The organism is Pseudomonas sp. FP2335, assembly GCF_030687535.1.
GTDB lineage: Bacteria > Pseudomonadota > Gammaproteobacteria > Pseudomonadales > Pseudomonadaceae > Aquipseudomonas.
This window is the reverse complement of the sequence record NZ_CP117437.1, coordinates 4,882,878-4,940,548: the sequence shown is the minus strand read 5'-3', so window position 1 is coordinate 4,940,548 and position 57,671 is coordinate 4,882,878. Positions and strand designations below refer to the sequence as shown.

Genomic DNA, 57,671 nt, shown 5'->3' with positions numbered 1-57,671 from the left:
ATGCCGGCGACACCTGCCTGACGCACCACCTGTGGTGTGACTTGAGCCTGCAGATCCATGAGTTTTTGAGTGGTATCAGCTTGGCTGATCTTGTGACTCGCCGTGAGGTGCAAGAAGTAGCCCAGCGTCAGGACCAGCGCCGTTGCAATACCAAGGCGCCGCGTCTGGACAAGATCGAAGCGTCCGCCGTCGAGTGACAGCCGAAGAGCTAACGGCACGCCAGCCAGCCTGATTTAGGAGAAAGTCCATGAAATTGCCGATTTACCTTGATTACTCTGCGACCACCCCGGTTGATCCGCGTGTCGCGCAAAAGATGAGCGAGTGCCTGCTGGTTGACGGAAACTTCGGCAACCCTGCCTCCCGTTCCCACGTATTTGGCTGGAAGGCCGAGGAAGCGGTCGAGAACGCTCGTCGCCAAGTCGCTGACCTGGTCAATGCCGACCCGCGCGAAATCGTCTGGACCTCCGGTGCTACCGAATCCGACAACCTGGCAATCAAGGGCGCCGCGCATTTCTACGCGACCAAAGGCAAGCACCTGATCACCACCAAGATCGAGCACAAGGCTGTCCTCGACACCATGCGCCAACTGGAGCGTGAAGGTTTCGAGGTTACTTACCTTGAGCCAACCACCGACGGTATCGTCACCCCGGCCATGATCGAAGCCGCGCTGCGTGAAGACACCATCCTGGTTTCCGTGATCCACGTGAACAATGAAATCGGCACCATCAACGACATCGCGGCCATCGGCGAGCTGACCCGCTCCAAAGGCGTGTTGCTGCATGTCGATGCGGCCCAGTCCACCGGCAAGGTCGACATCGACCTGTCGAAGCTGAAAGTCGACCTGATGTCGTTCTCCGCCCACAAGACCTATGGCCCTAAAGGCATCGGCGCGCTGTACGTGAGCCGCAAGCCTCGCGTACGGATCGAAGCCACGATGCACGGCGGCGGTCACGAGCGCGGCATGCGTTCGGGCACCCTGGCAACCCACCAGATCGTCGGCATGGGCGAAGCCTTCCGTGTAGCCAAGGAAGACATGGCTGCCGAAAACATCCGTATCAAGGCTCTGAGCGACCGCTTCTACAAGCAGGTCGAGAACCTTGAAGAGCTGTACATCAACGGCAGCATGACCGCCCGTGTACCGCACAACCTGAACTTGAGCTTCAACTACGTCGAAGGCGAGTCGCTGATCATGGCGCTCAAGGACCTGGCGGTTTCGTCCGGTTCGGCCTGCACCTCGGCGTCCCTTGAGCCGTCGTACGTACTGCGCGCCCTGGGCCGCAATGACGAACTGGCACACAGCTCGATCCGCTTTACGTTCGGCCGCTTCACCACCGAAGAAGAAGTCGACTACGCCGCGCAGAAAGTCTGCGAAGCCGTCAACAAGCTGCGCGTTCTGTCGCCGCTGTGGGACATGTACAAAGACGGTGTCGACATTTCCAAGATCGAGTGGGCGGCACACTAAATATAGAAGCCGCCACCCCGGCTCTGTAGGCACGTGGCGGAAAACGCAGGCGTGTCTACAGGGTTCCAGAGCGGCCCTGATGAGTGAGGATTCAGTACCATGGCTTACAGCGAAAAGGTCATCGACCACTACGAAAACCCGCGTAACGTCGGCAAGATGGACGCGGAAGACCCAGACGTCGGCACCGGCATGGTCGGCGCCCCGGCGTGCGGCGATGTCATGCGCCTGCAGATCAAGGTCAACGACGCGGGCGTTATCGAAGACGCCAAGTTCAAGACCTACGGCTGCGGTTCGGCCATCGCCTCCAGCTCCCTGGCGACCGAATGGATGAAAGGCAAGACCCTGGATGAAGCTGTCACCATCAGCAACACCCAGCTGGCCGAAGAACTGGCCCTGCCGCCAGTGAAAATCCACTGCTCCGTACTCGCAGAAGACGCCATCAAGGCGGCCGTTCGCGACTACAAGCAGAAGAAAGGCTTGATCTAAGCATTTGGCGACGAGTAAGGAGTCAACGATGGCTATCAGCATGACAGAAGCGGCTGCGCGGCACGTGCGACGCTCCCTGGATGGGCGCGGTAAAGGTGAGGGGATTCGTCTGGGTGTGCGCACCACGGGCTGTTCCGGCCTTGCCTATGTGCTGGAGTTCGTCGACGAGGTGGTTGCGGAAGACCAGGTGTTCGAAAGTCACGGCGAGAAAGTGATCATCGACCCTAAAAGCCTGACCTACCTGGACGGCACCGAACTCGATTTCGTCAAGGAAGGGTTGAACGAAGGCTTCAAGTTCAACAACCCCAACGTACGCGGTGAATGTGGCTGCGGCGAAAGCTTCAACATCTGAGGCTATTCGTGGGTACTCCTTGTCATTTCGCTTTATTCGAGCTGCAGCCGAGTTTTCGGCTGGACCTTGAGCAGCTTGCCACGCGCTACCGAGAATTGGCGCGTGGTGTGCATCCGGACCGCTTTGCTGACGCTACCGAACGTGAGCAGCGCTTGGCGCTGGAGCAGTCGGCCAGCCTCAACGAAGCCTATCAGACGCTCAAAAGCCCCCCGAAACGCGCGCGCTACCTGCTCGCGATGAACGGTGGCGAGTTGCCGCTGGAAGTGACCGTGCATGACCCGGACTTCCTGATGCAGCAGATGCAGTGGCGCGAAGAACTCGAAGACTTGCAGGACGAGGCCGATCTGGCCGGTGTCGCAGTCTTCAAGCGTCGTCTGAAAGCGGCCCAGGATGAGCTCAACGAAAGCTTCGCAGCCTGTTGGGATGACGCTGCGCAACGCGAACAGGCCGAACGCCTGATGCGGCGCATGCAGTTCCTCGACAAGCTCACCTACGAAGTGCGCCAGCTAGAAGAGCGCCTCGACGATTAACCCCGTGTGCTGCCCGTGATGCACGCCTGATAGACAGATAAGACCTGATTACCATGGCCCTACTGCAAATCGCCGAACCCGGCCAAAGCCCTCAACCGCACCAGCGTCGCCTGGCGGTCGGGATTGACCTGGGCACCACCAATTCCCTGGTCGCTGCCTTGCGCAGCGGCCTGTCCGAGCCGCTGCCCGACGCCGATGGCCAGGTGATCCTGCCGTCCGCCGTGCGTTACCACGCTGACCGTACCGAAGTGGGTGAGTCAGCCAGGCTGGCGGCGTCTACCGATCCGTTGAACACCGTGCTGTCGGTCAAGCGCCTGATGGGGCGTGGTTTGTCCGACGTCAAGCAGTTGGGTGACCAACTGCCGTACCGCTTTGTCGGTGGCGAATCCCACATGCCGTTCATCGACACCGTCCAGGGCCCGAAAAGTCCGGTGGAGGTGTCGGCCGATATTCTCAAGGTGCTGCGCCAGCGTGCGGAAACCACCTTGGGCGGCGAACTGGTGGGGGCGGTGATCACCGTTCCGGCGTACTTCGATGACGCCCAGCGCCAAGCCACCAAGGACGCGGCAAAACTCGCCGGTCTGAACGTGCTGCGCCTGCTCAACGAGCCGACGGCGGCAGCGGTGGCTTATGGCCTCGACCAGCATGCCGAAGGCCTGGTTGCGATCTACGACCTGGGCGGCGGCACCTTTGATATTTCGATCCTGCGCCTGACCGGCGGCGTGTTTGAAGTGCTGGCCACCGGAGGCGACAGTGCCTTGGGCGGTGACGACTTCGACCACGCCATTGCGGGCTGGATCATCAGCAGCGCGGGCTTGTCTGCCGACCTGGACCCGGGCGCGCAACGCAATCTGTTGCAAACCGCCTGTGCCGCCAAGGAAGCACTGACTGACGCTGCATCTGTTGACGTCTCCTACGGCAATTGGTCGGCCCAACTGACCCGTGAAGCCTTCGATTCGCTCATCGAGCCAATGGTCGCCCGCAGCCTCAAGGCCTGCCGCCGCGCCGTGCGTGATTCCGGTATCGAGTTGGAAGATGTCGGCGCCGTGGTCATGGTCGGTGGTTCAACTCGCGTGCCGCGCGTTCGTGAGGCGGTCGCTGAAGCCTTTGGTCGCCAGCCGTTGACCGAAATCGACCCGGATCAAGTCGTCGCCATTGGCGCCGCCATCCAGGCCGATACCCTGGCCGGCAACAAGCGTGACGGCGGCGAACTGCTGCTGCTTGACGTGATTCCATTGTCCCTGGGGCTGGAAACCATGGGCGGCCTGATGGAGAAGGTGATTCCACGCAACACCACCATCCCCGTCGCCCGCGCCCAGGATTTCACTACGTACAAAGATGGCCAGACGGCCATGATGATCCATGTGCTGCAAGGCGAGCGCGAGCTGATCAGTGACTGCCGCTCCCTGGCGCGCTTTGAATTGCGTGGCATCCCGGCGATGGTGGCGGGTGCAGCGAAGATCCGCGTGACCTTCCAGGTCGACGCCGACGGCCTGCTGAACGTGGCCGCGCGCGAGATGGGTTCGGGCGTTGAGGCGAGCATCCAGGTCAAGCCGTCCTATGGCCTTACTGATGGTGAAATCGCCAAGATGCTCAAGGATTCGTTCCAGCACGCCAGTGACGACAAGGTCGCCCGCGTACTGCGTGAGCAACAAGTGGATGCCCAGCGCCTGCTCGAAGCGGTGCAGGGCGCCCTGGATGTCGACGGCGAGCGTCTGCTGGACGCCGAAGAGCGCATGGTCATCGACCTGCAGATGCAGGAACTGGCCGAACTGATGAAGGGCACCGATGGTTATGCCATCGAGCAGCAGACCAAGCGCCTGTCGCAAGTGACCGATGCCTTTGCCGCCCGCCGCATGGACCAGACGGTAAAAGCCGCCCTGGCGGGACGCAACCTGAATGAAATCGAGGAATAATTAATGCCGCAGGTCATTTTTCTGCCACACGCCGAGCATTGCCCGGACGGTATGGTTGTGGAGGCTGAGACCGGCAAGTCCATCCTCGAAGTTGCCCATGACAACCACATCGAGATCGAAAGTGCCTGCGGCGGCGTCTGCGCCTGCACCACTTGTCACTGCATCATCCGCGAGGGGTTCAACTCCCTGGAAGAGGCCGACGAGCTGGAAGAGGATTTTCTCGATCGCGCATGGGGCTTGGAGGCGCATTCGCGCCTAAGCTGTCAGGCCAAGGTCGGGACTGAAGACATCACCGTCGAAATTCCGAAATATTCGCTCAACCATGCGGCCGAAGCGCCGCACTGATTGGTAGTACTGTCATGAAATATGGTTGGAATGATGTACAGCGCATTGCTGAAGAGCTCGCTGAAGCGAAGCCGGATGTGGACCCGTTGAAGGTCAACTTCGTTGATCTGCAGCGCTGGATCATGGAGCTTCCCGATTTCGACAACACCTCTGGCCGCTGTGGCGAGAAGGTATTGGAAGCGGTCCAGGCGCTCTGGATCGAAGAAATCGACTGATCATCCCCGCAGGTTAGGCAATACCCGATAACCCGCGTATAATTCGCGGGTTTAATTTTTCGTAAATTACCGTTTCTGGAGTTACACCATGGCTGTTCAACGTACTTTCTCCATCATCAAGCCTGACGCTGTTGCAAAAAACGTCATCGGCGAGATCACCACTCGTTTCGAAAAAGCCGGCCTGAAGGTTGTAGCTTCGAAACTCAAGCAACTGTCCAAAGCCGAAGCTGAAGGCTTCTACGCTGAGCACAGCGCTCGTGGTTTCTTCGGCGACCTGGTTGCCTTCATGATCTCCGGTCCTGTTGTTGTTCAGGTTCTGGAAGGCGAAAACGCTATCGCTCTGAACCGTGAGCTGATGGGCGCTACCAACCCTAAAGAAGCTGCTGCCGGCACCATCCGTGCTGACTTCGCTGATTCCATCGACGCCAACGCTGTTCACGGTTCGGACTCCGAAGCCGCAGCTGCTCGTGAAATCTCGTACTTCTTCGCAGCTACTGAAGTAACCACTCGCTAAGCATTGGCTTAAGAGTGAAGGTGAATCCATGACTACATCGACTGTTAAAACCAACCTGCTGGGTCTGACCCAGCCGGAAATGGAGAAATTCTTCGACTCAATCGGGGAGAAGCGTTTCCGTGCCGGTCAGGTAATGAAATGGATTCACCACTTTGGCGTCGATGATTTCGACGCCATGACGAACGTCAGCAAGGCCCTGCGCGACAAGCTCAAGGCTATTGCCGAGGTGCGTGGTCCCGAAGTGGTCAGCGAGGACATCTCCAGCGACGGCACCCGTAAGTGGGTGGTGCGCGTGGCGTCCGGCAGCTGCGTCGAGACCGTATACATTCCCCAGGGCAAACGTGGCACCTTGTGCGTTTCGTCCCAGGCAGGCTGTGCCCTGGATTGCAGTTTCTGCTCCACCGGCAAGCAAGGCTTCAATAGCAACCTCACCGCTGCCGAAGTCATCGGCCAGGTGTGGATTGCCAACAAATCCTTTGGCAGCGTCCCGGCGACCGTCGACCGTGCCATCACCAACGTGGTGATGATGGGCATGGGTGAGCCGCTGCTGAACTTCGACAACGTCATCTCCGCCATGCACCTGATGATGGACGACCTGGGCTACGGCATCTCCAAGCGCCGCGTGACCCTGTCGACCTCCGGCGTGGTTCCGATGATCGACGAGCTGGCCAAGCACATCGACGTCTCCCTGGCGTTGTCGCTGCACGCACCCAATGACGCATTGCGTAACCAATTGGTGCCGATCAACAAGAAGTATCCGCTTAAGATGCTGCTCGAATCCTGCCAGCGTTACATGGCGACCTTGGGTGAGAAACGCGTGTTGACCGTTGAGTACACCCTGCTCAAGGACATCAACGACAAGGTCGAACACGCCGTCGAGATGATCGAGTTGCTCAAGAACACCCCGTGCAAGATCAACCTGATCCCGTTCAACCCGTTTCCCCATTCTGGCTACGAGCGGCCGAGCAACAACGCGATCCGCCGTTTCCAGGATCAACTGCACCAGGCTGGCTACAACGTCACCGTCCGCACCACCCGCGGTGAAGACATCGACGCCGCCTGTGGCCAACTGGTCGGGCAGGTGATGGACCGCACCCGCCGCAGTGAACGTTATATCGCCGGGCGCGAAGTGAATGCCGCCGACGATTTGCCGCTCATTGCCGTGAATCGAATCTGAGAGAGGATCTCTATGCCCTTGCGCCTTGCGCTGCTTTTGCTTGTTACCGGCCTTGTGGCCGGTTGTGTTTCATCGGGCTATGAGAGCCCTTTGCAAACCGGCAAAGGCCGTGATGAGGCGCGGGTTGCCTATGTGCAACTGGGGTTGGGTTATCTGCAACAGGGTTTGAGCGAACAGGCCAAGGTGCCGCTGAAGAAGGCGCTTGAACTGGACAGCGACGATGCGGACGCCAATGCCGCGCTGGCCCTGGTGTTCCAGGCCCAGGCCGAGCCGGAACTGGCCGGCCAGTATTTCAACAAGGCCCTGGCCGCCCGTCCTGCCGACCCACGGCTGCTGAACAACTACGGCAGTTTCCTGTTCGAGCAGAAACGTTATGACCAGGCCGCCCTTTATTTCCAGCAAGCCAGCGCCGATACCCTCTATCCTGAGCGTTCCCGTGTCTTCGAGAACCTCGCAGTGACCTCGCTGCGCCTAGGCCAGCGCGACAGCGCTCGCCAGCAACTGGAAAAAGCCCTGCACTTGAATGGGCGTCAGCCGCGGGCCTTGCTCGAAATGGCTGAGTTGTCCTACGAAGACAGGCATTATGTGCCGGCACGTGACTATTACGAGCGTTTTAGCCTGCTCAGCGGGCAAAATGCACGTAGTCTATTGCTCGGTGTGCGGCTGGCGACGGTTCATGAAGAACACGACACGGCCGCACGTTTTGGCCAGCAACTCGAACGACTCTATCCCGGTACGCCGGAATATCAGCAATACCTGTCGGAGCAATGATGAAAGCGGCGCACCCGGAAGTTGTAGCAGCTAATCGCGTAAACCCAGGCGACACCTTGCGTCAGGCCCGCGAAAGCAATGGTTGGTCGCTGGCGGAAGTGGCCCTCAAGCTCAATTTGACCACCACATCCCTGGCCAACCTGGAAGCCGGCGCGTTCGACAAGTTGCCGGGGCATACCTTCGCCCGTGGCTACATCCGCGCCTACGCCAAATTGCTCGGCATCGACCAGGCCATACTGGTCCAGGAGTTCGACCAATTCACCGGTACGGATTCCCAGGGCAGCAATGTCCACGGCTTGGGCCGTATCGAGGAGCCGGTGCGGGTTTCCCACACGATTCTGCGCATTGTCAGCCTGTTGCTGCTGATCGCCGTGATCGGCGGTGGCTTTGTCTGGTGGCAAGACCAGACCTCCCAGCGCACCAAAGACATGACCAGCAACGCCATGGAGCACGTCGAGGTCGAAAGCGCCGACGGCACCACCCAGATTCATCCACTGGATGAGCCGGAAGACCAGGCTGTTGCCGAAGGCCAGGCTGCCCCCGAAGCGCCGGTTGCCACGGAGCAACCCGCGCCAGCCGCGACCGCCGCTGCACCGACTCCCGCGACGCCGCCTGCACCGGCTCACGCCCAGGCCACCCCAGCCGCTCCGGTTGCGCAGGCGCATACGCCAGCGCAACCGGCACAAGCGCCTGCTCCAGCAACGCCTGCCGCCCCTGCGATTTCCGCGCCGACCACCCCAGCGTTGATCGCCGGTGATGGCCGCGTACAGGTCACTTTCATCGCCGACTGCTGGACGCAAGTCACCGATGGCAATGGCAAGGTGCTGTTTAGCGGTCTGAAGCGTAAGGGAGAGACGCTTGACCAGGCCGGCAAGCCTCCTTTGACGCTGCGTCTGGGCTTTGCCCGTGGCGCGCAAGTGGCCTACAACGGCCAGCCTGTGGACGTGGCGCCGTTCACCAGTGGCGAGACTGCTCGCCTCAAGTTGGGACAATAGTCATGCACGGCGAATCTCCAATCAAACGTCGCGTATCGCGCAAGATCTGGGTTGGCTCGGTGCCTGTGGGTGGCGATGCCCCCATCGCGGTCCAGAGCATGACCAATAGCGACACCAATGACGTGGCCGCCACCGTCGCCCAGATCAATCGTCTGGAAGCGGCTGGTGTCGACATCGTGCGCGTCTCCGTACCGGACATGGACGCCGCCGAAGCCTTCGGTCGCATCAAGCAGTTGGTCAAGGTGCCACTGGTTGCCGACATTCACTTCGACTACAAGATCGCCTTGCGCGTAGCCGAACTGGGTGTGGACTGCCTGCGGATCAACCCGGGCAACATCGGTCGCGAAGACCGTGTGCGTGCCGTGGTGGATGCTGCCCGTGATCGCGGTATTCCAATCCGCATCGGCGTCAACGCCGGTTCCCTGGAAAAAGACCTGCAAAAGAAATACGGCGAGCCTACGCCGGCAGCACTGGTTGAGTCGGCGCTGCGTCACGTTGAGCACCTCGAACGCCTGAATTTCCAGGACTTCAAGGTCAGCGTAAAGGCCTCCGACGTATTCATGGCGGTCGAAGCCTACCGCCTGCTGGCCAAGGAAATCGTGCAGCCGTTGCACCTGGGTATCACTGAAGCGGGCGGTTTGCGCTCAGGCACAGTGAAATCTGCGGTGGGTCTCGGTATGCTGCTCGCCGAAGGGATTGGCGATACCATCCGCATCTCCCTGGCGGCAGACCCTGTTGAGGAAGTGAAAGTCGGTTACGACATTCTCAAATCCCTGCGTTTGCGCTCCCGTGGCATCAATTTCATTGCCTGCCCGAGCTGCTCGCGGCAGAACTTCGACGTGGTGAAAACCATGAACGATCTGGAATTGCGCCTTGAAGACCTGTTGGTGCCACTGGATGTAGCGGTGATCGGTTGTGTGGTCAACGGTCCGGGCGAAGCCAAGGAAGCCCATGTGGGCTTGACCGGCGGTACACCGAACCTGATTTACATCGACGGCAAGCCGTCGCAGAAATTGACGAATGACAATCTGGTGGACGAGCTTGAAAAGCTGATCCGCGAGAAAGCGGCCGAAAAGGTCGCAGCTGACGCAGCGCTGATCGCGCGCGGCTGATTGAACGAATTTAAGGATTTGATGTGAGCAAGTCTCTGCAAGCCATTCGCGGCATGAACGACATCCTGCCGGAGCAGACGCCGTTGTGGCGCTACTTCGAAAGCACCGTCGCGCGCCTGCTGGATAACTACGGTTACAAGCAGATCCGCATGCCGATCGTCGAATTCACCGAGCTGTTCAAGCGCTCCATCGGTGAAGTGACCGACATCGTCGAAAAAGAAATGTACACCTTTGAAGACCGCAACGGCGACTCCCTGACCTTGCGTCCGGAAGGTACCGCCGCGTGCGTGCGCGCCGTGCTGGAGCATGGCCTCACCGGTGCCGGCCAGCCGCAGAAGTTGTGGTACATCGGCCCGATGTTCCGCCACGAACGGCCACAGAAAGGCCGTTATCGCCAGTTCCACCAGATCGGCCTGGAAGTATTCAACATCGACGGCCCGGACATCGACGCCGAGCTGATCGTGCTGACCTGGCGCCTGTGGGGCCTGCTGGGCATCCGCGACGCGGTCAAGCTTGAACTCAACAGCCTGGGCACCAGCGAATCCCGCGGCCGCTATAAAGTGGCCCTGGTCGAGTACCTGTCCGCTCACCTGGACAAGTTGGACGAAGACAGCCAGCGCCGTCTGAAAACCAACCCGCTGCGCGTGCTCGATACCAAGAACGCCGACACCCAAGCCGTACTGGTCAACGCGCCGAAAATGGCCGATTACCTGGACGACGAGTCGCGCATTCACTTCGAGGGCCTCAAGGCTCGCCTGGATGCTGCCGGTATCCCGTTCGTGATCAACACCAAGCTGGTGCGCGGCCTCGATTACTACAGCAAGACCGTGTTCGAGTGGGTCACCGACAAACTCGGCGCCCAGGGCACCGTGTGTGCCGGTGGGCGCTACGATGGCCTGGTCGAGCAGATGGGCGGCAAGCCGACCACTGGCGTGGGCTTCGCCATGGGCATTGAGCGCTTGATCCTGCTGCTGGAAACCCTGGAAAAGGTCCCGGAAGAAATCTCCCGTCAGGTGGATGTGTACCTCTGCGCCTTTGGCGAGGCCGCCGAACTGGCCGCCCTGGCCTTGAGCGAGAAGGTGCGTGACCAACTGCCGAACCTTCGCCTGCAGGTCAATGCCGGCGCCGGCAGCTTCAAGAGCCAGTTCAAGAAGGCCGACAAGAGCGGCGCGCTGTATGCGCTGATCCTTGGCGATGACGAACTGGCCCAGCAAGTGATAGGTTTCAAACCCCTGCGTGGCCAGGGCGAGCAACAGAACATTGCCTTTGATGCGCTCGCTGCGCACTTGGCCACCTGCGTCGTGCAGGGTTGAAGCTGTCGAACAGCCGAATTTAGCGATTAAGGAGTATTGGGGTGTCGAGTACTGATGATGAGCAACTGGCCGAGTTCAAGGACTGGTGGCAGCGTAACGGCAAGCCCCTGGTTACTGGCGGCCTGCTGGCTTTAGTGGTGGTGTTCGGCTGGCAAGCCTGGCACAAGTATCAGGCCAACCAGTCCCAAGGCGCCTCGGTCCTCTACCAGCAGTTGCTGGAAACCACGCTGACTCCGGATGGCAAGCCTGACCCGGCACAGGTTGCAGACCTGGCCGGCAAGCTGAAAAACGAATTTGGCGGTAGCACCTACGCCCAGTACGGCAGCCTGTTCGTCGCGAAAGTCGCGGTCGACACCGGCAAGCTGGATGACGCCGCCTCCGAGCTGAAGGCCATCGCCGACAAGCCGAAGAACCCTACCCTGGGTGAAATCGCACGTCAGCGCCTGGCTCAGGTACTGGCAGCACAGAACAAGGCCGACGAAGCACTCAAACTGCTCGACGGCGATGCTGACAAGGCATTTGTAGCCACTCGCGAAGAGCTCAAGGGCGACCTTCTGGTCCAATTGGGTCGTACCGACGAAGCCAATGCTGCGTACAAAAAAGCCAAGGCGGCGCTGTCTGATGAAGCGGCGGTCGGTGGCTTACAAATCAAGCTCGACGACTTGGCCAAAGGGGATGCGTGACGTGATCCGTTGGAAACATGCAGCATTGCTGGCTCTGGCCGTTCTGGCCGCGGGTTGCAGCAGCAACAGCAAGAAAGAACTGCCTCCTGCGGAGCTGACCAGCTTCAAGGAAGAAGTGGTCCTGCAGAAGCAGTGGAGCCGCTCCATCGGTGATGGCCAGGGCGAGACCTACAACATGTTGGTGCCGGCGATCGACGGTGACAACATTGTGGCCGCCGACGTAACCGGCGTGGTGATCTCCATGGATCGCCTCAACGGCGACGTGAAATGGAAGAAAGACCTCGAACTGCCTGTCTCCGGCGCCGTCGGCGTAGGTTACGGCATGGTGATGCTCGGCACGCTGAAAGGCGAAGTCGTAGCCCTGGATTCCAGCACCGGTGAAGAGAAATGGCGCGCTCGCGTGACCAGTGAAGTTCTCGCACCGCCTGCCACCAACGGTGACATCGTCGTGGTGCAAACCCAGGACGATCGTGTGATTGGCCTCGACGCCAGCACCGGCCAGCAACGCTGGTTGTACGACAGCACCCCGGCGGTACTGACCTTGCGCGGCACCAGTGGTCCGGTTGTGACCAATAATCTGGCCGTTGCAGGCCTGTCGACCGGTAAAGTAGTCGCCCTGGACACCCAGAACGGCGTACCGGCCTGGGAAACCCGTGTGGCTATCCCACAAGGTCGTTCCGAGCTGGATCGCGTAGTGGACATCGACGGTGGCTTGCTGCTGTCGGGCGAAACCCTCTACGTCGCCACTTACCAGGGCCGTGTCGCGGCACTGGACCTGCAGAGCGGTCGTGTGAACTGGCAGCGTGATGCTTCCAGCTACGCCGGTGTCGCCCAAGGGTTTGGCAGCGTCTACGTAAGCCTGGCGTCCGGCACCGTTGAAAGTGTCGACGAGCGTTCCACCACTGCACTGTGGAGCAACGACTCCCTGGCCCGCCGTCAACTGTCGGCACCGGAAGTGTTCTCCAGCTACGTAGCGGTTGGCGACTTCGAAGGCTACCTGCACCTGCTGAGCCAGGTGGATGGTCGCTTCGTAGGTCGCGAGCGTATCGACAGCGACGGCCTGCGTGCGCGTCCGCTGGTCGTGGGTAACATGCTTTATGTGTTTGGCAACAGCGGCAAGCTGGAAGCCCTGACCATCAAGTAAGAACTATGCTTGGGGTAACACCCAGGCGGCCCCGCTTCGGCGGGGCATGCGGCATTTGATTATGCTGCCCCGAGCACCAGCCGCTGCCATGCAGCGGCTTTTGTATTTTCTGAAATAACGAAGTGGAGAGCCGCATGGTTCCCGTAATCGCCCTGGTGGGCCGACCTAACGTCGGCAAGTCCACCTTGTTCAACCGCCTGACCAGGACTCGCGACGCCATCGTCGGCGACTTGTCCGGTCTGACCCGTGATCGCCAATACGGTGAGGCAAAGTGGCAAGGGCGCTCCTACATTATTGTCGACACCGGTGGTATCTCCGGTGACGAGCACGGCATGGACGAAAAAATGGCCGAGCAGTCGCTGCTCGCCATTGAAGAAGCCGACGTCGTGCTGTTCCTGGTGGACGCCCGTGCGGGCTACACCGCTGCCGACCAAATGATTGGCGAGCACCTGCGCAAGCGCAACAAGCGTTCCTATCTGGTCGCGAACAAGATCGACAACATCGATCCTGAAGCTGCCCGTGCCGAATTCAGCCCGATGGGCCTGGGCGATGCGATCCCGGTCGCCGGTGCCCACGGTCGCGGCATCACCCAGATGCTGGAAATTGCCCTGCGCGATTTCCCCAAGGATGACGTCGAGGAAGAAGAGGGCGAAGAGGAAATCGTCGCCGAAGGTGAGGAAGCCAAGCGCATTCCTGGCCCGAGCGAAAAAGACGGTATCAAGATCGCTATCATCGGTCGTCCCAACGTCGGCAAGTCGACCCTGGTCAACCGCATGCTCGGTGAAGACCGCGTTATCGTCTACGACCAGCCCGGCACCACCCGCGACAGCATCTACATCCCGTTCGAACGCAACGAGGAAAAGTACACGCTGATCGACACCGCCGGTGTGCGCAAACGCGGCAAGATCCACGAGGAAGTTGAAAAGTTCTCGGTGGTCAAAACCCTGCAAGCGATCAAAGACGCCAACGTGGTGATCTTTGTGATGGACGCCCGTGAAGGCGTGGTGGACCACGACCTCAACCTGCTGGGCTTTGCCCTCGAGGCCGGTCGGGCACTGGTGATCGCGATCAACAAGTGGGACGGCATGACGCCGAGCGAGCGCGATTTCGTCAAGATTGAGCTGCAACGTCGGCTGTTCTTCGTCGAGTTCGCCGACATTCACTTCATCTCGGCATTGCACGGTACTGGCGTGGGCAACCTCTACGCGTCCGTGCAGAACTCGTTCAAGTCTGCCGTGACCCGTTGGCCGACCAACCGCCTGACCCAGATCCTGGAAGATGCGGTTGGCGAGCATGCGCCGCCGATGGTCAACAACCGCCGGATCAAACTGCGTTACGCCCACTTGGGTGGTGCCAACCCGCCGATTATCGTGATCCACGGTAACCAGATCGAGAAGGTGCCGAAGTCCTATGTGCGTTACCTGGAAAACACCTACCGCCGTGTCTTGAAACTGGTCGGTACACCGATCCGTATCGAGTTCAAGGGTGGCGAGAACCCGTACGAAGGCAACAAGAACACACTGACTGACCGTCAGGTGAACAAGAAGCGTCGTTTGATGACTCACCACAAGAAGGCCGACAAGAAGCGCCGTGACAAGAAGTAACGGCAGCTTCAAGTTGTAAGCGTCAAGCCTCAAGAAAGGGCTCCTTTGGAGCCCTTTTTTGTGCGCGAGGGTTTGTGCCTTGACCCCGTGCGATTGGCAGCTTAAAACTTGGGGCTCACCTGCAGGGGCTTTTTGATGATCACCAGCAAGCTGCCGAATGTCGGCACGACCATTTTCACCACCATGTCGCAACTCGCAGCCGAGACCGGCGCGCTCAACCTGTCCCAAGGGTTCCCCGACTTCAATGGCCCCCAAGGTTTGCTTGATGCCGTGGGCAAGCACGTCGCCAGCGGGCATAACCAGTACTCGCCGATGACCGGCTTGCCGGCCCTGCGTCAGCAAGTGGCGGCGAAGATCGTCCGCAGCTACGGCGCCAAGGTCGATGCCGACAGTGAAGTGACCGTGACCCCGGGCGCCACCGCCGCAATCTTTTGCGCGATCCAGGCAGTGATCCGTAATGGTGATGAAGTCATCGTGTTCGATCCCAGCTACGACAGCTACGAGCCGTCAGTCGAGCTGGCCGGCGGGCGCTGCGTACATGTGCAGTTGAGCCTGGATGGCTTTGCGCTGGACTTCGACAAGATCCGCGCCGCGCTGTCGCCCCGTACGCGCATGATCATCCTCAACTCTCCGCACAACCCCACCGGTGCCTTGATCAGCCGTGCCGAGCTGGATCAGTTGGCCGATCTGATCCGTGACCGGGATATTTACCTGGTCAGCGACGAGGTCTATGAACACCTGGTGTACGACGGTGTGCCCCACGTGAGCGTACTGGCCCACGAAGAGCTGTATCAGCGCGCCTTCGTGGTCAGTTCCTTCGGCAAGACCTATCACGTCACCGGCTGGAAAACCGGCTACGTGGTCGCCCCAGCGGCCCTCACCGCTGAGCTGCGCAAGGTGCACCAGTACGTCAACTTCTGTGGCGTGACCCCCTTGCAGTTCGCCCTGGCCGACTTCATGGCCGAGCACCCGGAACACGTCGAGGAACTGCCAGCGTTCTACCAGGCCAAACGCGACCTGTTTTGCGACTTACTGGCGCCGTCGCGCTTCAGCTTCAGTCGAGTGGCCGGCACCTACTTCCAACTGGTGGATTACTCACAGATCCGTCCGGAGCTGGATGACGTCGCCATGTCGCTGTGGATGACTCGAGAACACGGCGTGGCGACGATTCCCGTCTCGGTGTTCTACCAGAACCCACCCCAAGGCCAGCGGCTGGTGCGCCTGTGCTTTGCCAAACGCGAGGAGACGCTGCGCCAAGCAGCCGAGAAGCTATGCGTGATCTGAGTGCACTGCCGGACCTGAACATCGCCCTGGTCCAGACCACCCTGGCCTGGCACGACCGCCAGGCCAACCTTGAACACTTCGAGGCACTGCTGGAGCAGGCCAGGGGCGCCGACCTGATCGTGTTGCCGGAAATGTTCACCACCGGGTTTTCCATGGCGTCCGACACCCTCGCCGAACCGGAGAACGGTCCGACCCATCGCTGGCTCCAGGCCCAGGCCGCGAAGTACGACGCGGTGATCACCGGCAGCGTGATCATCCAGGCCGCCGATGGCAGCCACCGCAACCGCCTGCTGTGGGCGCGACCCGATGGCGAGGTGCTGCACTACGACAAGCGCCACCTGTTCCGCATGGCCGGTGAGCACAATCACTACACCCCCGGCGAGCGCCAGGTGCAGTTCGAGTTGAAGGGCTGGCGCATTCGCCCGCTGATTTGCTACGACCTGCGCTTCCCGGTGTGGAGCCGTGATGCCCAGGACACCGACCTGTTGCTCTACACCGCCAACTGGCCCGGTGCGCGGCGTTTGCATTGGAACCGCCTGCTGCCGGCGCGGGCCATCGAGAACCTGTGCTACGTGGCGGCGGTGAATCGGGTGGGTACGGACGGCAAGGGTTTTGTTTACACCGGTGATAGCCAGGTGCTGGATTTCCAGGGTGAGACCCTGCTCAGTGCGGGGGAGGCGGATGGGGTGTTCCAGGTGTGCCTGAATGCGGCGGAGTTGGCGGCGTATCGCACCCGATTCCCGGCGAATCTGGATGCCGATACCTTTCAGTTTGTCTGATAGGCCGCCTTCGCGAGCAAGCCCGCTCCCACATTCGACCGCGTTTATCCTGTAGGAATGCGGTCGAATGTGGGAGCGGGCTTGCTCGCGAAGAGGCCATCAGCACCACCCAAGACCCAAAGCAAAAAAAGGCCCCTGGATTCACACCCAGGGGCCTTTCGCATTTCAGCAGCCGCTTACGCCGCTTTCGCTTCCAACTGGCTCAACGAGCGGTTCAGCGCGCTGAACACCGCCTTGAAGCTGGCAGTGGTGATGTTTTCATCAATGCCCACGCCATGTACCGGCCGCTCACCGTTCACACGCAGTTCAATGTAGGCCGCAGCCTTGGCATTGGTGCCGGCGCCGATTGCGTGTTCGTTGTAGTCCATGATCTCCACCTTGATCGGCAGGGCGGCAACCAGCGCTTCCAGCGTGCCGTAGCCCTTGCCGTGCCAGCGCAGGTTGGTTTCGCCCTGGCCTTTGCCCGAGACTTCCACTTCCACCGAGCTGTTGCCGTTCTCTTCCTGCAAGCGATGGCTGACCAGCGCATACGGGGTGTTGGCTTGCAGGTATTCACGCTGCAGCAAACTGTGGATCTGCTGCGCGGTCATCTCCAGACCCAGGCGATCGGTTTCACCCTGTACTACTTGGCTGAACTCGATCTGCATGCGGCGCGGCAAGCTGATGCCATATTCCTGCTCCAGCAGGTAGGCGATGCCGCCCTTGCCCGACTGGCTGTTCACGCGGATCACGGCCTCGTAGCTGCGACCAATGTCGGCGGGGTCGATCGGCAAGTAGGGCACTTCCCACAGGGCGTCGTCTTTCTGCTGGGCGAAGCCCTTGCGGATGGCATCCTGGTGGGAGCCGGAGAAGGCGGTGTGGACCAGGTCGCCGACGTACGGGTGGCGTGGGTGCACCTGGATCTGGTTGCACTCTTCGACGACTTTGCGCACGCCGTCGATGTCGGAGAAGTCCAGCTGCGGGTCGAGGCCCTGGGTGTACATGTTCAGGGCCACGGTGACGAGGTCGACGTTACCGGTACGCTCGCCGTTGCCGAACAGGCAGCCTTCGACGCGGTCGGCACCGGCCATCAGGCCCAGTTCGGTGGCGGCCACACCAGTGCCACGGTCGTTGTGGGTGTGCAGGCTGATGATCACGCTGTCACGACGGTTGATATGACGACCGAACCACTCGATCTGGTCGGCATAGATGTTCGGCGTGGCGCATTCCACGGTAGCCGGCAGGTTGAGGATCATCTTGTGCTCGGGCGTCGGGTTCCACACCTCGATCACCGCGTCACAGACTTCCTTGGCGAACTCCAGTTCGGTCGCGCTGAAGGTCTCCGGGGAGTACTCGAAAGTCCACTGGGTTTCCGGCTGCTGGGCGGCGTATTTGACGAACAGCTTGGCCGCGTTGACCGCGATGGCCTTGATGCCGTCCTTGTCCTGGTTGAACACAATGCGGCGGAACGATGGCGAGGTCGCATTGTACAAGTGCACGATGGCTTTCTTGGCGCCGCGCAGGGATTCGAAGGTGCGCGCGATCAAGTCTTCACGACCCTGGGTCAGCACCTGAATGGTGGTGTCCTCGGGGATGTGGCCGTCTTCGATCAGGGTGCGCACGAAGTCGAAGTCGGTTTGCGAGGCGGCCGGGAACGACGCTTCGATTTCCTTCACGCCCACCGATACCAGGGTCTTCCAGAAACGCAGCTTCTTCGCGGCGTCCATCGGCTCGATCAGCGACTGGTTGCCATCACGCAGGTCGGAGCTGCACCAGATCGGCGCGGTGGTGATGGTTTTCGAAGGCCAGGTGCGGTCCGGGATGTCGATGGTCGGAAACGCGCGGTACTTCGAAGACGGGTCTTTGAGCATGCTCATCGGGAAATCCTTTGTTTAGGGGCCGAGAAAAGGCGGCCTGCCGTGTAACTGTTATTGGGGATAAAGCGGGGACGAGGCAGATCGATTCAGCCTGGCAGTCGTGCGCTGACGAGGCACAGGCTGCGGTGCTGGCGGAGCTGAATGAGGGTGTGAGAGGTTTTCATAAGCTCAACCCTAACCGCCGGGGTGAAAGATGGCAAGCAGTCGAGAAAAATTGAGAGAAGTTCTGCTATTGGCTCGAAAAACAGGATTTTATGCCTGAAAGCTGTGAGGGCTCTTACTTTAATTGCGCGCCATTTGGCTGGCGCGCAATCGAGTCGGTCAGGGCTGGAACGCGCCGATAAAGATCGCCGGGTCGACCCGCGCATCGTTCAGGCTGACATTCCAATGCATATGCGGTCCGGTCGCGCGGCCGGTCGAACCGACCTTGCCTACCACCGCGCCGCGGGTGAGTTGATCGCCGACTTTCACGTCGATCTTCGACATGTGGCAGAACATGCTGATAAAGCCCTGGCCATGGTCGACGAACACGGTGTTGCCGTTGAAGAAGTAGTTGCCCACCAGGGTCACCTTGCCGTTCGCTGGAGTCTTGATCGGCGTACCGGCCGGTACTGCGAAATCCAGGCCCGAATGCGGGTTGCGCTCCTCGCCGTTGAAGAAGCGACGCACGCCGAACTTGCTCGACAGCGGTCCGTTCACTGGTTTGTCCAGTATCAGGTTGCTGGGCAGGTTCGGGCTGAAGCTGCGGTAGGCCTTGATCTGCACCGCCAGCTCGGCCTCGATGCGCCTGAGCTGCGCCGGGTCCGGGTTCACCTGGCTCTTGTTCTTCAAGGTGATGCGCTGTTCCGGGTACTTCTTGTAGCCGACGATAAATGGCAGGTTGCGTCCACCGCTACTGATGCGTTCATTGCCCGGCTTGACCGTCAGCGGGATGCCGACGATTGCCAGCCAGTTGTCCTGCTCCCTGACCACCAACACCGGCTTGCCCAGGTAAGTGGCTTTCGGCGCCGCCGCCGATGGGCCCAACTCGACCACGGCCACACCGCCCGGCACCGGCTTGTTCAAGGTGCGGGTGATGTAGCTGTCGGCGTGGGCGTTGACGGCGAGGCACAACAACATCAACAGGCTGAATAAACGTGGCATCGATCAATCCAATAACGAAAGGGTGACGGGTGTCAGGTGATTGTCTTCCACCCGCACTTGCAGTTGGCCTTCACCGAGGCGTGCGGTCAGGCGCTGGCCGGTGTGGGTTTGTGCGGCGTTGCGAATCGCCTGGCCGCGCTCATCCAGCAGGATGCTGTAGCCACGCCCGAGGGTCGCCAGCGGGCTGACCACCTGCAACGTCTGCACCTGGCTTTGCAGTTGCAGGCGGCGCGCCTTGAGGCCTTCGCGCATGGCGCGGGGCAGGCGCTCGGCGAGGCTGTCGAGGCGCTGGCGCAGCAGGGCCAGTTGACGGCCGGGGTGTTGACCGGCGAGGCGGGTTTCCAGGCGGATCAGGCGTTCGCGACGGGTGTTGAGGCTGCGCTCAAAGGCGCGGCGCAGGCGCATGTCCAGGTCATCCAGGCGCTGGGCTTGCTGGCGCAGGCGCTCGCCGGGGTGACGCAGGCGTCGGGCCATGCCCTCCAGGCGCAGGCGGTCGTGAGTCAGGCGGTTGCGCATCAGCATCACCAGGCGGCGATGCAGGCTGTCGACCTGGCGCACCAGGTTGCTGGAATCGGGGGCCAGTAACTCGGCGGCGGCGGATGGGGTAGGGGCGCGCACGTCCGCGACGAAATCGCTGATGGAAACATCGGTTTCATGGCCGATGGCGCTGACGATAGGTGTTACGCAGGCATCTACTGCACGGGCGACCGCTTCTTCGTTGAAGCACCACAGGTCTTCCAGCGAGCCGCCGCCACGGGCCAGGATCAACGCGTCAAAGCCACGGGCGTCGGCCATTTTCAGTGCGCGCACAATCTGCGGGATCGCTTCGCGGCCTTGCACGGCGGTGGGGATCAATGTCAGTTGCACCTGCGGCGCACGGCGGCGGAACACGCTGATGATGTCGCGGATCACCGCGCCGGTGGGCGAGCTGATAATGCCGATCTTCTGCGGGTGGGCTGGCAGCGGCACCTTGCGCTCGGCACTGAACAGGCCTTCGGCGCTGAGCTTTTCCTTCAGCGCGTCGAAGGCCAGGCGCAGCGCGCCATCACCGGCAGGCTCTACGGTGTCGAGGATCAGTTGGTAATCGCCGCGGCCTTCAAACAACGACACCTTGCCGCGTACCTTCACCGCCAGGCCGTCCTTCAACGCCTGGCGCACCCGCGCCGCATTGTTGCGGAACAACGCACAACGCACCTGGGCGCCGCTGTCCTTGAGGGTGAAATACACGTGGCCGGAAGCCGGGCGCGCGAGGTTGGAGATCTCGCCTTCGACCCAGATATTGGTGAACACGTCTTCCAGCAACACCCGCGCACGGCCGTTGAGCTGGCTGACAGTCAGGACTTCGCGGTCCAGGCCCAGGCGGGCAAACGGGTCTTTAATCATGAGCAGAGGTCTTTAATCATGGGCGGCAGTTTATAGGCATTCACGCAGGGTTTGACAGAATTGCTCCACCAGCGCGCTCGGCGTCTGCGCGCAGGCCAGGGCCACGGTGCTCAGGCAGTCCGGGTCGGCCAGCGGTAGAAACCGCACATTGGCGGGGGCGATGTCCTGCATGGATTTTGGTAACAAGGCAATACCGAAGCCGGCCTGGATCAACTGCAACTGGGTGGTCTTGCGCGACATGACCCGTGCCGCCTTGGGGAAAAATCCTGCACGCATGCACAGCTCGGCGGATAGATAACTCAGCCCCCCACGCTGGGGATGGGGGATCGAGATAAACGCTTCGTCCTTGAGTTGTTCCAGTTCAATCGGCGCATTGCTGCGTGCCAACCCATGGTTCGGCGGCACCGCGAGCAACAGTTGTTCACTATATAAAGGTGTCACGCGCACGCCTTCGCGCTGGCGCAATACCGGCAAACGCAACACGCCCACCTCCAGGCGGCCGTCGGCGATTTCCTCCAATTGCGCCTCCGAGGACAGTTTGACGATGTCCATCGACACGCCCGGGCAGCGTTCCAGCCACGTACTGATGCCACGCAGCAACGCGCCACTCATCGGCACGGTACTGGAATGGCTCAAGCGCAGCGTGCCGCGTTGGCCGTTGCCGATTTGCGTGGTCATCTCGCAGGCCTTGAGCAGCTCACTCAGCAGGTTGCGCGCCCGTGGGTAGAAGGCTTCACCCGCCGCCGTCAGTCGGGGCTGGCGCGCAGTGCGTTCGAACAAGGGGGTTTGCAGTCTGGTTTCCAGCTCCTTGATCTGCCGGCTCAATGCGGATTGGGCGACAAACAAGCGCTCGGCGGCGGCGCTGAAGCTGCCACTGTCGGCGATTTCGACGAAGTAGCGCAGTTGGCGGGTGGAGATCACGCGTCATGCCTTTTCGAGATGGGTGGAGGGCTTTGAAGATATTAGTCGCAACCCTCGTCGATGGCTAAAGTGAAGGCTATCTCTTTCAAGGAATAACCCATGAGCCCGGTTGAGCTGATGAGCCAGTGGTCGTTTGGCGCTGTGGATTGGCTGGTGATCGGCCTGGGCGTGGCGGTGGCCTACATCGTGTTTGGTATCGCCGGTTTTGGCACGGCGCTGGTGGCGGGGCCGATCCTGATCCTGTTTATGCCGCTGTCCAAGATCATCCCACTGCTGGTGCTGCTGGATTTTGTCGCGGCGTTCGGCAATCTGCTGCAATCACGGCGCGATGTGAACAAGCCGGAGTTGCTGCGCTTGCTGCCGTGCATGGCGATCGGTTGCACCCTTGGCGTGGTGTTTTTGCTCAACCTGCACTCGGATGTGTTGCTGCTGTTGATGGGCCTGTTTATCAGTGCATATGCGATCTACAGCCTGGCCGTAAAAGCCCGGCCGGCGCAATTGGCGGCGGGTTGGTCGATCCCGATGGGCACCGTGGGCGGCTTGTTTGGGGCGTTGTTTGGCAGCGGCGGTTTTTTATACGCGATCTATCTGAACAGCCGCTTGCCCAAGGACGCGGCGCGCGCCACCCAGAGTGCGTTGATCAGTTGCAGCACGGTGGTGCGCTTGAGCCTGTTCCTGATTGCCGGGGTGTATGCGGATTTGCCGCTGTTGATGTTGGCGCTGTGCCTGTTGCCGGCGATGGTGTTGGGACTTTGGTTTGGGCGCAGGCTGACGATGCGCCTGTCCCGTGAAACCTTTGTGCGATTGGTGACCTGGCTGGTGCTGGCCAGCGGTATTGCATTGATCGGGCGGTACTTGAGCGCTTGACCTGATTTCTTCAGGGATTAAGCTGCCAGCCTTCAGGGCCTCTTCGCGGGCAAGCCCGCTCCCACATTCGAGCGCATTTCTTCTGTTGGAATGCGGCCACCTGTGGGAGCGGGCTTGCCCGCGAAGGCGCCAGACGGCACACCGCAGGACTCTCAGGCCCCATGAACTCCCAAAGCATCCTTGTCCCGAAAATCTCCACCTTGCCCGTCCACGAACCCCGCGCCCGGGCGATTGTGCGTTGGCTGGTGCGCAAGAACATCATCAAGGAAGAACTCACCACCTGCGGGCGTACTGGCAACCGCATGGCCTACGCCATGGCCGATGGTGCGCGCGCCGTGGTGCTGTACCCCGAGGCGCTGCCGTTCAACGAGCCGATCAACGGCCTGGAGATCATCTACAAGCGCTGTATCTATACGCCGGCCAAGGGCTTCCTCGAAGAAGCGGGCTGCCCGGAATGCCGCAAGGAAGTCGGCGAGGCGCTGTTCGAAAGCCTGGAAGACTGGATGCCGGGCCACACCGACAACTTCACCTGTCCGCTGTGTGGGCATGAAGACGACATCAATGGCTTCCTCTTCCTACAGGAGTGCGGATTTTCCAACCTGGGATTCATCTTCAACAACTGGGCGGAGGCGGGGTTCAAGCAGAGCTTTATCGACGAATTTGCCGATTGGCTGGACCAGAAGATGAGTTGGGTCAAAGTCGAACTTTAATCCATCTATCAGTATTACCAAGTTTGTCAGAGTTTTACATTGAGCCCGGTGGGGTGCATGAGTATAATGGCGCGCTTCCATTTTCCCGCTCGGGAGCCCCCGCGATGCTGCGTATCAGCCAAGAAGCTCTGACATTCGACGACATTCTTTTAGTGCCCGGTTATTCCGAGGTGCTTCCTAACGAAGTCAGTCTCAAGACCCGCCTAACCCGTGGCATCGAGCTGAATATTCCACTGGTTTCCGCTGCCATGGACACCGTCACTGAAGCCCGTTTGGCAATCGCCATGGCTCAGGAAGGCGGCATCGGCATCATCCACAAGAACATGACCATCGAGCAGCAAGCTGCCGAAGTGCGCAAGGTCAAGCGTTACGAAGCCGGCGTGGTGAAAGATCCGATCACCATCGAAGCCGACGCCACCGTGCGCGACCTGTTCGACCTGACCCGCCTGCACAACATCTCCGGTGTTCCGGTGCTGCATGATGGCGACCTGGTCGGCATCGTCACTTCCCGTGACGTGCGTTTCGAAAACCGTCTTGAAGTCACCGTCCGTGAAGTGATGACGCCTAAAGAGCGCCTGGTCACGGTCATGGAAGGCGCCGACAAGAACGATGTGCGCGAACTGCTGCACAAGCACCGCATCGAGCGCGTGCTGATCGTCGACGACAAATTTGCCCTCAAAGGCATGATGACCGTCAACGACATCGAAAAAGCCAAGGCTTACCCGCTGGCCAGCAAGGATGACCAAGGTCGTCTGCGCGTTGGCGCTGCCGTCGGCACCGGTAAAGACACCGGCGACCGCGTTGCCGCGCTGGTGGCGGCTGGCGTTGACGTGGTAGTGGTCGACACTGCCCACGGTCACTCCAAAGGCGTGATCGACCGCGTGCGTTGGGTCAAGCAGAACTTCCCTGAAGTGCAAGTGATCGGCGGCAACATTGCCACCGGCGCTGCCGCCAAGGCCCTGGCCGAAGCGGGCGCGGATGCGGTCAAGGTCGGTATCGGCCCTGGCTCGATCTGCACCACCCGTATCGTTGCCGGTGTGGGCGTGCCGCAAATCAGCGCCATCGCCAACGTTGCTGCTGCCCTTGAAGGCACTGGCGTTCCGTTGATCGCCGACGGCGGCATCCGTTTCTCCGGTGACCTGTCCAAGGCCATCGTTGCTGGTGCTTCCTGCGTGATGATGGGCTCGATGTTCGCCGGTACCGAAGAAGCGCCAGGCGAGATCGAACTGTTCCAGGGTCGTTCGTACAAGGCTTACCGCGGCATGGGTTCGCTGGGCGCCATGTCCCAGGCACAAGGCTCTTCCGACCGTTACTTCCAGGACTCCTCGGCAGGCGCCGAGAAGCTCGTTCCGGAAGGCATCGAAGGCCGTGTACCTTACAAAGGCACCCTGAGCGCGATCATCCACCAACTGATGGGCGGCCTGCGCTCCTCGATGGGCTACACCGGTAGCGCCAACATCGAAGAAATGCGCACCAAGCCAGAGTTCGTACGGATTACCGGCGCCGGCATGGCTGAATCCCATGTCCACGACGTGCAGATCACCAAGGAAGCGCCAAACTACCGCGTAGGTTGATGCTTTCTGCATACGTTAAGTAACCGGGGCTGTTTTCAGCCCCGAGTTGTTTCTGATTCTCTTCACCTGAATTGCATAGACGAGACTGATCCCCATGGCCCTCGACATTCACGCCCACCGCATCCTGATCCTCGACTTCGGTTCCCAGTACACCCAACTGATTGCCCGCCGCGTGCGTGAGATCGGCGTGTACTGCGAACTGCATCCGTTCGACATGGACGACGAAGCGATCCGCGAATTCGCACCGAAAGGCGTCATCCTCGCCGGTGGCCCCGAGTCCGTGCACGAAGCCAACAGCCCGCGCTGCCCGCAAGCCGTATTCGACCTGGGCGTGCCTGTCTTCGGTATCTGCTACGGCATGCAGACCATGGCCGAGCAACTGGGCGGCAAGGTTGAGGGTTCCGAACTGCGTGAATTCGGCTACGCCCGTGTCGACGTGGTCGGCAAGAGCCGCCTGCTGGACGGCATCGAAGACCACGTTGACGCCGACGGCCTGTTCGGCCTCGACGTGTGGATGAGCCACGGTGACAAGGTCACCAAGATGCCGGAAGACTTCCACATCCTGGCCAGCACCCCGAGCTGCCCGATCGCCGGCATGTTCAGCGACGAGCGTCGTTACTACGGCGTGCAGTTCCACCCGGAAGTGACCCACACCAAGCAAGGCGGCCGCATCCTGTCGCGCTTCATCCTCGACATCTGCGAGTGTGAAGCCCTGTGGACCCCGTCGAAAATCGCTGAAGATGCCATCGCCCAGGTTCGCGCCCAGGTCGGCACCGACAACGTACTGCTGGGCCTGTCCGGCGGCGTTGACTCCTCCGTGGTAGCAGCCCTGCTGCACAAAGCCATTGGCGACCAACTGACCTGCGTCTTCGTCGACAACGGCCTGCTGCGCCTGCACGAGGGTGAGCAAGTGATGGCCATGTTCGCCGAGAACATGGGCGTCAAGGTGATCCGCGCCAACGCTGAAGATCAGTTCCTCAACAACCTGGCCGGCGAGTCCGACCCGGAGAAGAAGCGCAAGATCATCGGTCGTACCTTCATCGACGTGTTCGATGCCCAGTCCAACAAACTGGACAACATCAAGTACCTCGCCCAGGGCACCATCTACCCTGACGTGATCGAGTCGGCCGGCGCCAAGAGCGGCAAGGCCCACGTGATCAAGTCCCACCACAACGTGGGTGGCCTGCCTGAGGAGATGAACCTCAAGCTGGTAGAACCGCTGCGCGAACTGTTCAAGGACGAAGTGCGCCGTCTGGGCCTGGAACTGGGCCTGCCGTACGACATGGTCTACCGCCACCCATTCCCTGGCCCAGGCCTGGGCGTGCGTATCCTTGGTGAAGTGAAGAAGGAATACGCCGACCTGCTGCGTCGCGCCGACCACATCTTCATCGAAGAACTGCGCAAGGCCGACTGGTACCACAAGGTCAGCCAGGCGTTCGTGGTGTTCCAGCCGGTGAAATCCGTTGGCGTTGTAGGCGATGGCCGTCGTTACGCGTGGGTCGTGGCCCTGCGTGCCGTAGAAACCATCGACTTCATGACCGCCCGTTGGGCACACCTGCCATACGAACTGCTGGAAACTGTCAGCGGCCGTATCATCAATGAGATCGAAGGCATTTCGCGCGTGACGTATGACGTGTCGAGCAAGCCGCCGGCGACGATTGAGTGGGAGTGACCCCACAGCGCTGCATGAAAAAACCGGCTCTTGCCGGTTTTTTCATGCCCGAGCGAATGGCTTATTCTCGCTATTGAAAGAGCCGAATTGTGTTAGTGGCAGCTCTCGACGATAGCTGGATATTTTCAAACACGGAAGACCAGAATGAAACTCCTCACAGATGATGAGATTGACGTTGCATACGCTCACGTCGAAGCCTTGGACGAAGGGCGCGTGGGACCAGATAGAGCAAATTATCTTGCGTTAACGGACGCTGATTTTGAGCTCCTCCTGTACAGCATCTATAGAGGGCGTGCGTCTGATTTTCCGTGGTACAGCAATGCTCGTTTGATGGTCACAGGAGCTGACCAGGGGCGGGATGTTTGGCTCACGAAGGATGAGCTGCCGGTTGGGCTTATTCAGTGCAAAAAGGTTAAAGCTGGTTTCACTCGGCCGGACACGCTCCGTGAGGTAATCAAGTTCCTTCTAAATGTCGTGCTTGAGCCGGCGCTTATGCCGGACCCGGCCGGTTTCCGATTTATTCTTGCCCTTGCTTCGGATCCTGCCGGCACTACAATCGATTTTTTCGATGCGCCACAGACTTGGCTAACTGCCAATGAAACAGAGCTTCTAAGTCTGGCTACCGACGTTATTAAAAAGTATGAAGCGTTCTCGATGCTGAATATCGAGGCTGTCATGCCAGGCATCAGGACGGCCCTGAAGAGTCTGAAATATGAGCTTCTTAGACCAGTCGACCTCGATGCGTTACTGGAGTGCATCCCTGCTGTCCGTCAGCGTTTTTTCAAAGTCCAACTTGTCGTGGCTGTGGAGGATGCCGAGGCCATGATTGAGGCTCAGTTTGCTGCAGTTGGCTTGGTCTCAAAGAGCACACAGACATTCACCAGAGCTTACGTTGAAGAAGATATTACGCTCGGGTCGCGCGGTCTGGCCGACTGGCCTCAACTGATTTGGGGGCAGCATATAGAGCGACCAGAGTTCGATGATCTGGTCCAGCGGATCAATCGGCATCCTGCAGGCTCCACGCTGGTCGTCGGAGGAGCAGGGACTGGGAAGTCAGCACTTCTCGCCGAGCTGTATTGTGCCCTCAAAGCCCGCGGCCAGATTGTGCTCGCGATAAAGGCCGACATGCTTAGCCCTAATATTGTGAATTTCGCCGACCTTGCTTGCGATCTTGGTATGTCAGGTGATATCGAACAGGAGCTTCTCTCGCTGGCGGTTGAAGCCCCGGTTGTGCTGATCATTGATCAGCTTGACGCTGTCAGTGAAGTGATGGACCAGAGTTCACAGCGCATGCAGGTCTTACTTCGCCTTGCGTCTCGGCTACGGGAAGCAGAGAGTCAAGAGGGCAATAAACTTCCCATTCATGTCATAGTTTCTTCGCGACCATTTGAGGCGAAGTTCGACGCTCGATTTAAGTTGCTTGATGCGGATGAGTTACTACTCACTCTGCCTCCGTTCGAGCGAATATCCACACTGCTTGGTGAGCTCGGTATCGACTCCACGGTCTTGCCGGATAGTCTCAAAGAGGCGCTGCGTACACCTTTCGCTCTCGGTATATACGTCGATCTTGCCAAATCTGGCTTGAATCCTGTGGATTTCACAGCAGCAAACTTACTTGATCGATGGCTCGACAAAAAACTACCTGTAGGGACCGCGCGTGCTTCGTGTCTGGCGTTCTTACGCCAACTCGCAGCTGACATGACGCAGTGTGAGAGCCTCTGGCGGCCGGCCGCTTACTATGATCCTGATTACAGCGAGATGCTGCGTTGGGCCGAGGCGATTGGCATCGTCATCCGTGAAGACGCCAATATCGGATTCAGTCATCAGTCATGGCTCGATGATTTCCAGGCTAAGACACTCCGAACTGCACAAGAGCTGGCTGATTACGCATGGAGTCGCCAAGAAGGATTATTCGCGCGGGGAACAGTCCTGCGCGGCCTTGAGCACATGCGAAGGGTTGATATGGCTTCCTATGAGGTTGCTATTCGCTTGTTGCTACCAAACCCCAAGACACGCAGACATTTGCGCCATCTTGTGGCCGATTATTTGGCGAGTGTTGATGATCCGAGCGCAAGTGATATTGCTTGGGTCGATTGGATGGCGCGTAACGATCATGTACTTGCGAATCGGGCATTCAGGCAGCTAGCGACAAGATGGCCGTGCTGGAGATCAGGGGTGCTGCCGCTCCTTCCTTTTCTTCTACAGGACGAAAAGCATCGCTGGAATGCAATCATGCTGCTCGTTCGAGAAGTTGCTCAGGACTCGAGCCAAGTTATGGATCTGGTCGACCGCTATTGGTCGGAAGCTTCACATGATGGAGACGTGTTTAGTCTCTTTGAGCGTTCTGGTATTGCGACCGACCGTGCAATCGCTCATGTCCGTACGATCTTTAATCGAACGATGTTGGCAGATTGGGCGATATCCCATTACGCCAAGACTTTGCATGAGAATGGCAATACTCACGTTGCTTTGGATCTCATCTCATTTTGGGCTGAGTTCCAGCCTGCGGATCGGCACAATGGCATCAGGGTTTATGGTGTTGAAAAGATTGCGGCAGCCGCACCGCTCTATTGTGCCGAACGGCTCCTGCCTTGGTTTGTCGGGTTGGCATCGCGAGAGATTGGTGATGGACGGCCAGGGCATCGGTATCCGCAATCGATATCTGTTCCATACGATTGGGAACATGACTCTGGAGAGGGGCTTTTGACGCAGCTTCTGCGAAGTGTGCTCGAAGAGTCAGCAGTTTCTGACCCGCCAGGTGTGCGCACCTTGCTTGCAACTGTTGTTGCTGTAGAAATTGACGAGGTCCAGTCGCTAGTGGCCGATACCCTGGCGGCGAACTCGGCTGTATTTGCTGAGTATGCGCTCGCGTTTCTCCTGGCCGATCAGCGGCGTCTTCATCTAGGTAGCGACACGTTCGACGATGAAAGAAGTGTCGGCCACGTGATCTGCGGTTGGTCGTCAAGCGCACTGATTGCCCAGATCACTCCCTACCTCTCTCTCGCTGATATTGAGCGGATTCGCGATTACATCGAGGCTTGGGAGCCTTGGGGGGAAGAATTACAGGAAGAGCAAGATCCTGCCCATAGAAGGCAATTGCTCCGTTGGTCTGATGAGCGGAGGTTGAGTTTACTTGCCGAACTACCTGTGCACGTGCTGACGCCCCGTCGTCGTAGGCAAGTTGAGGAGTGGCAGATCGAACAGCCCACGCTAAAAGCAAAACGTGGCGGTCAGAGGATGGCGCAGTTCGTTGGATCACCCATGAGCCACGATCAGATGGCGAAAGCCAGTGACGATGCGATTATCAAAATGTTCGTTGCAGTAAACGACCATACTGGCCGTCATGAGCATCCGAAACACTGGCTGAAGGGCGGTGTTACTGAGTTGTCTCGGGCTTTTGCCGCGTTTGCGAAGTCGTTCCCAGATCGTGTTCTTCGTATCATTCCGCGTTTACAACCGGGTCTGCACGAGCAGGTTACAGGCGCCGCGATTAGAGAGCTTTCGTCGGTTGAGGCAGTCGACGCTCAGATACAAAAAACTTTGATTTGGGATGCCCAATCCCGTGGCTTTTCGTCGACTAGCTTTCGCCACGACGTTGCCAGCGCCATGGAGGTACTCGCTAAACGCCTGAGAGGTCTGGAGGGTCGTGACATCGAGTTGCTCAAGGGCTGGCTGCAGCGCGACCCCAATGTGTTAGCCGCAGAAACACTACGTCATGCCGACTTAAACAAATCCAATCGTGAGCGGAATGAGAAACCAGATCAACGCCCTGAGGCCATGCTATTTGGCCGGGGCGGCGGCATGCATTTTCTCCCTCAGCGCAATTTCACGCTGCTGTCTGCGATCGCCGCGGGATATCTTTATCGTGACGGCGTGGATTGTGATGGTTGGCTTTCGGAGTTGGAACTACACGTTACTTATCCTGAAGATCCCGAGGTTTGGAGTGCAATCCTAATGTTCAGGTCGCATGAACTTTGGTGGGCAGATGCGGCAAGAGTGGGCGAGCTGATTGAGGCGATCTGGCGGAGGTTTCCAGCGGCGTTTGAAGATGCAGCTGTAGTCCAGTCGTTGTGGCGCCTGCGCGTTCGCATGCATACGAGCCTACAGCAGGAGATTGTCAACTTCTGGCTCAGTCATAGCGATCATAAGCTTAGGCAGATTGGTGGTGAGTTCTCTGCTGCTAGCGTGATTGTCGATAGCGCTGCTTCTTGTGGGATGGGCAAGATAGTCGAAGTGGTGATGGCCGGGCATGATATTTCTGCCAGGTCTGGCGTGTTATTTGCGGCTGCAGCGGGATGGCGTGAACTCGATCTCGATATTCGAAGCCGCTCGCATGCCTACCTCATTTCTGTCGCCAGCATTGTCAGTGGGTTCGAGGCTCATGCTCTATCTACAGCTGTAGATCGTGGCGAGCGATTACCTCCCGATGAAATGACGCGAGCCCTGCTGGCTTCTGTTGCAGTAAATATTGATCTGCTCAGAGAATCGATGGGGCTGTTGTTTGTACGCTCGCTTCAGCACCTGTTGCTTTATCCAGGCTTTGAAATGCTGGTGCTTGAAATCGCAGAGGCTGCAACTGAGCTTGCACGTACATCGCCAGATAGGACCGTTGGAGGGTTGTACGACGGCGAATTTATAGGGCTTGTGATTGCACTTCAGCGTTCACCAATAGAGATCAAAACTCGTGCGATGACGATCTACGAGCGCCTGCTTGACGCTGAGGTTCACGGCGCAGAGGACGCTGCAGAATTTGCGCTGCGCCGTTAAGGCCCAAGCCGTATCCGCTCAACCCGTCCACTTCCTGGCCTCCCACAGCTTGGATGCGACGATATCCCAATCGGTCGCTCGATTCGATTATGGGCTGATGTTCTCCGGATTCCGGTGTTGATGCGGCAGCTTTTATCGGCGTTGCCCTGGGTAGGTGTTTCCTAGCGATATCACCCTCAAGAGGAGTTTCCCGTATGGTATTTCTCATGGTCTCGAAATAGCAGTTGCTTTAAAAAGTTCGGTTCCAAGGGTTTATATGTGCCTATTGATAATAGAGTGGGAATGATCCCGCGTCCGGTACCGACCGGCATCAAGTGCTAAGAAATACCCCGAAAGCCCGCGTAACTGCGGGCTTTCTGCTTTTTTGGCCTGCCACCTTCGCTGTCGCTTCGGCATGAGCGCGAGTTGCGCCTTGCCCTCTTCGGCGGTTTAAACCACCTGCAACTTGGCCAGTTGCTCGCGTTCAAGCCAGGTACTGATGTCACTGGCGTGCATGGGTTTGGAGAACAGGTAGCCTTGGGCCCAGGCGCAGCCGAGGTCTTTCAGGGCGTCGAGTTCTTCGGCGGTTTCCACGCCTTCGACGATGCATTCCAACTGCATGTCCTGGCACATGGCAATCAGCGACTTGACGATCTTGAAGCGAGCCGGGTCGAGGTGGATGTTGGTGACGAAGGTTCGGTCCACCTTCAGTTTGGTCAGCGACAGCGCATGGATCTGGCTCAGGCTGGAATAGCCGGTGCCGAAGTCGTCGAGAGAAATGCCACAGCCCAGTTCGCGAAACTGGCTGATCGCCCGCTGGGTCTGCGGCAGGTCTTGGATGGCCGCGGTTTCGGTGATTTCCAGATCGAGAGAGGGCGGGTCGAAACGGCTGTTCTTGATCTGCTCGACGATCTGCTGGGCGGCGTCCTGCGAACCACAGTCGTGAGCGGACAGGTTGAATGACAGGCGGATGCCCGCAGGCCAGCTCGTTGCCGCGTCCAGCGCCTTGTTCAGCAACGGTACAGTGAGGCGATTGATCATGCCGATACGCTCGGCAATCGGGATGAACTCACTTGGCGGGACGTTACCCAGCTCCGGGCTTTCCCAGCGTGCCAACGCCTCGAAGGCGACTGTTTGCTGACTGTGAACATCCACGATGGGTTGGAACACCATGTAAAACTCACACTCCAGATCGGCCCTGCGCAGGGCCTGTTCGGTCAGCCCTTCGCGATTGAGCTGCTGGCGATGGGCTGAGCTGAACAGGCAGACCGAGCCTGGACGGTGGCGCTTGCTCTGGTAGAGGGCATAGTCGGAGTATTCATACACTTGTGTGGCGCTGGATGCCTGATCCGGGAAGGTCGCGATGCCCAGTGACGCACTGATCTGAATAGGGATGTCCACCAGCAGAAACGGCTCGCGCATACTGGCGCAGATTCTCTCGCCAAAGGCCTGCAACTGGTCGTCGCTCATGGCCTGAGTGATGATCAGACCGAACTCGTCGCCTCCCAGCCGCGCCAGGTGTACTTCTTCGTCGAGTAACCCGGTCAGGCGCTGGCCAACCAGATAGAGCAGTTTGTCACCGATGCTATGGCCATAGAGATCGTTGACCGGCTTGAAGCCATCCAGGTCGATCAGCCCCACAGCCAGGCGAACCTCCTGCTCGCTGGCGCGGGACAGCAGCGTATCGAGGCTGGAAAAAAATTGCCGCCGATTGGCAAGCCCGGTCAGGCTGTCCTGGTTGGCCAGTTGAAGGTTTTCCTCGCTGAGTTTTGCCGTCTGCGCTTGCATGTTCACCAGCCGGGTGAAGTCGGCGTACTGCGCCTTGAGAATGATCAGCATGGCGATGGACACCAGCAGGACGTCAATCGCAGTGGCCACAAAGGAAATGATATGGGTGGATGCGAAGAACACCACGAACGCCGAGTTGACCACTGCAGTAGTGGCCAGGGCTGCCGGCAGCAGGTGCATCATGCAAAAAATGCAGCCGATGACGGTGATCGCCATATAAAAGGCGACATGCGCCTGGGAATAGCTGTCGCCATAAGGAAACAGCGCCAGCGACCAGGCGGTGAACGCCGCGGCGACAAACGGCGCGAGCATATTGGTGCGCTTAAGCGCCGTCAGCATCTGCGCCGGGCTGCGCGAGCGACTGCGCGTGCATATCCATTGCGCTGCACGAATCACCCCGAACAACGTCATGATCAAAGGGCAATACACCACCAGCCAGCGCGGCGCGACCGCAAAGTGGGTGCCCGCCAGCATCAGGCTGTTGACCAGCAGGATGAAATACATCATGGGCAACTGGCGAGACAGCGCGATGTATTGCGCCTTGACCAGACCGGGATTGTCCTTGGGCACAGACATGAGCGCTCGCAAGCCGCGCAGTGTTTTCTTCATATATCTAAAGCTCTGAAAATACGGCCAGATAAATACCCAAACGGATTTTCCTTTCCCCCCTGGACCGAGCAGGGCTAAACACTGCTCTCATGGAAGCGTGTCGGCCGGCCCCTCTTGTTTCTGCAATATTTGCGACTAGTGGCACTTTGAATTCGTTCCGGCAGCCGCGCGCAATAGTGGTAAGCGAGGCAAGCGCCTTCGGACAGCGCCGACAATTAACGGCCAATGGCTTGCTATCTGCGACGATTGGCGCTTTTGCGCAGGGAACGGGTGATTGGTGCTAACCGATCGGAGGCTATTTAGCAGCGCTCAACGAGCGCCGCTTCGCCCCGCATTGCTCAGCCAGATGTCGCTCACCGCCGCGCAATATCAGAAAAGTAAAACTTATCCAACGTATGCCGCGACTCGGTGTACTCGAACTGCCGCCCATCCTGCAAAAACGTCTGGTTGCTCACCACGATCACATGGCTTTGGCCTTCGAGGTCGAGGTGTGCCTGGTCGTCCTTGCTGCGGGGCAGGGCTTCGATGGTGCGCTGGGCGTAGGCAATTTGCAGTTGCAGGGTCTGTTCGATAAACGCGTAGATCGACTGCTCGGCGATGCTGCGGTCCAGGCCGGGGATCAGCTCGGCGACGAAATGGTTGATGTCGAGGATCACCCGTTTGCCGCCGATGCGCCGCACCCGTTTGATGCGGGTGATCAGGGTGCCGGGTTCGGCTTCGATATGTTGCAGCAGTGAACCTTCCAGCGGGAACTGGGTGAACTCGACGACGTCGGTGCGTACGTCATCGCCCAGGTCGGCGTGGGTTTCATGGAAGCTGACGATGCCGCCCAGTTGGAATTCAATCGGGTTGGGCGACAGCACGAAGGTGCCCTTGCCGTGGATCTTTTGCGCAAAGCCGCGCTCCTGCAACTGCTCGATAGCTCGGCGCACGGTGCCGCGGCTGGCCTGGTAGCTGTGCATCAGTTCGGTTTCGGAGGGGAGGCGCGTGCCGCGTTGCAGGCGTTCAGTGGTGATGCTGGCAAGCAGATCGGTATAGATCTGGTTGTATTTGCTCATGGGGATGGCTCTGTGCCTTTGCGTTCAGGCAGGAACCTTAGTGGCATGGGTGGGGTTTGTCCATTCGACCTACAGTGAGTCGGGTCCTACACCGAATAAACTTTTTGTAACTCGTCTGTACGAGTTGTTGCTTTAACTCGTACAGACGAGTACTTTTGCCCTCGGCGTGCTGCCAATGACTGCCCCCCAATAAAAAAAACCAAAGTGGAAACCAAGCATGAGCCACGACTATTCGAACATTGCCCGCGAGATCCTCGAACACCTCGGTGGCAGCGACAATCTTGAGCAAGCCGCCCACTGTGTGACTCGCCTGCGCCTGGCGTTGAAGGACCCGAGCCTGGTCAACGGCAGTGCGCTGAACCAGGTCGATCTGGTCAAGGGCTCGTTCTTCACCGGCGGCCTGTTCCAGGTGGTCATCGGCCCCGGCGAAGTGGAAAAGGTCTACGCCGCCCTGCGCGAACAGACCGGCCTCGCCGCCGCCACCATCGCCGACGTGAAGAAAAAAGGCGCCGACAAGACCAACGCCATGCAGCGCCTGGTGCGGGTGTTCTCCGATGTGTTCATGCCGATCCTGCCCGCGCTGATCATCGCCGGCCTGTTGATGGGCGTGAACAACCTGATGGGTGCCAAGGGCATGTTCATCGAGGGCAAGACGCTGCTGGAGGCGTATCCGAACCTGGATGGCCTGTGGAGCCTGATCAACCTGATGGCCAACACCTCGTTCGTGTTCCTGCCGGCGCTGGTGGGTTGGTCGGCGGCCAAGCGCTTTGGCGGCAGTGAAATCCTCGGCATCGTGCTGGGCCTGATGCTGGTGCACCCGGACCTGCTCAATGCCTGGAACTACGGTAAAGCTGTCGCCGGCCTCGACGGCCAGAGCCTGCCGTACTTCGATATTTTCGGCTGGTTCAAGATTGAAAAAGTCGGCTACCAGGGGCAGATCCTGCCGATCCTGATGGCCGCCTATGTGATGAGTGTCATCGAGAAATGGCTGCGGGCGCGGGTGCCCAACGCGATTCAACTGCTCGTCGTACCGATCACCACCATCGTCGTCACCGGCGTGCTGGCCCTGGCGATCATCGGCCCGGTGACCCGCCACCTCGGCATCCTGATCACCGAAGGCGTAGTCACCCTGTTCGACCTGGCGCCGATGGTCGGCGGGGCGATTTTCGGCCTGCTGTATGCGCCGTTGGTAATCACCGGCATGCACCACATGTTCCTCGCCGTGGACCTGCAACTCATCTCGACCCAGGGCGGCACCTTTATCTGGCCGATGATTGTCATGTCCAACCTGGCCCAAGGCAGCGCCGCGCTTGGGGTGTTCTACATGACCCGCAATGCGCGGGACAAAAGCATGGCGTCCACCTCGGCGATTTCCGCCTACTTCGGCATCACGGAGCCAGCGATGTTCGGGGTGAACCTGCGCTTCAAGTTTCCGTTCTACGCCGCGCTGCTGGGCTCGGCGCTGGGCAGCATTTTCCTGTCGCTGAACAAGGTGCAGGCGTCGGCCATCGGGGTCGGTGGCTTGCCTGGGTTTATCTCGATCATTCCGCAGTACATCCCCAGCTTCGTGATCGGGATGGTGATTGCGATCGTGGTGCCGTTTGTTCTGACCTGTGGGTTGAGCATGAAGATTGTCCGGCCGGGTTATCGCGTCGCCTGATCTATCGCCTTCGCGAGCAAGCCCGCTCCCTCCTTTGAAATGCATTCCCCTGTGGGAGCGGGCTTGCTCGCGAAGAGGCCCTCAAAGCCAGCACCAAACTCTACTCAAGGAGCCCCCATGCAAAACTGGCAACACTCGGTGATCTACCAGATCTACCCCAAAAGCTTCCACAGCCACGCGGGTAACGCCACCGGTGACCTGTTGGGCATCGTGGACAAACTCGACTACCTCCAATGGCTGGGCGTCGACTGCCTGTGGATCACCCCGTTCCTGCGCTCGCCGCAGCGCGACAACGGCTACGACATCAGCGACTACTACGCCATCGACCCCAGCTACGGGACCATGGCCGACTGCGAGTTGCTGATCAGCGAAGCCGCCAAGCGCGGCATCAAGCTGATGCTCGACATCGTGGTCAACCACACCTCCATCGAGCACGCGTGGTTCCAGCAAGCACGCAGCAGCCTCGACAACCCGTACCGCGACTTCTACATCTGGCGCGACCAGCCGAACAACTGGGAATCCAAGTTCGGCGGCTCGGCCTGGGAGTACGAGGCGCAAACCGGCCAGTATTTCCTGCACCTGTTCGACCACACCCAGGCCGACCTCAATTGGGACAACCCCAAGGTACGCGCCGAAGTGTTCAAGCTGATGCGCTTCTGGCGTGACAAGGGCGTCGGCGGTTTCCGCCTGGACGTGATCAACCTGATCTCCAAGCCCGCCGATTTCCCCGAGGACAACACCGACGGCCGTCGCTTCTACACCGACGGCCCGAACGTGCACGAGTACTTGCAGGAAATGCACCGCGAAGTCTTCGAAGGCCACGACCTGATCAACGTCGGCGAGATGTCGTCCACCAGCCTGGAACACTGCATTCGTTATTCGAATCCAGCGTCGAAAGAGCTGTCGATGACCTTCAACTTTCATCACCTGAAAGTCGATTACCCGAACCTGCAGAAGTGGGTGAAGGCCGACTTCGATTTCCTCCAGCTCAAGCAGATCTTTTCCGACTGGCAACTGGGCATGCAGGCCGGTGGCGGCTGGAATGCGCTGTTCTGGTGTAACCACGACCAGCCGCGCGTGGTCTCGCGTTTTGGTGACGACGGATTACACCGCGTGGTCTCGGCCAAGATGCTCGCCACCGCGCTGCACTTTCTCCAGGGCACGCCGTACGTGTATCAGGGCGAAGAGTTGGGCATGACCAACCCGGGCTTCGACCGCATCGAGCAATACCGTGATGTGGAGACCCTGAATATCTTCCGTCTCAAGCGCGATGCGGGCGAGTCCGAAGCCGTGAGCATGGCTGCGATCATGCAGAAGTCGCGGGACAACGGGCGTACGCCGATGCAGTGGAATGCCGGGGCCAACGCCGGTTTCAGCAGCGGCGAGCCGTGGATTGGTATTGCGGCCAATGCCTCGACGATCAACGTCGAATGCCAGCTGGATGACCCGGATTCGGTGCTGCATCACTACCGTGCGCTGATCGCCTTGCGTCGCCACGAGCCGCTGATCCAGCACGGCGTCTATCGCCAACTGTTGCCAGACCATCTCCAGGTCTGGGCCTACCTGCGCGAAGGTCACGGCGAACGCCTGCTGGTGCTGAACAACTTCTACGGCAAACCCTGCGAAATCCAACTGCCTGACAACGTGCTCAACGCGGCGACCGAGCAACGCCTGCTGATCAGCAACTACCCCGACTGCCCGCAGCGAAGCGCGACGGTGGTGTTGCGCCCCTACGAATCGTTTGTGCTGCACCTCAAGGACTGAGACCCGCTGTAACCCCGTGTGGGAGCACGGGGCGCTGCAAAAACCATAATAAAAATTCGGAGTGCGTCATGAAAACAACAATAAAACTGGGCCTCGTTGCGTCCTGCCTGGGCTTGCCCTTCGGCGCGCAGGCGCTGGAATTTGCCGGTTACCTGCGTAGCGGCGCAGGCACTTCAACAGGCAGCGGTCCGCAACAATGCTTCCAATTGCCGGGGGCGCAATCCAAGTACCGCCTGGGAAACGAATGCGAACAATACGCCGAGCTGGAATTGCGCCAGGACCTGCTGACCCTCGACGACGGCTCGGTGCTCAGCGTTGATGCCATGGCCTCGCTCTATAACAAGTACGATCGCGAGCTCAAGTTCCAGGGCGAGAACAACGGCTCGGCGCGCATGCCGCAGATGTATGCGCAGTGGTCCAACCTGCCCAGCCTCAACGGCGGCTCGATCTGGGCCGGGCGGCGTTACTACAAGCGTAACGACATCCATATCTCCGACTTCTACTACTGGAACCAGAGCGCCACGGGCGGCGGTATCGAGGACGTGCTGATCGGCGACCTCAAGTACAGCTATGCGATTTCCCGCAAGGACAACCTGTACCAGAAGGAATACGCCACCCGTCACGACTTCAACGTTGCCGGCTTCAAGACCAACCCTGGCGGTGAGCTGGAACTGGGCTTGAGCTACATCGAAAAAGCCGGTGGGCGCGACACCAACAGCGGCTGGGCGCTCACCGCGCAGCACGTGCAAAAACCTTTCCTGGGCGGCAAGAACAAGTTCGCCTTGCAGTACGGCGAAGGCCCCGGCACCGGGCTCGGCTACACCGGCAATACATTCCTGGATAACAGCAGCAAGAGTTATCGCGCCGTGGAGTTTTTCGACTGGCAGGTGACTCCGCGTTTCGGCGGGCAGATCGAGGCGGTGTACCAGAAAGACATTCGCCCCGGCAGCCAGGACCAGACCTGGATGTCTGTCGGCGTGCGTCCGGCGTATGCCATCAGCGAGCAGTTCAAGCTGGTCACCGAGCTTGGCCATGATCAGGTCGATGCCAGTGGCGGCACGCGCAAGCTGAGCAAATTTACCTTTGCCCCGACCTGGTCACCCAAAGGCCCGGATTTCTGGGCGCGCCCGGAAGTGCGTTTGTACTACACCTATGCAACCTGGAACGAAGCGGCCAAGCGCGCGGCGAATGAGCTGGCGGCAGGGTCGGCGTTGTCCGACACCGGCTCGTACGGTACGGCGCGGCATGGGTCGAACTTTGGTGTGCAGGTCGAGTACTGGTGGAAGTAAGTATGTGGGTGTACGCGGACTAATAATGTGGGAGCGGGCTTGCTCGCGAATGCGGTGTATCAGCTATGTATTCGGTGACTGACACACTGCATTCGCGAGCAATCCCGCTCCCACATGTTGATCTGCGCCGCCCCAGGGATTTGTATCCAACCGATGATTTTTACAGAACAAAACAACAGGTGAAGTCATGACCACAACTCAACCCCTGGAACTGCTGGCACCGCTGTCCGGCGTGCTGTTGGCACTGGACGCGGTGCCCGACCCGGTCTTCTCCAGCCGCCTGATCGGCGATGGCCTGTGCATCGACCCGACCTCGCAGACCCTCTGCGCACCGTTGGCCGGGGTGATCAGCAATATCCAGGACAGTGGGCATGCGGTCAGCATCACCGATGACCACGGCGTGCAGGTGCTGATGCATATCGGCCTGGACACCGTGAACCTCGCAGGCAAAGGTTTCACCCGCTTGGTGCAGGAAGGCCAGCGCGTGGAGGCCGGGCAGGCGCTGATCGAATTCGATGCCGACTATGTGGCGCTCAATGCCCGCAGCCTGCTGACCTTGATGCTGGTGGTCAGCGGCGAGCCGTTCACCTTGCTGGCGAACGGCTCGGTCGAGATGGGCCAGCCGCTGTTGCAGTTATCCCCAGGCGCGGCGGTTGATGCAGTGGATGAGGAGGAGGGCGATGCGCTGTTCTCCAAACCGCTGACGCTGCCCAACGCCAACGGCCTGCATGCGCGCCCGGCGGCGGTGCTGGCCCAGGCGGCCAAGGGCTTCAAGGCGAGCATCTACCTGCACAAGCAAACCCAGAGCGCCAACGCCAAGTCGCTGGTGGCGATCATGGCGCTGCAAACCGTGTACGGCGACACCTTGCAAGTGAGCGCCGCGGGTGAGGATGCCGACGCGGCGATCAAGGCATTGGTGGCGCTGTTGGCTGACGGTTGCGGCGAGACGGTCGCGGCAGCGGCCGAAGTGATTGCGCCGGTGTCATCGTCGACACTATTGCGCGGCGTGTGCGCGTCGCCGGGCTCGGCGTTTGGCCAGGTGGTTCAGGTGGCTGAGCCCGAGTTGAGCATCACCGAGCAGGGCGCTGGTGAAGCGGCCGAACGCGCCGCATTGCAGCGTGGCCTGCGGGCCGCGAACGCAGCGCTGCAAGCGTTGCAAGACAAGGCCGCCGGTAGCGCCCAGGCGGAGATTTTCCGTGCTCACCAGGAGTTGCTCGAAGACCCGACATTGCTTGAGCAAGCCCACGACCTGCTGGCGCAAGGCAAGAGCGCCGCGTTTGCCTGGAACAGCGCCACGCTCGCCACCGTCCAGTTGTTCCAGGGCCTGGGCAATGCGCTGATCGCCGAACGTGCAGCGGACTTGGCCGACGTTGGCCAACGCGTGCTCAAGTTGATCCTCGGCATTCAAGACAGCGCCTGGGACTTGCCCGAGCGCGCGATCCTGATCGCCGAACAGCTGACGCCCTCGCAAACCGCCAGCCTCGACACGCGCAAGGTGCTGGGGTTTGTCACCGTCGGCGGCGGCGCCACCAGTCACGTCGCGATCCTCGCCCGTGCCCTCGGCCTGCCGGCGATGTGTGGTGTGCCACTGCAAGTGCTGGCGTTGGCCAATGGCAAGCAGGTGCTGCTGGATGCCGACAAAGGTGAGCTGCACCTGGAGCCGAACCTGGCTGAAATCGAACAGCTGGAGGCCGCGCGCCAACAGCAAGTACTGCGTCGCCAGCGCGAAGTGGCGCAGGCTGGATTAGCTGCCACTACTCGCGATGGGCATCACGTTGAAGTCACTGCCAACGTCGCCTCGTTGCAAGAAGTAGAGCAGTCGTTGACCCTGGGCGGCGAGGGGGTTGGCCTGCTGCGCTCCGAGTTCCTCTACCTGGACCGCAATCGCGCGCCCAGCCCGGAAGAACAGGCGGGCACCTACACCGCCATCGCCCGTGCCCTGGGCACCGAGCGCAATCTGGTGGTGCGTACCCTGGACGTCGGCGGCGACAAACCATTGGCCTACGTGCCGATGGACGCCGAGACCAACCCGTTCCTCGGCTTGCGCGGCATTCGCCTGTGCCTGGAGCGCCCGCAGCTGCTGCGCGAGCAGTTCCGTGCAATCCTCGCCAGCGCCGGTTTTGCGCGCCTGCACATCATGTTGCCGATGGTCAGCCTGCTGTCGGAGCTGCACCAGGCCCGCACGATTCTTCAGGAGGAAGCGCTGGCGCTCGGGCTCTCTGAACTGCCGAAACTGGGCATCATGATCGAAGTACCGTCCGCCGCGCTGATGGCCGATGTGTTTGCGCCCCATGTGGATTTCTTCTCCATCGGCACCAATGACCTGACCCAATACACCCTGGCCATGGACCGCGACCACCCGCGCCTGGCCAGCCAGGCCGACAGCTTCCACCCGGCGGTGCTGCGCTTGATCGCCACTACCGTCAAGGCGGCCCATGCCCATGGCAAGTGGGTCGGCGTGTGTGGGGCGTTGGCCTCCGAAGCACTGGCGGTGCCGGTGTTGCTCGGGCTGGGGGTGGATGAGTTGTCGGTCAGCGTACCGTTGATCCCGACCATCAAGGCCACCGTGCGCGAGCTGGACCTGGCCGACTGCCAGATCATCGCCCGCCAGGTGCTGGGCCTGGAAGAAGCCGCCCAAGTGCGTGAGGCGTTGCGCCTTTACCACGCGGCCACTGTTGAAACCTCACCTGTCGTGGAGCTTTGAACATGTTCGAGAAATTGCAGCGGGCGTTCTGGAAGGCGTTGACCCCGGATTTGATTGCCGAGACGGTCGCCGCGCCTGGGGTGTTGTCAACCGAAGTGCTGAGTGCGTTGGGTGGGGCGGACAACCTCAAGTCGCAGCAGCGGGTGGCACTCACAAGGGTGAGGGTGCAGTTGTTGGATGCGACGCGATTGGACGAGCAGGCGTTGACGGCAGCCGGTGTGCCGGGGGTGATGGTGCTCGCTGGCGGCGTGGTGCATCTGCTCACCGGCCTTTAAGCCTGGAGAAGATCAAAATGTGGGAGCGGGCTTGCTCGCGAATGCGGCGGTTCAGTCTACTCATGCAGTGACTGACACACCGCTTTCGCGAGCAAGCCCGCTCCCACACAAGCCCGCTCCCACATCTGGTTTTGTGGTGTGCTTACAGTTGGGGGTTGTCTTCCGGCGGCTTGGTCTTGTTCACGCCCGGCACATGCAGGTTGCCTTCGACCACCTGGTTGCCCTCCAGCTGCGGCTGGGTCACCCAGGTCAGGATGTCGTAATAGCGCCGGATGTTCGCCACAAAGTGCACCGGCTCGCCACCCCGGGCATAACCGTAGCGGGTCTTGCTGTACCACTGCTTCTGCGACAGGCGCGGCAGCATCTTCTTCACGTCCAGCCACTTGTTCGGGTTCAGGCCTTCGCGCTTGGCCAGGGTGCGTGCATCTTCCAGGTGACCGGTGCCGACGTTGTAGGCAGCGAGGGCGAACCACGTACGGTCCGGCTCGGCGATGCTGTCGTCCAGTTCATCCTTGATCTTGGCCAGGTACTTGGCGCCGCCCATGATGCTTTGCTTGGGGTCCAGGCGGTTGGACACGCCCATGGCCTGGGCGGTGTTCTGGGTCAGCATCATCAGGCCGCGCACGCCGGTCTTGGAGGTGACCGCCGGTTGCCACAGCGATTCCTGATAGCCGATGGCCGCCAATAAACGCCAGTCGACCTTTTCTTCCTTGGCATAGGCCCGGAAGTGTTTCTCGTACTTGGGCAAGCGCTGCTGCAAGTGCTGGGCGAAGGTATAGGCGCCGACATAACCGAGTACATCAACGTGCCCGTAGTAGCGGTCTTTGAGCCGTTGCAGAGTGCCGTTCTTCTCGACCTTGTCCAGGTAACTGTTGATCTCGTTGAGCAGGCTGTTGTCTTCACCGGCGGCCACGGCCCAGCTCTGGTTGCTGGCGTTGCCGAGGTCGAACGCCACGCGTACGTTGGGGAAGTAGACTTGGTTCATCGCCACTTCGTTGGAGTCCACCAGGGTCAGGTCGATTTGCCCTTCGTCCACCATGCGTAGCAGGTCGACCACCTCAACGGCGTCGGATTCTTCATATTCGATTGCAGGGTTCTGCTGTTTAAGCGCCGCCAGTTGTTCGGCGTGGGTGCTGCCCTTGAGCACCATGATCTTCTTGCCCACCAGGTCCGCCGCATTCGTCGGGCGGGACTGGCCGTTGCGGTAGATGATCTGCGGGGTCACTTCAAGATAAGGATGGGAGAAGCGCACCTGCTGCTGGCGCTGCTCGCTGCTGACCAGGCCGGCGGCGGCCAATACCGGGCCGTTGGTCTTGCCCAACTGGCCGAACAGGTCATCGAGGTTGTCGGCGGTCTCGATCTGCAACTTGACGCCCAGGTCATCGGCAAAACGCTTGACCAGTTCGTATTCGAAACCGGTTTCACCGTTGCGGTCCTGGAAATAGGTCGCCGGGCTGTTCCGGGTAATCACCCGCAATACGCCGTCCTCCTTGATTCGCTCGAGCGTGCTGGGTTTATCAACACAGGCGCTGAGCATCAGGAAGAGTCCGGTTGCGATGAGCCATTTGGCGCACCGCGGGCGCAAAGCAGTAGGGGAGAACATCTGCGCAGTATACGCAAACGGCCCACGGCGCCATATCTCGACAGCGCGGGACTTGTCTGCTAGGTGCCGAAAAAGCGTGCTGCAGCCCGCAGAAATGCGGGTTGGCGGGTGATTGTGACGGTTAAAATAACTGCGCGGAATGCCCTGGATAATGCCCCGATAGCGTGCAAACCATGCCAACTGACGTTCGGCAGCGGCCAGCGGTGCCGTTTCGGGTGCCGTTGGCGATGGTTTACGCTAGAATGCACGGCCTCAAAGCACACCCCCTTCCCGAGGCTGTCCCGAAGATGTTGATCCTGCGCGGCGCTCCTGCCCTTTCTGCCTTTCGCCACAGCAAACTCCTTGAGCAACTGAGCCAGAAGGTTCCAGCTGTTACAGGCCTGTACGCTGAATTTGCTCACTTCGCCGAAACCACCGGCGTATTGACCGCCGACGAACAGCAAGTGCTGGCACGCCTTCTGAAGTACGGCCCAAGCGTTCCCGTTCAAGAGCCGACTGGCCGCTTGTTCCTGGTTCTGCCACGGTTCGGCACCATCTCGCCTTGGTCGAGCAAGGCCAGCGACATCGCCCGCAACTGCGGCCTGGAAAAAATCCAGCGCCTGGAGCGTGGTATTGCCTTCTATGTCGCCGGCCAGTTCAGCGACGCCGAAGCCGAGCTGATCGCCAGCAGCCTGCACGACCGCATGACGCAGATCATCGTCGGCCAGCTGGAACAGGCCGCCGGTCTGTTCAGCCACGCCGAACCCAAGCCGCTGACCGCGATTGACGTGCTCGGTGGTGGTCGCGCCGCCCTCGAGAAGGCCAACACCGAACTCGGCCTGGCCCTGGCCGACGACGAGATCGACTACCTGGTCAACGCCTTCAACGGCTTGAAGCGCAACCCGCACGACATCGAACTGATGATGTTCGCCCAGGCCAACTCCGAGCACTGCCGTCACAAGATCTTCAACGCCAGTTGGGACATCGACGGCGAGAGCCAGGAAAAAAGCCTGTTCGGCATGATCAAGAACACCTACGTGATGCACAGCGAAGGCGTTCTGTCGGCTTACAAGGACAACGCCTCGGTCATCGTCGGCTCCGTTGCCGGCCGCTTCTTCCCGGACCCGGAGACCCGCCAGTACGGCGCGGTGCAGGAGCCGGTGCACATCCTGATGAAGGTCGAGACCCACAACCACCCGACCGCGATTGCCCCGTTCCCGGGCGCAGCCACCGGCTCCGGCGGCGAGATCCGCGACGAAGGTGCAACCGGCCGTGGCGCCAAGCCAAAGGCAGGCCTGACCGGTTTCACCGTGTCCAACCTGCAGATCCCGGGCTTCGAACAACCGTGGGAAGTGCCGTACGGCAAGCCTGAGCGCATCGTCACCGCGCTGGACATCATGATCGAAGGCCCGCTGGGCGGCGCTGCGTTCAACAACGAATTCGGCCGTCCGGCGCTGACCGGTTACTTCCGTACGTTCGAGCAGTCCATCACCACCCCGCGTGGCGATGAAGTGCGCGGCTACCACAAGCCGATCATGTTGGCTGGCGGCATGGGCAACATCCGTGAAGAACACGTCAAGAAAGGCGAGATCCTGGTCGGCTCCAAGCTGATCGTGCTCGGCGGCCCGGCAATGTTGATCGGCCTGGGCGGCGGCGCAGCTTCCTCCATGGCCACCGGCACCAGCTCGGCAGACCTGGACTTCGCTTCCGTACAGCGCGAAAACCCAGAGATGGAACGCCGCTGCCAGGAAGTCATCGACCGTTGCTGGCAGTTGGGTGACAAGAACCCGATCAGCTTCATCCACGACGTCGGCGCCGGCGGCTTGTCCAACGCCTTCCCGGAGCTGGTCAACGATGGCGACCGTGGTGGCCGTTTCGAACTGCGCAACATTCCAAACGACGAGCCGGGAATGGCCCCGCACGAAATCTGGAGCAACGAATCCCAGGAACGCTACGTGCTGGCTGTTGGCGCAGAAGACTTCGCGCGCTTCCAGGCCATCTGCGAACGCGAGCGTTGCCCGTTCGCCGTGGTCGGCGAAGCGACTGCCGAACCGCAACTGACGGTCACCGACAGCCACTTCGGCAACAGCCCGGTGGACATGCCGCTGGAAGTGCTGCTGGGCAAAGCCCCGCGCATGCACCGTTCGGCCGTGCGTGAAACCGAACTGGGCGACGATTTCGACCCAAGCACGCTGGATCTGTCCGACAGCATCGAACGCGTGCTGCACCACCCGGCCGTGGCGAGCAAAAGCTTCCTGATCACCATCGGCGACCGCACCATCACTGGCCTGGTTGCCCGTGACCAGATGGTCGGCCCGTGGCAGGTTCCGGTGGCTGACGTTGCCGTCACCGCCACCAGCTTCGACGTCTACACAGGTGAAGCCATGGCCATGGGCGAGCGCACGCCGCTGGCCTTGCTGGACGCTCCGGCGTCGGGCCGCATGGCCATCGGTGAGACCCTCACCAACATCGCCGCGTCGCGCATCGGCAAATTGTCTGACATCAAACTGTCGGCCAACTGGATGTCCGCTGCCGGTCACCCGGGTGAAGACGCGCGCCTGTACGACACTGTCAAAGCCGTCGGCATGGAACTGTGCCCTGAGCTGGGCATCACCATTCCGGTGGGCAAGGACTCCATGTCCATGGCCACCCGTTGGAACGAAGACGGCGTCGACAAGACGGTCACTTCGCCGCTGTCGCTGATCGTCACCGGTTTTGCACCGGTCACCGACATCCGCCAGACCCTGACCCCGCAACTGCGCATGGACAAGGGCACCACCGACCTGATCCTGATCGACCTGGGCCGTGGCCAGAACCGCATGGGCGCGTCGATCCTCGCGCAAACCCATGGCAAGCTGGGCAAGCAGGCGCCGGACGTCGATGACGCCGAAGACCTCAAGGCCTTCTTCGCGGTGATCCAGGGCTTGAACGCCGACGGCCACCTGCTGGCTTACCATGACCGTTCCGACGGCGGTTTGCTGACCAGCGTCGTGGAAATGGCCTTCGCCGGTCACTGCGGCCTGAACATCGTGCTCGACAGCGTTGCCGAGGATAAGTCCGAGATCAACGGCATCCTGTTCAACGAAGAACTGGGCGCGGTGATCCAGGTTCGCCAGGACGCCACCCCGGACGTGCTTGCACAATTCAGCGCCGCTGGCCTGGGTGATTGCGTAGCCGTGATTGGTCAGCCGATCAACAACGGCCAGATCGACATCGTCTTCAATGGCGACACCGTGTTCGAAGGCCAGCGCCGTCTGCTGCAACGCCAGTGGGCCGAGACCAGCTACCAGATCCAGCGTCTGCGCGACAACGTGGAGTGCGCCGAGCAGGAATTCGACGTGATCCTGGAAGAAGACAACCCGGGCCTGAGCACCAAGCTCAGCTTCGACGTCAACCAGGACATCGCCGCGCCTTACATCAAGAAAGGCATCCGCCCACAAGTGGCGGTACTGCGTGAGCAGGGCGTCAACGGCCAGGTGGAAATGGCGGCCGCGTTCGACCGTGCCGGCTTCAATGCGATCGACGTGCACATGAGCGACATCCTCGCCGGACGTGTTGACCTCAACGAGTTCAAAGGCCTGGTAGCCTGTGGCGGTTTCTCCTACGGCGACGTGTTGGGTGCCGGTGAAGGCTGGGCCAAGTCGGCCCTGTTCAACAGCCGTGCGCGCGATGCGTTCCAGGGCTTCTTCGAGCGCAACGACAGCTTCACCCTGGGTGTGTGCAACGGTTGCCAGATGATGTCTAACCTCAGCGAACTGATCCCGGGCAGCGAGTTCTGGCCGCACTTCGTGCGCAACCGTTCCGAGCAGTTCGAAGCCCGTGTCGCCATGGTGCAGGTGCAGGAGTCCAACTCGATCTTCCTGCAAGGCATGGCCGGTTCGCGCATGCCGATCGCCATCGCCCACGGTGAAGGCCATGCCGAGTTCGAAAGCGAAGAAGCGTTGCTCGAAGCCGACCTGTCCGGCACCGTCGCCCTGCGTTTCGTCGACAACCACGGCAAGGTCACCGAGACCTACCCGGCCAACCCGAACGGCTCGCCGCGCGGGATCACCGGCCTTACCAGCCGCGACGGTCGCGTCACCATCATGATGCCGCACCCGGAGCGTGTATTCCGCGCCGTGCAGAACTCGTGGCGCCCGGAAGAGTGGAACGAAGATGGCGCCTGGATGCGCATGTTCCGCAACGCTCGCGTGTGGGTGAACTAAGGCGGTGTACAAGCTCGCCTTCTTTGTGCCCGACAGCCATGTGGAGACGGTGAAGACCGCCGTCTTCGCAGCTGGCGGCGGGCGCATCGGCAGCTACGACAGCTGCGCCTGGCAAGTGCTGGGCCGGGGCCAATTCCGCGCGATGGACGGCAGCCGGCCGTTTATCGGGCAAGTGGGCCAGGTTGAAGTGGTTGAAGAATGGAAGGTTGAGCTGGTGGTGGCGGATGAGTTGATCGCGGCTGTTGTGGCTGCTTTGAAATTCAGCCACCCGTACGAGACGCCAGCGTATGAAGTGTGGCAGTTGGCGGATTTCTGATTCGCATGCTGCAAAAACAACAAACCCGCTGGGCCAGTTTGGTCAGCGGGTTTTTTGTTGTCTGCTAGGGCCTCATCGCAGACAAGCCAGCTCCCACATTTCGAATGTATTCACAGATCATAAATGTGGGAGCCGGGCTTGCCCGCGAAGGGGCCTGTTCAGGCAATGATCAATCAAGCACCAGCCCCAACCTGCCGACCACTGACCAACCGTTCCAACGCCTCACCCAACCCCGACGCCTTGTCACCGATCAGCAAGTGCCAAACACCGCTATCCAATTGGCTCACGCCTTGGCAACCCAGCGCAGTCAGGTCAGCCTCGGACAGCACCGAGTCATCCCCCAGCTCCACCCGCAATCGAGTCATTGCCACCGCTTCCAACTGCCGTACATTCGTCCGGCCACCCAATGCATCCAGCCATTTCTCGGCCTCCTGCACGTTCACCGCGACCGGTTTATCCACAGGCACAACCGTCACCGGCGCACTGGCAACAAACGTAGGCATCGCCAACCGAATCTCATCGGCAATGCTATCGGCCATCGGCCCCACCACCACCTGCAGACTCCCGCCATTCCCCGGCCGTACAACGGCCATGGCGCCCAACGCTTTCAAGTCCGCATCCACTGCTTTATTGCGATCGACCATGTCCAGGCGCAGACGTGTGGTACAGGCACCCACGCTCAGCAAATTGGCGGCACCGCCCAGCGCCCGGAGATAGGCGCTGGCGCGCTGGTTATCGGTCATCACTTCAGCCTGCACTGCCTGGACATCCTCACGCCCCGGTGTTTTCAGGTTGAAACGACGAATGCAGTAGTTGAACACGCTGTAGTAGATCGCCGCGTAAGCCAACCCCACCGGGAACACCAACCAGCCATTGGTGGACTTGCCCCAACCCAGCACCATGTCGATAAACCCACCGGAGAAGGTAAACCCGAGGTGGATATTCAACATGTTGGTGACCGCCATCGACAGCCCGGTCAACAGCGCATGGATCAAGTACAGGAACGGTGCGAGGAACATGAACGCAAATTCAATCGGCTCGGTCACCCCGGTCAAAAACGAGGTCAGCGCCATCGACAGGAAAATCCCGCCCATCACCTTGCGGCGCTCCGGTAATGCATTGCGGTACATCGCCAGGCACGCCGCGGGCAGGCCGAACAGCATGACCGGGAACATGCCGGTCATGAATTGGCCGCCTTTGGGGTCGCCGGCGAAGTAGCGCGTCAGGTCGCCCGTCACCACGGCGCCGGTCGCGGGGTCGGTAAAACTGCCGAACACAAACCACGCCATATTGTTAAGGATATGGTGCAGCCCGGTAACGATCAGCAGGCGGTTGAACACGCCGAACACAAACGCCCCCAGGCTGCCGCTCTCCATCAGCAACACGCCAAAACTATTGATGCCATGCTGGATCGGCGGCCAGATCAAACCAAAGATCACCCCCAGCCCGACCGCGCTGAACCCGGTGACAATCGGCACAAACCGACGCCCGCCAAAAAACGCCAGGTACTCTGGCAGCTTGATGTCCTTGAAGCGGTTATACAGCCCGCCAGCCATCAGGCCGCTGGCGATGCCGGCGAGCATGCCCATGTTGATGCTGGTGTCCATCACCTTGAGGGTGGAGATCATCACCAGGTAACCAATCGCCCCGGCCAGACCGGCGGTGCCGTTGTTGTCGCGGGCAAAGCCCACGGCAATGCCGATGGCGAAGATCAGCGCGAGGTTGGCGAAAATCGCCTGCCCCGCATCGTGCATCACCGCGATGTTCAACAGGTCGGTGTCGCCCAGGCGCAGCAGCAGGCCGGCGATGGGCAGGATCGCGATCGGCAGCATCAGCGCACGGCCAAGGCGTTGCAGGCCTTCGATGAAATGTTGGTACATGGCGAGTCTCCTTTTTTCTTGTTGTTGTCAGCTCAGCGGCCAGTGGTGTTGACAGGCTTGGCGAACCGCCTTGGCGCTGCTCAGGTCGAGCAGGCCCTGGCTCAGTTGCCGGCATTGCGCCGCGTCCAGGTGGCGGACGCGGTCCTTGATTTCACCGATCTGCGGCGGGCTCACCGACAGCTCGCTGACCCCCAGGCCAATCAGCACCGGTGTGGCCAGCGGGTCGGAGGCGAGGGCGCCACACACGCCAACCCAGCGCCCGTGCTTGGCCGCCCCGGCGCAGGTCTGGGCGATCAGCCGCAGCAACGCCGGGTGCAACGCATCGACCCGCGCGGCGAGGCCTGCGTGGTCGCGGTCCATGGCCAGGGTGTACTGGGACAGGTCGTTGGTGCCGATGGAAAGGAAGTCCGCATGCCTGGCCAGTTGCTCGGCTAGCAGCGCGGCGGCGGGCACCTCGATCATCACGCCGAGTTCCGGGCGTTGGGTCAGTCCGAGCTCGACGCAGAGTTCATCCAGGCGCTGGCGGATCTGCAGCAGTTCATCCACTTCGCTGACCATCGGCAGCAGGATGCGGCAACGCGCCAGCGGCGAGACTTGCAGCAGTGCACGCAGTTGTTGATCGAGCAGTTCAGGCCGCACCTGGGCCATGCGGATACCGCGCAGGCCCAACACCGGGTTGGCTTCGACCGGCAGCGGTAGATAGTCGAGTTGCTTGTCGCCGCCCACATCGATGGTGCGGATGATCACCGTCTTGTCGCCCATGGCATCCAGCACGGCTTGATAGGCCTGGCGTTGCTCATGCTCATCCGGCGCGGTGCGACGGTCGACAAAGAGGAACTCGGTGCGCAGCAGGCCGACACCATCGGCGCCGTTTTCGTACGCCACTTGGGCTTCTGCGCTGGAGGCCACATTGGCGGCGACTTCGATGTTCACGCCATCGCTGGTGTACGCCGCTTGTTGGGCTTGGGCCTGTTGCTGTTGGCGCCGCTGTTTCTGCGCGTCGCGGATCTGGTGCACTTCGGCGTGGCGCGTTTCGCTGGGGGTCAGTTCCAGGCGGCCATTGCCGGCGTCCAGCACCACGCGCTGGCCGTGGGGCACGTCGAGTACTTCGGCTCCCAGCGCGACCACGCAGGGCAGGCCTTTGCCTCGGGCGAGGATTGCCACATGGGACGTCGCGCCGCCTTCGGCCATGCAGATGCCGACGGCGTGTTGTGCGCTCAACTGCAACAAGTCCGAGGGGGTCAGTTCGTGGGCGCTGACAATGGCGCCGGCCGGCAGTTCGAAATGCCAGGCTTCACCCAGCAAGGCGCGCAACACACGTTGTTGCAGGTCGCGCAGGTCATTGGCGCGCTCGGCAAACAGCGGTTTGCCCAGGCCCAGCAACACCGCGCATTGGGCCTGGATCGCATCGCGCCAGGCGTGGGTGGCGGCGCTGCCGTGTTCGATGGCGCGGGTGGCCGCGTCGAGTAAGGTCGGGTCTTCCAGCAGGGCCAGGTGGGCGGCGAAGATGTCTTCCTCGTCGACGTTCTTGCGCTGGCGGGCGTGGTCGAGGGTGCTGCGGATTTCGCTACGTACCTGTTCCAGTGCCGTGTCCAAGTGTTGCAACTGTTCGTCGGCGGAGTGCTGGCCGGGGTCCTGCGGCAGTTCGATACCGGTCAGGCGCACCAGTGGCCCGCACACCAGGCCGGGGGCCGCGCACACGCCTTGCAATACACCGGCTTCGCGGTTCGCGCGGCGCGGCGTGATAGTCACCGGCGCGTGAGGTTCTTCGCCGACCGCCACTGACAACGCCGCGACCAATGCCTGCAACGCCGCCGCCGAATCCTTGCCGCGGCAGGTGACGCGCACCTCATCGCCTTCACCAATCCCCAGCCCCAACAGCCCGATCAGGCTGTCGCACGGCGCCGATTTGCCGGCGAAATGCAGCTGCGCCTGGCTGCTGAAACCCTGGGCCGCCTTGCGGATCAACGCCGCCGGACGCGCATGCAAACCGCCCCGGTGGGTGATGCGCACACTGGCGCTGCTTTCGCTCGCGGTGTTATCCACAGGCGCTTCAACCGCAGCTGCCGAGCGCGCCACGATCTGCAGCAACGGCTCGCCGACCTTGACGGATTTTCCCGCGACCGCGCGTAGTTCAAAGTGCTCGCCGTTGGTCAGGATAATCAGGCTGACCAGGCTCCTGCACTGCCGCGCAATGCGGTCCAGATCAAACTGTATCAACGCCTGTCCCTGGCTCACCCGTGCACCGTCCTTGACCAGCAGCGCGAACCCTTCGCCATTCAGCTCCACGGTGTCGATGCCCACATGCATCAACACCTCGGCGCCGTTGTCGGCACGAATCGTCAGGGCATGCCCGGTGCGGGCGACGTGGATGATCACGCCGTCACAGGGCGCATGCAGGCAGTCGTTGAGCGGGTCGATGGCAATGCCGTCGCCGATGGCGCCGCTGGCGAACACTTCGTCGGGAACGTCGCCGAGGGCCAGTACTGGCCCGCTTAACGGGGCGCTGAGGGTCAATTCATTATTGTTGTAGGACATCGGCACGGTACTCATCAGGAAAACGCGGCAATCGACTCAGTGAGTGCGAGTGACTTTGCTCAGGTGGCGCGGCTGGTCCGGGTTCATGCCCCGGGCGACGGCGAGGCCTGCGGCCATCACGTAGAAACTCTGGATCGCCAGGATCGGGTCCAGGCTCGGGTGTTCGGCGCGGTTCAGGGTCAGGTCGCGCTCGGCGATGTCGTCCGGTGCGGCCAGCAGCACGCGGGCGCCGCGTTGGCGCATATCGGCGGCCAGGCTCAACAGGCCGGCTTGCTCGGCGCCGCGTGGGGCGAAGACCAGTAGCGGGTAGTTGTCGCCAATCAACGCCATCGGGCCGTGGCGCACTTCGGCGCTACTGAAGGCTTCGGCCTGGATCGCCGAGGTTTCCTTGAGTTTGAGTGCGGCTTCCTGGGCGATGGCAAACCCGGCACCACGGCCGATCACCATCAGTTGCTGGCAACCGCGCAGGGCTTCAATGGCTGCGGACCAGTCCTGCCGGGCCGCTTCGCGCAGGCCGTCGGGCAGTGCCTGGCAGGCTTGCAGCAAATCCGCTTCGCCGTTCCAGTGGCCGACCAACTGCGCGCTGGCGCTGAGGGTGGCGATAAAGCTCTTGGTGGCGGCGACACTCTGTTCCGGCCCTGCGCACAGCGGTACGTGAAATTCGCAGGCGGCCTCCAGCGGCGAGTCTTCGGCGTTGACCATCGAGATACTCAGCGCGCCGCGCTTGCGCAGCAGGCGCAGGCTGTTGACCAGGTCCGGGCTCTGTCCCGATTGAGAGAAACCGAACGCCACCTGGCCGCTGACCTTCATTGGCGCTTGCAGCAACGTCACCACCGACATCGGCAACGAGGCGACCGGAATGCCCACATGCTGCATCGCCAGGTAGGCAAAGTAGCTGGCGGCGTGGTCCGAGCTGCCGCGCGCGATGGTCATCGCCACTTGCGGCGGCTGGCGCTGCAGGCGCCCGGCGATTTCCTCGAGCAGCGGCTGCAGGCGTTGCAGTTGGGCGGCGACGGCGTCGCAGGAGGCCAGGGCCTCTTCAAGCATTTTTGAAGTCAATGGTTTCTCCTTCGACCATTACGTCGGTGAGTTGCAGGGAGCGGTCCAGGCGCACGCAGTCGGCAAAGCTGCCGGGTTGCAGGCGGCCGCGTTCTTCCAGGCCCAGGTAGTCCGCCGGAAATTGCGACAGGCGTTGTGAGGCTTCGCTGATGGGCAGGCCGATTTTCACCAGGTTGCGCAGCGCCTGATCCATGGTCAGCGTGCTGCCGGCCAGGGTGCCGTCGGCCAGGCGCACGCCGCCCAGGCATTTGGTCACGGTGTGGCTGCCCAGCTTGTATTCGCCGTCGGGCATGCCGGCGGCGGCGGTGGAATCGGTGACGCAGTACAAACACGGGATCGCGCGCAAGGCCACGCGCATGGCGCCGGGGTGCACGTGCAGCAAGTCGGGGATCAACTCGGCGTACTTGGCGTGGGCCAACGCGGCGCCGACGATGCCCGGCTCGCGGTGATGCAGCGGGCTCATGGCGTTGTACAAATGGGTGAAGCTGCTGGCGCCGGCGGCGAGGGCGGCGACGCCTTCTTCGTAGCTGCCCAAGGTATGGCCGATCTGCATGCGGATGCCGCGTGCGCTGAGGGCGCGGATCAAGGCGTCATGGCCGGCGATTTCCGGGGCGATGGTGATCACGCGGATCGGCGCCAGGCGCAGGTAGGCTTGCACTTCATCCATCAACGCGGTGTGGGCGAAGTTGGGCTGGGCGCCGAGTTTTCCCGGATTGATGTAGGGCCCTTCCAGATGAACGCCAAGTACCCGGGCGCAGCCTGTAGGGCGTTGCTCGCAGAAGCTGCCGAGTTGCTCGAGCACACGGGAGATCTCGTCCACCGGCGCGGTCATGGTCGTGGCCAGCATTGACGTGGTGCCAAAGCGCACGTGGGTGCGGGTAATGGTCTGGAAGGCGGCAACGCCTTCCATGATGTCCTTGCCGCCACCGCCGTGCACATGCAGGTCGATAAAGCCCGGCAGCAGGTAGGGCAAATCGTTGCTGGCCGGGTCGCAAGGCGCGCCGTCGATGGCGACCACCTTGCCGTGTTCGTGCACCAGGCGGCCGCGCATCCAGCCGTGGGACGTGAGGATATTGTCTTCGGACATGGCAGTTCTCTAAGGCCGCAACTCGGCGGCAAAGTCATAGCGGCGCAGCTCTGCGACAAAGTCGTAGTAGTCGTTGCGGCAATAGGTGTCGGTGATTTCAATCGGCGTGTTGTCGGCGGTGTAGCCCACGCGGGTCATCAGCAGCATGGCGGTGCCGGGGGCGATGCCGACCAGCTTGGCGAATTCGTCCGAGGCGTTGATCGCCTGGATGTGTTGCAAGGCGCGCACGATGGGTTTGCCAATGCCTTCCAGGTATTCGTACAGCGAGCTGCCGACCACCTGTGGGTTGGGCAAGACGGTGGCGGGCATGGCGGTCATTTCAATGGCCATCACCGTGTCGTCGGCTTTGCGCAGGCGCTTGAGGCGCGCGACTTTGTCGGTGGGCGACAGGCACAGGCGGATCAGTTCTTCGTGGGTCGGCGGGGTGATGTCGCGCTCCAGCCATTGGGAGCTGGGCACGAAGCCCTTGAGGCGCAGCATCTCGCTGAAACCGGACAGGCGTGACAACGGCTGTTCCAGGCGCGGCGTGATAAAGGTGCCCGAGCCTTGGCTGCGGCGGATCAGGCCTTGGGCAAACAGCACTTCCAGGGCTTTGCGGGCGGTGACCCGCGAGATGTTCAACTGCTCGCACAGCGCACGTTCCGAGGGCAACGCCTGTTCGGACGTCCACTGGCCGGCATGGATCGCCGCTTCCAGTTTGCGCGCCAGTTGCAGGTACAGCGGCGTGGATTGCTTGTCGTCGGGGCGCAGGGCCAGGATGGGGTTCATCGTTCAGGTTTCCGATGCGGTTATTGGAGTGTTGTCGCCCGGTATTGGCCGGAAATTAATACCACTTAAATACCATGTCAATGCAGCCAAAATGGTGCGGGCCAGGGTTTTAGAGCCCTGTAGTGGGGCTTGTTATCAAGTGGTATTAGAGAGGTCTTTGTTGCGCGCAGAACAGCGCAGCCCGGCGCGGTGAACTGGTATTCACCGGCGGGCGTGATCTGAGGTGGGATTTTTTTTGAATTAATTTACGAACGGTCGACGATTACGGACGAATCTCGATCAGGGTGCCGTCCTTGACCAGGTTCCACACTTCCCGCATGTCGACGTTGCGCATGCCGATGCAGCCGTCGGTCCAGTCCAGGGTGTGGAACCACTGCTCCGGGTATTCTTCGGTGTCGGGGGTGCCGTGGATCATGATCATACTGCCGGGCTTCACGCCTTCGCGGCGGGCGCGTGCGGCGTCGCTGATATTGGGGTAGGAAATGTGCATGGCCAGGTTGAAGCGCTCGCTGGTCTTGCGCCAGTCGAGCCAGTACAGGCCCTCCGGCGTGCGGCGGTCGCCCTCGACCAGTTTTTGGCCCTTGGGGTTCTTGCCGAGGGAAATGCGGTAGGTCTTGAGGGGCTTGCCGTCGTTGATCAACTGCAATTGGTGGGCGGACTTGAGGACCAGGACTTTTTCGACGGTTTTGCCGCCGATGGTTTCTACGGTGGAGGCCGATGACAACGTAGCGAACGACAGGCAGATAAGAGCGAGCAACAGACGCATTAAAACGGTTTCCCTGAGAAAAAGTGCTGCCTGGAATTATTTGGGCGACGGCATCATCGGCGGCACCGCTTCGCTGCGCACCGGGAACTGCTGTTGGCGGCGGTCAGCGAAAAAGCATTCTAAGGTACGCCCGACCGTGCGGAAAGCCAGCTCGGACCAAGGGATGTCGGCTTCGTCGAACAGCTGCACTTCAAGGCTTTCGGGGCCTGCGGCGAAATCCAGGTCGACCAGTTCGGCACGGTAGAAGATGTGTACCTGGTTGATGTGGGGCACATCGATCAGGGTGTAGATGCTCAGGTTGCACACACGGGCGCAGGCTTCTTCCAGGGTTTCGCGGGCGGCGGCCTGTTCGACGGTCTCGCCGTTTTCCATGAAGCCGGCGGGCAGGGTCCAGTAACCCAGGCGCGGTTCGATGGCGCGGCGGCACAGCAGCACTTTATCGCCCCACACCGGCACGGTGCCGGCCACGATATTGGGGTTCTGATAATGAATGGTCGAACAGTGATCACACACAAAACGCAGGCGGCCGTCGCCGTCGGGGATGCGTTGGGTGACCGGTTTACCGCACTGGCTGCAGAAATTCATGCTGGGGTTCCTGGAAAGTGCGTCTATCTTGGCGTGGAGGGCAGGGCGCTGCAACAAGTTGTCGTTTCGCGACACCGACAGGGTTTTGGGGTTGGGCACCCGCACGCTTTGGTGCATGATGCAAGGTAGCCAACAGACCGAGATGACTCATGCTGGACGAGCTACTTCGCCGGGTAAGCAATCA

Annotated in this window: 46 protein-coding genes (2 of these 46 cut by a window edge); 32 read left to right on the top strand and 14 right to left on the bottom strand. The window is 60.7% G+C overall.

Features of this window, described 5'->3' with window-relative positions; all coding sequences use genetic code 11:
• The 19 genes from iscR to PSH81_RS22095 all read left to right on the top strand — a co-directional run.
• A protein-coding gene (iscR, locus tag PSH81_RS22185; RefSeq protein ID WP_003194020.1) for a Fe-S cluster assembly transcriptional regulator IscR crosses the window boundary here: on the top strand, positions 1–197 show its 3' end. It extends 295 nt beyond the left edge of the window; only the last 197 of its 492 coding nucleotides appear in the window; its start codon lies off the left edge, out of view; it ends in the stop codon at positions 195–197.
• A 50-nt stretch (positions 198–247) separates the two neighbouring features.
• Positions 248–1,462 carry an IscS subfamily cysteine desulfurase gene (locus PSH81_RS22180; protein ID WP_226457738.1) on the top strand — a complete coding sequence of 405 codons (1,215 nt, stop codon included), beginning with the start codon at positions 248–250 and terminating at the stop codon, positions 1,460–1,462.
• A gap of 99 nt (positions 1,463–1,561) precedes the next feature.
• Positions 1,562–1,948 (top strand): Fe-S cluster assembly scaffold IscU, encoded by a 387-nt coding sequence (gene iscU, locus PSH81_RS22175; protein WP_028617851.1) that lies wholly within the window; start codon positions 1,562–1,564, stop codon positions 1,946–1,948.
• 28 nt (positions 1,949–1,976) lie between these two features.
• Positions 1,977–2,300 (top strand): iron-sulfur cluster assembly protein IscA, encoded by a 324-nt coding sequence (gene iscA / locus PSH81_RS22170; protein WP_010565230.1) that lies wholly within the window; start codon positions 1,977–1,979, stop codon positions 2,298–2,300.
• An 8-nt stretch (positions 2,301–2,308) separates the two neighbouring features.
• Positions 2,309–2,830, top strand: coding sequence for a co-chaperone HscB (gene hscB, locus PSH81_RS22165; protein ID WP_226457739.1), 522 nt, complete (start codon positions 2,309–2,311; stop codon positions 2,828–2,830).
• 53 nt (positions 2,831–2,883) lie between these two features.
• Positions 2,884–4,746 carry a Fe-S protein assembly chaperone HscA gene (gene hscA, locus PSH81_RS22160; RefSeq protein ID WP_226457740.1) on the top strand — a complete coding sequence of 621 codons (1,863 nt, stop codon included), beginning with the start codon at positions 2,884–2,886 and terminating at the stop codon, positions 4,744–4,746.
• 3 nt (positions 4,747–4,749) lie between these two features.
• Entirely contained in the window at positions 4,750–5,091 is a 342-nt protein-coding gene (fdx, locus tag PSH81_RS22155) for an ISC system 2Fe-2S type ferredoxin (RefSeq protein ID WP_015372914.1), read from the top strand.
• A 14-nt stretch (positions 5,092–5,105) separates the two neighbouring features.
• Positions 5,106–5,306 (top strand): Fe-S cluster assembly protein IscX, encoded by a 201-nt coding sequence (iscX, locus tag PSH81_RS22150; protein ID WP_192299567.1) that lies wholly within the window; start codon positions 5,106–5,108, stop codon positions 5,304–5,306.
• Positions 5,307–5,394: 88 nt separating this feature from the next.
• A complete protein-coding gene (gene ndk, locus PSH81_RS22145) occupies positions 5,395–5,820 on the top strand; it encodes a nucleoside-diphosphate kinase (RefSeq protein WP_017846179.1) in 426 nt (141 codons plus the stop codon).
• 28 nt (positions 5,821–5,848) lie between these two features.
• Positions 5,849–6,997, top strand: coding sequence for a 23S rRNA (adenine(2503)-C(2))-methyltransferase RlmN (gene rlmN / locus PSH81_RS22140; protein WP_192299566.1), 1,149 nt, complete (start codon positions 5,849–5,851; stop codon positions 6,995–6,997).
• Positions 6,998–7,009: 12 nt separating this feature from the next.
• Positions 7,010–7,768, top strand: a complete 759-nt coding sequence (gene pilW / locus PSH81_RS22135; protein WP_226457741.1) for a type IV pilus biogenesis/stability protein PilW — start codon at positions 7,010–7,012, stop codon at positions 7,766–7,768.
• On the top strand, positions 7,768–8,763 hold the full coding sequence (locus PSH81_RS22130; RefSeq protein WP_305391485.1) for a RodZ family helix-turn-helix domain-containing protein: 996 nt from the start codon (positions 7,768–7,770) through the stop codon (positions 8,761–8,763). The genes pilW and PSH81_RS22130 overlap by 1 nt, the downstream gene beginning before the upstream one ends.
• Before the next feature lie 2 nt (positions 8,764–8,765).
• Complete coding sequence (ispG, locus tag PSH81_RS22125) at positions 8,766–9,875, top strand: flavodoxin-dependent (E)-4-hydroxy-3-methylbut-2-enyl-diphosphate synthase (RefSeq protein WP_003175952.1); 1,110 nt, start codon at positions 8,766–8,768, stop codon at positions 9,873–9,875.
• Between the two features lie 23 nt (positions 9,876–9,898).
• Positions 9,899–11,188: a histidine--tRNA ligase gene (gene hisS, locus PSH81_RS22120; protein ID WP_192299562.1), complete on the top strand. Its 1,290-nt coding sequence runs from the start codon at positions 9,899–9,901 to the stop codon at positions 11,186–11,188.
• 41 nt (positions 11,189–11,229) lie between these two features.
• Positions 11,230–11,871 carry a YfgM family protein gene (locus tag PSH81_RS22115; RefSeq protein WP_192299561.1) on the top strand — a complete coding sequence of 214 codons (642 nt, stop codon included), beginning with the start codon at positions 11,230–11,232 and terminating at the stop codon, positions 11,869–11,871.
• On the top strand, positions 11,864–13,015 hold the full coding sequence (gene bamB / locus PSH81_RS22110; protein ID WP_192299560.1) for an outer membrane protein assembly factor BamB: 1,152 nt from the start codon (positions 11,864–11,866) through the stop codon (positions 13,013–13,015). Before PSH81_RS22115 ends, bamB begins: the two co-directional genes overlap by 8 nt.
• 134 nt (positions 13,016–13,149) lie before the next feature.
• On the top strand, positions 13,150–14,619 hold the full coding sequence (gene der, locus PSH81_RS22105) for a ribosome biogenesis GTPase Der (protein ID WP_016977675.1): 1,470 nt from the start codon (positions 13,150–13,152) through the stop codon (positions 14,617–14,619).
• A gap of 135 nt (positions 14,620–14,754) precedes the next feature.
• On the top strand, positions 14,755–15,903 hold the full coding sequence (locus PSH81_RS22100) for a pyridoxal phosphate-dependent aminotransferase (RefSeq protein WP_305391484.1): 1,149 nt from the start codon (positions 14,755–14,757) through the stop codon (positions 15,901–15,903).
• The gene (locus tag PSH81_RS22095) at positions 15,891–16,682 is read left to right on the top strand and encodes an amidohydrolase (protein WP_192299558.1); all 792 of its coding nucleotides are present in this window, start codon (positions 15,891–15,893) and stop codon (positions 16,680–16,682) included. The genes PSH81_RS22100 and PSH81_RS22095 overlap by 13 nt, the downstream gene beginning before the upstream one ends.
• A 176-nt stretch (positions 16,683–16,858) precedes the next feature.
• Here PSH81_RS22095 and leuA read toward each other — a convergent pair whose 3' ends face one another.
• The 4 genes from leuA to PSH81_RS22075 all read right to left on the bottom strand — a co-directional run bounded on the left by leuA (position 16,859) and on the right by PSH81_RS22075 (position 21,985).
• Positions 16,859–18,538, bottom strand: coding sequence for a 2-isopropylmalate synthase (gene leuA / locus PSH81_RS22090; protein ID WP_226457744.1), 1,680 nt, complete (start codon positions 18,536–18,538; stop codon positions 16,859–16,861).
• Positions 18,539–18,859: 321 nt separating this feature from the next.
• On the bottom strand, positions 18,860–19,681 hold the full coding sequence (locus PSH81_RS22085; protein WP_305391483.1) for a peptidoglycan DD-metalloendopeptidase family protein: 822 nt from the start codon (positions 19,679–19,681) through the stop codon (positions 18,860–18,862).
• 3 nt (positions 19,682–19,684) lie between these two features.
• Positions 19,685–21,064, bottom strand: a complete 1,380-nt coding sequence (xseA, locus tag PSH81_RS22080; RefSeq protein ID WP_305391482.1) for an exodeoxyribonuclease VII large subunit — start codon at positions 21,062–21,064, stop codon at positions 19,685–19,687.
• A 30-nt stretch (positions 21,065–21,094) separates the two neighbouring features.
• Complete coding sequence (locus PSH81_RS22075) at positions 21,095–21,985, bottom strand: LysR family transcriptional regulator (RefSeq protein ID WP_305391481.1); 891 nt, start codon at positions 21,983–21,985, stop codon at positions 21,095–21,097.
• 99 nt (positions 21,986–22,084) lie between these two features.
• Here PSH81_RS22075 and PSH81_RS22070 point away from each other — a divergent pair, with 99 nt between their 5' ends.
• The 5 genes from PSH81_RS22070 to PSH81_RS22050 all read left to right on the top strand — a co-directional run bounded on the left by PSH81_RS22070 (position 22,085) and on the right by PSH81_RS22050 (position 31,575).
• Positions 22,085–22,852 (top strand): sulfite exporter TauE/SafE family protein, encoded by a 768-nt coding sequence (locus PSH81_RS22070; RefSeq protein ID WP_192299553.1) that lies wholly within the window; start codon positions 22,085–22,087, stop codon positions 22,850–22,852.
• Positions 22,853–23,013: 161 nt separating this feature from the next.
• Positions 23,014–23,562, top strand: a complete 549-nt coding sequence (locus tag PSH81_RS22065) for a sugar ABC transporter ATPase (protein WP_192299552.1) — start codon at positions 23,014–23,016, stop codon at positions 23,560–23,562.
• 104 nt (positions 23,563–23,666) lie between these two features.
• Positions 23,667–25,136, top strand: a complete 1,470-nt coding sequence (gene guaB, locus PSH81_RS22060) for an IMP dehydrogenase (RefSeq protein WP_192299551.1) — start codon at positions 23,667–23,669, stop codon at positions 25,134–25,136.
• A gap of 94 nt (positions 25,137–25,230) precedes the next feature.
• Positions 25,231–26,808 carry a glutamine-hydrolyzing GMP synthase gene (gene guaA, locus PSH81_RS22055; protein WP_016977685.1) on the top strand — a complete coding sequence of 526 codons (1,578 nt, stop codon included), beginning with the start codon at positions 25,231–25,233 and terminating at the stop codon, positions 26,806–26,808.
• A gap of 144 nt (positions 26,809–26,952) precedes the next feature.
• Positions 26,953–31,575: an ATP-binding protein gene (locus PSH81_RS22050; protein ID WP_305391480.1), complete on the top strand. Its 4,623-nt coding sequence runs from the start codon at positions 26,953–26,955 to the stop codon at positions 31,573–31,575.
• Between the two features lie 429 nt (positions 31,576–32,004).
• Here PSH81_RS22050 and PSH81_RS22045 read toward each other — a convergent pair whose 3' ends face one another.
• Both PSH81_RS22045 and treR read right to left on the bottom strand, forming a co-directional pair.
• Positions 32,005–33,951 carry a bifunctional diguanylate cyclase/phosphodiesterase gene (locus PSH81_RS22045; RefSeq protein ID WP_305391479.1) on the bottom strand — a complete coding sequence of 649 codons (1,947 nt, stop codon included), beginning with the start codon at positions 33,949–33,951 and terminating at the stop codon, positions 32,005–32,007.
• A 353-nt stretch (positions 33,952–34,304) separates the two neighbouring features.
• On the bottom strand, positions 34,305–35,009 hold the full coding sequence (gene treR / locus PSH81_RS22040; RefSeq protein WP_192299549.1) for a trehalose operon repressor: 705 nt from the start codon (positions 35,007–35,009) through the stop codon (positions 34,305–34,307).
• 217 nt (positions 35,010–35,226) lie between these two features.
• On the opposite strand from treR, the gene treP reads away from it, so the two are divergent.
• The 5 genes from treP (at position 35,227) to PSH81_RS22015 (ending at position 42,701) form a co-directional block, all read left to right on the top strand.
• Entirely contained in the window at positions 35,227–36,669 is a 1,443-nt protein-coding gene (gene treP / locus PSH81_RS22035; RefSeq protein ID WP_192299548.1) for a PTS system trehalose-specific EIIBC component, read from the top strand.
• A 117-nt stretch (positions 36,670–36,786) separates the two neighbouring features.
• The gene (gene treC, locus PSH81_RS22030; protein WP_305391478.1) at positions 36,787–38,433 is read left to right on the top strand and encodes an alpha,alpha-phosphotrehalase; all 1,647 of its coding nucleotides are present in this window, start codon (positions 36,787–36,789) and stop codon (positions 38,431–38,433) included.
• A gap of 68 nt (positions 38,434–38,501) precedes the next feature.
• Positions 38,502–39,722, top strand: coding sequence for a carbohydrate porin (locus PSH81_RS22025; protein WP_192299546.1), 1,221 nt, complete (start codon positions 38,502–38,504; stop codon positions 39,720–39,722).
• A 187-nt stretch (positions 39,723–39,909) separates the two neighbouring features.
• A complete protein-coding gene (ptsP, locus tag PSH81_RS22020) occupies positions 39,910–42,426 on the top strand; it encodes a phosphoenolpyruvate--protein phosphotransferase (protein WP_226456306.1) in 2,517 nt (838 codons plus the stop codon).
• A 2-nt stretch (positions 42,427–42,428) separates the two neighbouring features.
• Entirely contained in the window at positions 42,429–42,701 is a 273-nt protein-coding gene (locus tag PSH81_RS22015) for a PTS transporter subunit EIIB (RefSeq protein ID WP_226456305.1), read from the top strand.
• Between the two features lie 142 nt (positions 42,702–42,843).
• Here the strand turns inward: PSH81_RS22015 and mltF are convergent, their stop codons facing one another.
• Positions 42,844–44,304: a membrane-bound lytic murein transglycosylase MltF gene (gene mltF / locus PSH81_RS22010; protein WP_192299543.1), complete on the bottom strand. Its 1,461-nt coding sequence runs from the start codon at positions 44,302–44,304 to the stop codon at positions 42,844–42,846.
• 287 nt (positions 44,305–44,591) lie between these two features.
• On the opposite strand from mltF, the gene purL reads away from it, so the two are divergent.
• Together purL and PSH81_RS22000 are read left to right on the top strand one after the other, a co-directional pair.
• The gene (purL, locus tag PSH81_RS22005; protein WP_226456304.1) at positions 44,592–48,488 is read left to right on the top strand and encodes a phosphoribosylformylglycinamidine synthase; all 3,897 of its coding nucleotides are present in this window, start codon (positions 44,592–44,594) and stop codon (positions 48,486–48,488) included.
• 4 nt (positions 48,489–48,492) lie between these two features.
• Entirely contained in the window at positions 48,493–48,804 is a 312-nt protein-coding gene (locus PSH81_RS22000; RefSeq protein WP_305391477.1) for an NGG1p interacting factor NIF3, read from the top strand.
• Positions 48,805–48,977: 173 nt separating this feature from the next.
• On the opposite strand, the gene nagE is transcribed toward PSH81_RS22000, so the two are convergent.
• From nagE to PSH81_RS21965, 7 genes are all read right to left on the bottom strand, one after another.
• Positions 48,978–50,684, bottom strand: a complete 1,707-nt coding sequence (gene nagE, locus PSH81_RS21995) for an N-acetylglucosamine-specific PTS transporter subunit IIBC (protein WP_305391476.1) — start codon at positions 50,682–50,684, stop codon at positions 48,978–48,980.
• Between the two features lie 27 nt (positions 50,685–50,711).
• Positions 50,712–53,222: a phosphoenolpyruvate--protein phosphotransferase gene (gene ptsP, locus PSH81_RS21990; protein ID WP_305391475.1), complete on the bottom strand. Its 2,511-nt coding sequence runs from the start codon at positions 53,220–53,222 to the stop codon at positions 50,712–50,714.
• A gap of 36 nt (positions 53,223–53,258) precedes the next feature.
• The gene (locus tag PSH81_RS21985) at positions 53,259–54,269 is read right to left on the bottom strand and encodes an SIS domain-containing protein (protein WP_370694926.1); all 1,011 of its coding nucleotides are present in this window, start codon (positions 54,267–54,269) and stop codon (positions 53,259–53,261) included.
• Complete coding sequence (nagA, locus tag PSH81_RS21980) at positions 54,262–55,368, bottom strand: N-acetylglucosamine-6-phosphate deacetylase (protein ID WP_305391474.1); 1,107 nt, start codon at positions 55,366–55,368, stop codon at positions 54,262–54,264. Before nagA ends, PSH81_RS21985 begins: the two co-directional genes overlap by 8 nt.
• Before the next feature lie 9 nt (positions 55,369–55,377).
• Positions 55,378–56,136, bottom strand: a complete 759-nt coding sequence (locus PSH81_RS21975; RefSeq protein WP_305391473.1) for a GntR family transcriptional regulator — start codon at positions 56,134–56,136, stop codon at positions 55,378–55,380.
• 262 nt (positions 56,137–56,398) lie between these two features.
• A complete protein-coding gene (locus PSH81_RS21970) occupies positions 56,399–56,902 on the bottom strand; it encodes a murein L,D-transpeptidase family protein (protein ID WP_192299533.1) in 504 nt (167 codons plus the stop codon).
• A gap of 36 nt (positions 56,903–56,938) precedes the next feature.
• Positions 56,939–57,487: an NUDIX hydrolase gene (locus PSH81_RS21965; RefSeq protein ID WP_192299532.1), complete on the bottom strand. Its 549-nt coding sequence runs from the start codon at positions 57,485–57,487 to the stop codon at positions 56,939–56,941.
• 149 nt (positions 57,488–57,636) lie between these two features.
• Between PSH81_RS21965 and PSH81_RS21960 the strand changes: the two genes are divergently transcribed.
• Positions 57,637–57,671 carry the beginning of a CoA pyrophosphatase gene (locus PSH81_RS21960; protein WP_192299531.1) on the top strand. It continues 568 nt past the right edge of the window, so 35 of the gene's 603 nt are visible here — the first part of the coding sequence; its start codon is at positions 57,637–57,639; the stop codon falls past the right edge of the window.

Excerpts from the sequence above, each read along its gene's own strand:
- PSH81_RS22180 (WP_226457738.1), top strand. The coding sequence starts at position 248 with ATGAAATTGCCGATTTACCTTGATTACTCTGCGACCACCCCGGTTGAT.
- iscU (WP_028617851.1), top strand. The coding sequence starts at position 1,562 with ATGGCTTACAGCGAAAAGGTCATCGACCACTACGAAAACCCGCGTAAC.
- iscA (WP_010565230.1), top strand. The coding sequence starts at position 1,977 with ATGGCTATCAGCATGACAGAAGCGGCTGCGCGGCACGTGCGACGCTCC.
- hscA (WP_226457740.1), top strand. The coding sequence starts at position 2,884 with ATGGCCCTACTGCAAATCGCCGAACCCGGCCAAAGCCCTCAACCGCAC.
- fdx (WP_015372914.1), top strand. The coding sequence starts at position 4,750 with ATGCCGCAGGTCATTTTTCTGCCACACGCCGAGCATTGCCCGGACGGT.
- iscX (WP_192299567.1), top strand. The coding sequence starts at position 5,106 with ATGAAATATGGTTGGAATGATGTACAGCGCATTGCTGAAGAGCTCGCT.
- ndk (WP_017846179.1), top strand. The coding sequence starts at position 5,395 with ATGGCTGTTCAACGTACTTTCTCCATCATCAAGCCTGACGCTGTTGCA.
- rlmN (WP_192299566.1), top strand. The coding sequence starts at position 5,849 with ATGACTACATCGACTGTTAAAACCAACCTGCTGGGTCTGACCCAGCCG.
- pilW (WP_226457741.1), top strand. The coding sequence starts at position 7,010 with ATGCCCTTGCGCCTTGCGCTGCTTTTGCTTGTTACCGGCCTTGTGGCC.
- PSH81_RS22130 (WP_305391485.1), top strand. The coding sequence starts at position 7,768 with ATGAAAGCGGCGCACCCGGAAGTTGTAGCAGCTAATCGCGTAAACCCA.
- ispG (WP_003175952.1), top strand. The coding sequence starts at position 8,766 with ATGCACGGCGAATCTCCAATCAAACGTCGCGTATCGCGCAAGATCTGG.
- bamB (WP_192299560.1), top strand. The coding sequence starts at position 11,864 with ATGCGTGACGTGATCCGTTGGAAACATGCAGCATTGCTGGCTCTGGCC.
- der (WP_016977675.1), top strand. The coding sequence starts at position 13,150 with ATGGTTCCCGTAATCGCCCTGGTGGGCCGACCTAACGTCGGCAAGTCC.
- PSH81_RS22100 (WP_305391484.1), top strand. The coding sequence starts at position 14,755 with ATGATCACCAGCAAGCTGCCGAATGTCGGCACGACCATTTTCACCACC.
- PSH81_RS22095 (WP_192299558.1), top strand. The coding sequence starts at position 15,891 with ATGCGTGATCTGAGTGCACTGCCGGACCTGAACATCGCCCTGGTCCAG.
- leuA (WP_226457744.1), bottom strand. The coding sequence starts at position 18,538 with ATGAGCATGCTCAAAGACCCGTCTTCGAAGTACCGCGCGTTTCCGACC.
- PSH81_RS22085 (WP_305391483.1), bottom strand. The coding sequence starts at position 19,681 with ATGCCACGTTTATTCAGCCTGTTGATGTTGTTGTGCCTCGCCGTCAAC.
- xseA (WP_305391482.1), bottom strand. The coding sequence starts at position 21,064 with ATGATTAAAGACCCGTTTGCCCGCCTGGGCCTGGACCGCGAAGTCCTG.
- PSH81_RS22070 (WP_192299553.1), top strand. The coding sequence starts at position 22,085 with ATGAGCCCGGTTGAGCTGATGAGCCAGTGGTCGTTTGGCGCTGTGGAT.
- PSH81_RS22065 (WP_192299552.1), top strand. The coding sequence starts at position 23,014 with ATGAACTCCCAAAGCATCCTTGTCCCGAAAATCTCCACCTTGCCCGTC.
- guaB (WP_192299551.1), top strand. The coding sequence starts at position 23,667 with ATGCTGCGTATCAGCCAAGAAGCTCTGACATTCGACGACATTCTTTTA.
- guaA (WP_016977685.1), top strand. The coding sequence starts at position 25,231 with ATGGCCCTCGACATTCACGCCCACCGCATCCTGATCCTCGACTTCGGT.
- PSH81_RS22050 (WP_305391480.1), top strand. The coding sequence starts at position 26,953 with ATGAAACTCCTCACAGATGATGAGATTGACGTTGCATACGCTCACGTC.
- PSH81_RS22045 (WP_305391479.1), bottom strand. The coding sequence starts at position 33,951 with ATGAAGAAAACACTGCGCGGCTTGCGAGCGCTCATGTCTGTGCCCAAG.
- treR (WP_192299549.1), bottom strand. The coding sequence starts at position 35,009 with ATGAGCAAATACAACCAGATCTATACCGATCTGCTTGCCAGCATCACC.
- treP (WP_192299548.1), top strand. The coding sequence starts at position 35,227 with ATGAGCCACGACTATTCGAACATTGCCCGCGAGATCCTCGAACACCTC.
- treC (WP_305391478.1), top strand. The coding sequence starts at position 36,787 with ATGCAAAACTGGCAACACTCGGTGATCTACCAGATCTACCCCAAAAGC.
- PSH81_RS22025 (WP_192299546.1), top strand. The coding sequence starts at position 38,502 with ATGAAAACAACAATAAAACTGGGCCTCGTTGCGTCCTGCCTGGGCTTG.
- ptsP (WP_226456306.1), top strand. The coding sequence starts at position 39,910 with ATGACCACAACTCAACCCCTGGAACTGCTGGCACCGCTGTCCGGCGTG.
- PSH81_RS22015 (WP_226456305.1), top strand. The coding sequence starts at position 42,429 with ATGTTCGAGAAATTGCAGCGGGCGTTCTGGAAGGCGTTGACCCCGGAT.
- mltF (WP_192299543.1), bottom strand. The coding sequence starts at position 44,304 with ATGTTCTCCCCTACTGCTTTGCGCCCGCGGTGCGCCAAATGGCTCATC.
- purL (WP_226456304.1), top strand. The coding sequence starts at position 44,592 with ATGTTGATCCTGCGCGGCGCTCCTGCCCTTTCTGCCTTTCGCCACAGC.
- nagE (WP_305391476.1), bottom strand. The coding sequence starts at position 50,684 with ATGTACCAACATTTCATCGAAGGCCTGCAACGCCTTGGCCGTGCGCTG.
- ptsP (WP_305391475.1), bottom strand. The coding sequence starts at position 53,222 with ATGTCCTACAACAATAATGAATTGACCCTCAGCGCCCCGTTAAGCGGG.
- PSH81_RS21985 (WP_370694926.1), bottom strand. The coding sequence starts at position 54,269 with ATGCTTGAAGAGGCCCTGGCCTCCTGCGACGCCGTCGCCGCCCAACTG.
- nagA (WP_305391474.1), bottom strand. The coding sequence starts at position 55,368 with ATGTCCGAAGACAATATCCTCACGTCCCACGGCTGGATGCGCGGCCGC.
- PSH81_RS21975 (WP_305391473.1), bottom strand. The coding sequence starts at position 56,136 with ATGAACCCCATCCTGGCCCTGCGCCCCGACGACAAGCAATCCACGCCG.
- PSH81_RS21970 (WP_192299533.1), bottom strand. The coding sequence starts at position 56,902 with ATGCGTCTGTTGCTCGCTCTTATCTGCCTGTCGTTCGCTACGTTGTCA.
- PSH81_RS21965 (WP_192299532.1), bottom strand. The coding sequence starts at position 57,487 with ATGAATTTCTGCAGCCAGTGCGGTAAACCGGTCACCCAACGCATCCCC.